This is a genomic window from Pseudoalteromonas sp. RWi3 (genome assembly GCF_054960735.1).
Genome location: NZ_JBHNYL010000010.1, coordinates 57,672 through 115,342 on the forward strand (window position 1 = coordinate 57,672; position 57,671 = coordinate 115,342).

The 57,671-nt window shown below is 41.6% G+C and carries 54 protein-coding genes (2 of these 54 cut by a window edge); 44 read left to right on the forward strand and 10 right to left on the reverse strand.

Annotated elements, in window-relative coordinates; translation table 11 throughout:
• The 3 genes from ACFI4Z_RS13385 to ACFI4Z_RS13395 all read left to right on the forward strand — a co-directional run.
• On the forward strand, positions 1-203 hold the 3' end of the coding sequence (locus ACFI4Z_RS13385; RefSeq protein ID WP_462671030.1) for a leucine-rich repeat domain-containing protein. The gene continues 5,491 nt to the left of window position 1, outside the view; only the last 203 of its 5,694 coding nucleotides appear in the window; the start codon falls outside the window, past its left edge; the stop codon is at positions 201-203.
• A 213-nt stretch (positions 204-416) separates the two neighbouring features.
• The gene (locus ACFI4Z_RS13390) at positions 417-1,049 is read left to right on the forward strand and encodes a 2OG-Fe dioxygenase family protein (protein ID WP_394192941.1); all 633 of its coding nucleotides are present in this window, start codon (positions 417-419) and stop codon (positions 1,047-1,049) included.
• 9 nt (positions 1,050-1,058) lie between these two features.
• Complete coding sequence (locus ACFI4Z_RS13395; protein ID WP_462671031.1) at positions 1,059-2,294, forward strand: cysteine desulfurase-like protein; 1,236 nt, start codon at positions 1,059-1,061, stop codon at positions 2,292-2,294.
• Between the two features lie 83 nt (positions 2,295-2,377).
• Here the strand turns inward: ACFI4Z_RS13395 and ACFI4Z_RS13400 are convergent, their stop codons facing one another.
• A complete protein-coding gene (locus ACFI4Z_RS13400; protein WP_394192939.1) occupies positions 2,378-3,082 on the reverse strand; it encodes a 2OG-Fe(II) oxygenase in 705 nt (234 codons plus the stop codon).
• Positions 3,083-3,105: 23 nt separating this feature from the next.
• On the opposite strand from ACFI4Z_RS13400, the gene ACFI4Z_RS13405 reads away from it, so the two are divergent.
• Positions 3,106-3,507, forward strand: a complete 402-nt coding sequence (locus ACFI4Z_RS13405; RefSeq protein ID WP_462671032.1) for an acyl-CoA thioesterase — start codon at positions 3,106-3,108, stop codon at positions 3,505-3,507.
• A gap of 84 nt (positions 3,508-3,591) precedes the next feature.
• Here the strand turns inward: ACFI4Z_RS13405 and ACFI4Z_RS13410 are convergent, their stop codons facing one another.
• Positions 3,592-3,840: a YdcH family protein gene (locus ACFI4Z_RS13410; protein ID WP_462671033.1), complete on the reverse strand. Its 249-nt coding sequence runs from the start codon at positions 3,838-3,840 to the stop codon at positions 3,592-3,594.
• A 349-nt stretch (positions 3,841-4,189) separates the two neighbouring features.
• On the opposite strand from ACFI4Z_RS13410, the gene ACFI4Z_RS13415 reads away from it, so the two are divergent.
• From ACFI4Z_RS13415 to speD, 8 genes are all read left to right on the forward strand, one after another.
• Entirely contained in the window at positions 4,190-4,771 is a 582-nt protein-coding gene (locus ACFI4Z_RS13415) for an anthranilate synthase component II (RefSeq protein ID WP_462671034.1), read from the forward strand.
• Positions 4,772-4,822: 51 nt separating this feature from the next.
• Positions 4,823-5,983: an HDOD domain-containing protein gene (locus ACFI4Z_RS13420; RefSeq protein WP_462671035.1), complete on the forward strand. Its 1,161-nt coding sequence runs from the start codon at positions 4,823-4,825 to the stop codon at positions 5,981-5,983.
• A gap of 513 nt (positions 5,984-6,496) precedes the next feature.
• On the forward strand, positions 6,497-7,702 hold the full coding sequence (locus ACFI4Z_RS13425; protein WP_462671036.1) for an aspartate aminotransferase family protein: 1,206 nt from the start codon (positions 6,497-6,499) through the stop codon (positions 7,700-7,702).
• An 86-nt stretch (positions 7,703-7,788) separates the two neighbouring features.
• Positions 7,789-8,805: an arginine N-succinyltransferase gene (gene astA / locus ACFI4Z_RS13430; protein ID WP_462671037.1), complete on the forward strand. Its 1,017-nt coding sequence runs from the start codon at positions 7,789-7,791 to the stop codon at positions 8,803-8,805.
• Between the two features lie 15 nt (positions 8,806-8,820).
• Positions 8,821-10,290, forward strand: coding sequence for a succinylglutamate-semialdehyde dehydrogenase (gene astD, locus ACFI4Z_RS13435; protein ID WP_462671038.1), 1,470 nt, complete (start codon positions 8,821-8,823; stop codon positions 10,288-10,290).
• 146 nt (positions 10,291-10,436) lie between these two features.
• On the forward strand, positions 10,437-10,784 hold the full coding sequence (locus tag ACFI4Z_RS13440) for a DUF3802 family protein (RefSeq protein WP_394192932.1): 348 nt from the start codon (positions 10,437-10,439) through the stop codon (positions 10,782-10,784).
• Between the two features lie 91 nt (positions 10,785-10,875).
• On the forward strand, positions 10,876-11,289 hold the full coding sequence (locus tag ACFI4Z_RS13445) for an OsmC family protein (protein WP_462671039.1): 414 nt from the start codon (positions 10,876-10,878) through the stop codon (positions 11,287-11,289).
• Positions 11,290-11,376: 87 nt separating this feature from the next.
• Positions 11,377-12,189, forward strand: coding sequence for an adenosylmethionine decarboxylase (gene speD / locus ACFI4Z_RS13450; RefSeq protein ID WP_058560823.1), 813 nt, complete (start codon positions 11,377-11,379; stop codon positions 12,187-12,189).
• A gap of 77 nt (positions 12,190-12,266) precedes the next feature.
• On the opposite strand, the gene ACFI4Z_RS13455 is transcribed toward speD, so the two are convergent.
• Together ACFI4Z_RS13455 and ACFI4Z_RS13460 are read right to left on the reverse strand one after the other, a co-directional pair.
• Complete coding sequence (locus ACFI4Z_RS13455) at positions 12,267-12,728, reverse strand: hypothetical protein (RefSeq protein ID WP_462671040.1); 462 nt, start codon at positions 12,726-12,728, stop codon at positions 12,267-12,269.
• The gene (locus tag ACFI4Z_RS13460; RefSeq protein WP_462671041.1) at positions 12,725-13,000 is read right to left on the reverse strand and encodes a hypothetical protein; all 276 of its coding nucleotides are present in this window, start codon (positions 12,998-13,000) and stop codon (positions 12,725-12,727) included. The genes ACFI4Z_RS13455 and ACFI4Z_RS13460 overlap by 4 nt, the downstream gene beginning before the upstream one ends.
• Before the next feature lie 135 nt (positions 13,001-13,135).
• Between ACFI4Z_RS13460 and ACFI4Z_RS13465 the strand changes: the two genes are divergently transcribed.
• On the forward strand, positions 13,136-14,623 hold the full coding sequence (locus tag ACFI4Z_RS13465) for an NAD(P)H-hydrate dehydratase (RefSeq protein ID WP_462671042.1): 1,488 nt from the start codon (positions 13,136-13,138) through the stop codon (positions 14,621-14,623).
• Positions 14,624-14,765: 142 nt separating this feature from the next.
• Here the strand turns inward: ACFI4Z_RS13465 and groL are convergent, their stop codons facing one another.
• The 3 genes from groL to ACFI4Z_RS13480 all read right to left on the reverse strand — a co-directional run bounded on the left by groL (position 14,766) and on the right by ACFI4Z_RS13480 (position 17,378).
• A complete protein-coding gene (groL, locus tag ACFI4Z_RS13470) occupies positions 14,766-16,415 on the reverse strand; it encodes a chaperonin GroEL (RefSeq protein ID WP_462671043.1) in 1,650 nt (549 codons plus the stop codon).
• Positions 16,416-16,462: 47 nt separating this feature from the next.
• Positions 16,463-16,750: a co-chaperone GroES gene (locus ACFI4Z_RS13475; protein WP_016709118.1), complete on the reverse strand. Its 288-nt coding sequence runs from the start codon at positions 16,748-16,750 to the stop codon at positions 16,463-16,465.
• 151 nt (positions 16,751-16,901) lie between these two features.
• On the reverse strand, positions 16,902-17,378 hold the full coding sequence (locus ACFI4Z_RS13480) for an FxsA family protein (protein ID WP_462671044.1): 477 nt from the start codon (positions 17,376-17,378) through the stop codon (positions 16,902-16,904).
• 164 nt (positions 17,379-17,542) lie between these two features.
• On the opposite strand from ACFI4Z_RS13480, the gene cutA reads away from it, so the two are divergent.
• From cutA to ACFI4Z_RS13595, 23 genes are all read left to right on the forward strand, one after another.
• Positions 17,543-17,863 (forward strand): divalent-cation tolerance protein CutA, encoded by a 321-nt coding sequence (gene cutA, locus ACFI4Z_RS13485; protein WP_099295432.1) that lies wholly within the window; start codon positions 17,543-17,545, stop codon positions 17,861-17,863.
• Positions 17,863-19,695, forward strand: a complete 1,833-nt coding sequence (locus ACFI4Z_RS13490; protein WP_462671045.1) for a protein-disulfide reductase DsbD — start codon at positions 17,863-17,865, stop codon at positions 19,693-19,695. Before cutA ends, ACFI4Z_RS13490 begins: the two co-directional genes overlap by 1 nt.
• Before the next feature lie 226 nt (positions 19,696-19,921).
• Entirely contained in the window at positions 19,922-20,374 is a 453-nt protein-coding gene (gene aroQ / locus ACFI4Z_RS13495) for a type II 3-dehydroquinate dehydratase (RefSeq protein WP_462671046.1), read from the forward strand.
• A 33-nt stretch (positions 20,375-20,407) separates the two neighbouring features.
• Positions 20,408-20,872 carry an acetyl-CoA carboxylase biotin carboxyl carrier protein gene (gene accB, locus ACFI4Z_RS13500; protein ID WP_099295429.1) on the forward strand — a complete coding sequence of 155 codons (465 nt, stop codon included), beginning with the start codon at positions 20,408-20,410 and terminating at the stop codon, positions 20,870-20,872.
• 26 nt (positions 20,873-20,898) lie between these two features.
• Positions 20,899-22,239 carry an acetyl-CoA carboxylase biotin carboxylase subunit gene (gene accC / locus ACFI4Z_RS13505; RefSeq protein ID WP_099295428.1) on the forward strand — a complete coding sequence of 447 codons (1,341 nt, stop codon included), beginning with the start codon at positions 20,899-20,901 and terminating at the stop codon, positions 22,237-22,239.
• Between the two features lie 144 nt (positions 22,240-22,383).
• Positions 22,384-22,851, forward strand: a complete 468-nt coding sequence (gene tsaE / locus ACFI4Z_RS13510; protein ID WP_099295427.1) for a tRNA (adenosine(37)-N6)-threonylcarbamoyltransferase complex ATPase subunit type 1 TsaE — start codon at positions 22,384-22,386, stop codon at positions 22,849-22,851.
• Positions 22,852-22,881: 30 nt separating this feature from the next.
• The gene (locus ACFI4Z_RS13515; protein WP_462671047.1) at positions 22,882-24,225 is read left to right on the forward strand and encodes an N-acetylmuramoyl-L-alanine amidase; all 1,344 of its coding nucleotides are present in this window, start codon (positions 22,882-22,884) and stop codon (positions 24,223-24,225) included.
• 16 nt (positions 24,226-24,241) lie between these two features.
• Positions 24,242-26,077, forward strand: coding sequence for a DNA mismatch repair endonuclease MutL (mutL, locus tag ACFI4Z_RS13520; protein ID WP_462671048.1), 1,836 nt, complete (start codon positions 24,242-24,244; stop codon positions 26,075-26,077).
• A 10-nt stretch (positions 26,078-26,087) separates the two neighbouring features.
• Entirely contained in the window at positions 26,088-27,005 is a 918-nt protein-coding gene (gene miaA, locus ACFI4Z_RS13525; RefSeq protein ID WP_462671049.1) for a tRNA (adenosine(37)-N6)-dimethylallyltransferase MiaA, read from the forward strand.
• An 80-nt stretch (positions 27,006-27,085) separates the two neighbouring features.
• Positions 27,086-27,352, forward strand: coding sequence for an RNA chaperone Hfq (hfq, locus tag ACFI4Z_RS13530; protein ID WP_058560837.1), 267 nt, complete (start codon positions 27,086-27,088; stop codon positions 27,350-27,352).
• A gap of 16 nt (positions 27,353-27,368) precedes the next feature.
• A complete protein-coding gene (hflX, locus tag ACFI4Z_RS13535) occupies positions 27,369-28,652 on the forward strand; it encodes a ribosome rescue GTPase HflX (RefSeq protein WP_058560838.1) in 1,284 nt (427 codons plus the stop codon).
• Between the two features lie 106 nt (positions 28,653-28,758).
• Positions 28,759-29,925: an FtsH protease activity modulator HflK gene (gene hflK, locus ACFI4Z_RS13540; RefSeq protein ID WP_462671050.1), complete on the forward strand. Its 1,167-nt coding sequence runs from the start codon at positions 28,759-28,761 to the stop codon at positions 29,923-29,925.
• A 5-nt stretch (positions 29,926-29,930) separates the two neighbouring features.
• A complete protein-coding gene (gene hflC, locus ACFI4Z_RS13545) occupies positions 29,931-30,809 on the forward strand; it encodes a protease modulator HflC (RefSeq protein WP_462671051.1) in 879 nt (292 codons plus the stop codon).
• A 218-nt stretch (positions 30,810-31,027) separates the two neighbouring features.
• Positions 31,028-32,341: an adenylosuccinate synthase gene (locus ACFI4Z_RS13550; protein WP_394192913.1), complete on the forward strand. Its 1,314-nt coding sequence runs from the start codon at positions 31,028-31,030 to the stop codon at positions 32,339-32,341.
• Positions 32,342-32,456: 115 nt separating this feature from the next.
• Positions 32,457-33,080: a tetratricopeptide repeat protein gene (locus ACFI4Z_RS13555; protein ID WP_462671052.1), complete on the forward strand. Its 624-nt coding sequence runs from the start codon at positions 32,457-32,459 to the stop codon at positions 33,078-33,080.
• A 255-nt stretch (positions 33,081-33,335) separates the two neighbouring features.
• On the forward strand, positions 33,336-34,937 hold the full coding sequence (locus ACFI4Z_RS13560) for an alkaline phosphatase (protein ID WP_462671053.1): 1,602 nt from the start codon (positions 33,336-33,338) through the stop codon (positions 34,935-34,937).
• 11 nt (positions 34,938-34,948) lie between these two features.
• The gene (locus ACFI4Z_RS13565) at positions 34,949-36,742 is read left to right on the forward strand and encodes an alkaline phosphatase (RefSeq protein ID WP_462671054.1); all 1,794 of its coding nucleotides are present in this window, start codon (positions 34,949-34,951) and stop codon (positions 36,740-36,742) included.
• A 111-nt stretch (positions 36,743-36,853) separates the two neighbouring features.
• Positions 36,854-37,567 carry a hypothetical protein gene (locus ACFI4Z_RS13570; RefSeq protein ID WP_462671055.1) on the forward strand — a complete coding sequence of 238 codons (714 nt, stop codon included), beginning with the start codon at positions 36,854-36,856 and terminating at the stop codon, positions 37,565-37,567.
• A gap of 102 nt (positions 37,568-37,669) precedes the next feature.
• Positions 37,670-38,476: a VOC family protein gene (locus ACFI4Z_RS13575; protein WP_462671056.1), complete on the forward strand. Its 807-nt coding sequence runs from the start codon at positions 37,670-37,672 to the stop codon at positions 38,474-38,476.
• A gap of 106 nt (positions 38,477-38,582) precedes the next feature.
• Positions 38,583-39,248: an SDR family oxidoreductase gene (locus ACFI4Z_RS13580; RefSeq protein WP_462671057.1), complete on the forward strand. Its 666-nt coding sequence runs from the start codon at positions 38,583-38,585 to the stop codon at positions 39,246-39,248.
• A 132-nt stretch (positions 39,249-39,380) separates the two neighbouring features.
• A complete protein-coding gene (locus ACFI4Z_RS13585; protein ID WP_462671058.1) occupies positions 39,381-39,764 on the forward strand; it encodes a hypothetical protein in 384 nt (127 codons plus the stop codon).
• A gap of 4 nt (positions 39,765-39,768) precedes the next feature.
• Positions 39,769-42,102, forward strand: coding sequence for a fatty acid cis/trans isomerase (locus ACFI4Z_RS13590; protein WP_462671059.1), 2,334 nt, complete (start codon positions 39,769-39,771; stop codon positions 42,100-42,102).
• A 356-nt stretch (positions 42,103-42,458) separates the two neighbouring features.
• Complete coding sequence (locus ACFI4Z_RS13595) at positions 42,459-44,237, forward strand: response regulator (RefSeq protein ID WP_462671060.1); 1,779 nt, start codon at positions 42,459-42,461, stop codon at positions 44,235-44,237.
• Positions 44,238-44,241: 4 nt separating this feature from the next.
• On the opposite strand, the gene ACFI4Z_RS13600 is transcribed toward ACFI4Z_RS13595, so the two are convergent.
• The gene (locus ACFI4Z_RS13600) at positions 44,242-44,859 is read right to left on the reverse strand and encodes a hypothetical protein (RefSeq protein WP_462671061.1); all 618 of its coding nucleotides are present in this window, start codon (positions 44,857-44,859) and stop codon (positions 44,242-44,244) included.
• A gap of 446 nt (positions 44,860-45,305) precedes the next feature.
• A complete protein-coding gene (locus ACFI4Z_RS13605; RefSeq protein ID WP_462671062.1) occupies positions 45,306-46,184 on the reverse strand; it encodes a TraB/GumN family protein in 879 nt (292 codons plus the stop codon).
• Positions 46,185-47,044: 860 nt separating this feature from the next.
• Here ACFI4Z_RS13605 and ilvG point away from each other — a divergent pair.
• The 7 genes from ilvG to can all read left to right on the forward strand — a co-directional run bounded on the left by ilvG (position 47,045) and on the right by can (position 55,475).
• Positions 47,045-48,694, forward strand: coding sequence for an acetolactate synthase 2 catalytic subunit (gene ilvG / locus ACFI4Z_RS13610; protein ID WP_462671063.1), 1,650 nt, complete (start codon positions 47,045-47,047; stop codon positions 48,692-48,694).
• Entirely contained in the window at positions 48,691-48,936 is a 246-nt protein-coding gene (gene ilvM, locus ACFI4Z_RS13615; protein ID WP_462671064.1) for an acetolactate synthase 2 small subunit, read from the forward strand. Before ilvG ends, ilvM begins: the two co-directional genes overlap by 4 nt.
• Before the next feature lie 96 nt (positions 48,937-49,032).
• A complete protein-coding gene (ilvD, locus tag ACFI4Z_RS13620) occupies positions 49,033-50,889 on the forward strand; it encodes a dihydroxy-acid dehydratase (RefSeq protein WP_462671065.1) in 1,857 nt (618 codons plus the stop codon).
• A 2-nt stretch (positions 50,890-50,891) separates the two neighbouring features.
• Positions 50,892-52,442 carry a threonine ammonia-lyase, biosynthetic gene (gene ilvA, locus ACFI4Z_RS13625; protein WP_462671066.1) on the forward strand — a complete coding sequence of 517 codons (1,551 nt, stop codon included), beginning with the start codon at positions 50,892-50,894 and terminating at the stop codon, positions 52,440-52,442.
• Positions 52,443-52,542: 100 nt separating this feature from the next.
• Positions 52,543-53,595: an ABC transporter substrate-binding protein gene (locus tag ACFI4Z_RS13630; protein ID WP_462671067.1), complete on the forward strand. Its 1,053-nt coding sequence runs from the start codon at positions 52,543-52,545 to the stop codon at positions 53,593-53,595.
• 31 nt (positions 53,596-53,626) lie between these two features.
• Positions 53,627-54,805, forward strand: a complete 1,179-nt coding sequence (locus tag ACFI4Z_RS13635) for a methyltransferase (RefSeq protein ID WP_462671068.1) — start codon at positions 53,627-53,629, stop codon at positions 54,803-54,805.
• A gap of 16 nt (positions 54,806-54,821) precedes the next feature.
• Complete coding sequence (gene can / locus ACFI4Z_RS13640) at positions 54,822-55,475, forward strand: carbonate dehydratase (protein ID WP_462671069.1); 654 nt, start codon at positions 54,822-54,824, stop codon at positions 55,473-55,475.
• A gap of 53 nt (positions 55,476-55,528) precedes the next feature.
• On the opposite strand, the gene ubiK is transcribed toward can, so the two are convergent.
• Positions 55,529-55,789 (reverse strand): ubiquinone biosynthesis accessory factor UbiK, encoded by a 261-nt coding sequence (ubiK, locus tag ACFI4Z_RS13645; protein WP_462671070.1) that lies wholly within the window; start codon positions 55,787-55,789, stop codon positions 55,529-55,531.
• A 123-nt stretch (positions 55,790-55,912) separates the two neighbouring features.
• Between ubiK and rep the strand changes: the two genes are divergently transcribed.
• Positions 55,913-57,671, forward strand: the 5' portion of a protein-coding gene (rep, locus tag ACFI4Z_RS13650; RefSeq protein ID WP_462671089.1) for a DNA helicase Rep. Its footprint extends 260 nt past the window's final position; 1,759 of the gene's 2,019 nt are visible here — the first part of the coding sequence; the start codon lies at positions 55,913-55,915; its stop codon lies off the right edge, out of view.

Consider the following 57,671-nt stretch of genomic DNA (forward strand, 5'->3'; position numbering starts at 1 on the left):
CTGGCAACGGTAGTGCTAGTGAATCTAGCTTTACTTTGTCAGATGGTGAAAACCGTGGAATATATTTATACCCTGATAGTGGTTATGAAGTAGGGAGTATTGAAGGTTGTAATGGAGAGTGGTCTTCAACTAATTACTACGAAGTAGGTCCAATCACAGAGTCGTGCGAAGTTAACGTTGAGTTTGTAGAGACAACACCATAAGTTTATTGAATACCTTTTGTAGTTGATAAAACGACCACGGCACGTGGTCGTTTTTATTTTTAAATTAAAAATTCAATAAATCCCACTTTTAGATCTTACTTTTATACTTTTAAACGCCTTTAATTAAATAAAGACGCAAAAAATCCTCTCCACTTGCATTAAAATCCCCTTCAATATTTATGAGTTAGTCTCTTATTTTTTAGGTGATATTTTATGACAGCATTAAACAACCAGAACCTATTACAACTTCGTTTTGTAAACCAAGCTCATATCGAGGCAGTAAAGCCATCATTTGCTAATCTTCCAGCTAATCCTTATGCCGATGGTGCGTTTCGAAAACGTCGTTATTCAGTGATTAAAGTGCAAGATGGTGAACTAAAATTACAAGCCACTAAAGCGTTTGTACAAGATGATTCAATCAATACCTTTCAGGGCAATGTTGAGCGCACTTACGAAAACTTAGAACCAAGTTTGCTACAAACAGACGGTATGAAAAGTATCGTTAATGAGTTTCGTGCGATTACAGGTATTAGTGATGAGCGTGATATTGAAATTCACCAATTTAGAATGCTTGCTATCGAAAGCGATACGCCTCCTGCGCCAGAAGGTATTCATCAAGATGGTTTTGATCACGTGTGCATTTGCGGCGTGTCACACGAAAATTTAGAAGGTGGTGAGCTTTTGGTTTATGAAAACAAACAAGCTGAGCCATGTTTTAAAATGGAAATTAAAGACGGCATGTTTGCACTGATCAATGACCGTGAAGTATGGCATAACGCCACACCAATGAATAAAATTGACGCCAGCAAAGACGGTTACCTAGACTGCTTCGTATTAACAGCTTAAGGAATGACAATGAATTTAACTAAACTTCGTCGTCAATTTCCGGCATTAATGCAACAAGTTGCGGGTAAATCGCCAATATTTTTAGATGGCCCGGGTGGCTCGCAAGTGCCGCAATCAGTGCTCAGTGCTATGTCGGCTTATTTAGGTTATTACAACTCTAACTTAGGTGGTGCGTTCTTCTCAAGTGATAAAACGGTTGAGCTAATGGCCAATGCACGCCAAGCTGCAGCTGATTTATTAAATGCCCCATCGCGCGATCAAATCGTATTTGGCGCGAATATGACCAGTTTAACATTTAGCTTTAGCCGCGCAATTTCACGTGAATGGCAAGCGGGTGATGAAATCGTCGTGACCAATGCTGACCACTTTTCAAATGTATCGTCGTGGCAACAAGCAGCACAAGATAAAGGCGTGAAAGTTAATGCTGCACGTATCAATGAAGCGGATTGTAGCTTAGATTTAGCCCACCTTGCCAGCTTACTTAATAGCAATACCAAGCTTGTTGCAGTTACATATGCATCAAACACCACTGGGTCTATTAACGATATTCAACGTATTGTTGCGATGGCTCATGAAGTGGGTGCATTGGTTTATGTTGACGCTGTGCATTATGCACCCCATGAGCTGGTGGATGTACAAGCGCTAGATTGTGATTTTTTAGCTTGTTCTGCGTATAAGTTTTTTGGCCCGCATTTGGGCGTGGTCTATGGTAAGCGTGAGCACCTTGAGGGGTTTACACCTTACAAGGTTGAACCTGCTAAGGATATTATTCCAGGGCGCTGGGAAACCGGCACGCAAAGCTTTGAAGCACTCGCAGGTTTAATTGCAGCGGTTGACTATATTGCTGACATTAGTGAGCTTGATGATAGTTATTCACGCCGCGAAAAATTAGCTTCGGCTTTTGTTAAGACTAAACAACATGAAATGGCACTAAGTGAGCACTTCCTAACACGTCTGGTCAATTATCCTAAAATCAAGCTGTTTGGTATTGATGATTTAGAACGTTTATCAGAGCGCACACCTACTTTCGCTCTGACATTTGAAGGGCTTGAACCGCGCCAAGTGTCTGAGTTTTTAGGTAAACAGCATATCTGTGTGTGGGATGGTAACTTTTACGCTCAGGGCTTGTGTGAGCAATTAGGTGTTTTAGACAAAGGCGGTGTAGTTCGCATCGGTTGTATGCATTACAACACTATTGAAGAGCTTGATCAGCTGTTTGATTTGTTTGATGAACTTTTAGGGTAAAGTTTCAAGCAACAAGGTTCAAGTTTTAGAAGCTTGAACCTTGCTCACATGTCTTTAATGTTTACAATGCGCTCACAGCTCGTTTAGCTCTGCGGCTGTCCGTATATTTGCTCTGCGCGGTTAAACATGACCCATGAAGTTAAAATATACTTATCGTTAGAGACGGGCTTATTGCCGCGATGAGTATGGGTAAAGTAGCCCGGAGCAATGACCATGGTCCCTTTTTTTGGTGAAATTTTACGTTGTTGATAGTAAAACTCAGTCTCGCCACCTTCTTCAACATCGTTCAGGTAAAACATAAAGAGTAACACTCGGTGCAGCGCTTCGTTATGCCCAGCCTGTGGGTAAACCTCACTATGCCAATAAGGGTAGCCGCCTTTGTTTGTCTCGTATTTTTGCGCTTGAATATTGCCCAGGCGAAAAATCTGCTGCACTAATAAAGGCAGTTGAGGTTTGCCAATTTCATCAAAGTTAGCTTGCGTTAAATCGGTCGGCACGCCTGTTTTTGGGTGATACACTTTTAGTCCAAATGCACCAATCATCATGAAAATATGTTCTTCAAGGTATTTAAATACATAGCCTGCAGTGGTCTGCTGAATGTGTTTTAGTTGTTCTGAATATTCAGGATAATTATATAAATGTAGATCTTGGCTATCTTTTTTAGCTAAATCGACACCGCCTGAGGTCATACCTTGTTTTAGATGCGGGCTTTGTTCAAAGAGCGTGATAAAGTTATCACAAAATTCATTGCTTAGGGCGTTATCGTAAACGCGAATAAAGTCCGTCATGAGCTGCCTTTATTGGAATTATTATGTTTGTAGAAAAAATTACACCGCGCTTTAGCGAAACCGATGTATTAGGACACATTAACAATACCGTACTCCCAGTATGGTTTGAAGCCGCCCGAGCGCCTATTTTTAGATTTTTTACCCCTGATTTAAATCCGCATGACTGGAAGTTGATTATCGCTAAGGTAGAAGTGAGTTTTGTTGGTGAGCTTTTTTATGGTCACGAAGTTGAAGTTAAATCTACAATTGAACATATTGGTTCAAGCTCTTTTGTTATTCGCCAAGAGGCATACCAGCAGGGAAAATGTTGTGCGGTAGGCAAAACCGTAATGGTGCGTTATGACTTTAAAGCGAAAGAAAAAAAGGCGTTATCTAGTGAGGAAAAGTTTGCTCTTAATGAGCACTTAATTGCAGCTCAAAAGTAGCGATTATTCGTTTTAATTTGCTACGTAATAGCAGAAGTAATTAAAGGTAGATGTTTAAAGCCCACATTAGTGGGCTATAGATGGCTAAGGTGCGTCAGCGCTCATTAACTCTTGGTGCAGCCAATCCTTTAATTCGGCGCGTTTAACTTTCATGTGTTGCATTGATTGGTCATCAATGGGCGCATCTTGCAGCTCTAATACCCGCACCTCCTTATCAATGGCATTATATTGCTTAGCCTTAGCTGAAAATTCAGTACTTTCACTGTTTAACGTGGCAATCGTGTTTAGATACTCAGGAAACTCTTTAGTTAATGAATGGTCTTCGCCTAACATATGTTGCTCCTTTAAAATGAATGCTGCTTTAGTGGGGTATTTACTTACCCACTAAATGGAGCTTGGGTTGTTTAATAATAAATCAACAGTGAATCGCTATTTTGTTTGAGTTAGTCTGGTTTAACAGCAGTTAAGTTGTTTTGACAAGAAACTGAAACTTCTGATTGAAAATAGACCCAGTCACCTTAATATGCAGAATTCAGCGTTTCACTGGGGCTCAATATCAAGACGTTACTTTGCAAGAATGACAATCCCTTTTAAGAAGTAACAACGACGCTCGCATCTTGAGGTAGTTTGGGTATAGAATGCCCCCCATTATTCTGATGATGCTTTTTGGGTTACTTAATTCATGCTGTTGATGATCGATAATTATGACTCGTTCACTTATAACTTGGTGCAATACTTTCAGCGTCTTGATCAAGAGGTGTTGGTAAAACGTAATGATGAGTTAAGCATTGCACAAATTAAGCAGCTAAATCCTCAGCATATAGTGATATCACCAGGGCCTTGTTCACCTACTGAGGCTGGGATTTCATTACAAGCTGTTGAACAACTAAAAGGGATTTATCCTATTTTGGGCATTTGCCTTGGCCATCAAACCATTGCCCAAGCATTAGGTGCAAATGTTGTGCGCGCAAAACAGGTTATGCATGGTAAAACATCACCGGTATATCATCGTGAGCAAGGTGTTTTTAAAGGATTGGCAAATCCGTTAACCGTATGTCGCTACCACTCATTGGTTGTTGAGCCGAAAGGGTTACCCGCTGAACTTGGTATAACTGCGTGGACACAAACCCCTAGCGGCGAATTTGAGTATATAATGGGGCTTGTACACAAAGAGCTTGCTCTCGAAGGTGTACAGTTTCATCCTGAGGCAATATTAACAGAACAAGGGCTTGAATTACTTGCCAACTTTTTAACTCGGTTCTAGGCTTAGGGTTAATTCACCGTTCTTCGCTTACTTTATAAAAGAAATTATTAAATGACAGACATCAAGCGCCAACAGATCACCGCCAATGTTTTAGAGCAGCGAGCACATGACTTATTGCTTGGTCATAACTTTGCGCAACGTCAAATTGGCTATATTCATACGCTTGAGATTAATTACGGTGAACCAATAAAGCAGCGTACATTACTTGAAGTAGAAATGGCGGCGCATACGAAACGTAAAGAGACGAGCACAGCACACCATAAGTACCGCGCTCAGGCTAGTCAGCAGCTTCATAATGCGATTGAAACTGCAATGAAAAAGCAGCTTGCTGATATAGACAGTGTATTACATGAAACAATTGGTATTGAAGATAATGTGCCTGCTATTTTAGATATATTGTCTGTAAAGTCTGCGTCGGTTGGTCGTTTAGAGCCACTTGTAAACGATCTAAGTTGGTTAGGACGCGAGCTTGTTACCTTTGTAAACTTACCCTACTATCGCAAACAGCGTAATAAGCATACCTCAGTTAAGGTCGACAGTCCCTCACTTGCATTACGATACATAGGCCTTGATAACTTAAAGTTTGTGGTGCCAACATTTGCTGTTCGCCATTGGATGCCGCATAGCACAGAGCCTTTTCCATTACTTAAACGCCGCCTACGTGATAATTCAATGGCATGTGCAATTGCCGCACAAGAAATTGCAAAACTAAATGGCGTCAATGAAATTCATGCTTTTACACTCGGGATGTTATTGGATGTTGGAAAAATAGCATTGGTTCGCTTGTATCTACGTACATTTGAATTAGTTTGGCGTCGTAAAGTCACTTTAGCCAGAGAAGAGCAACACAAAGACTTACATACTGCATTGTTAGAATTGAAGCCAGATCCTTTGTTTTTGAGTACGTTACTCAGCGAGCAATCATTAAAAATAACAGCCAAGGTAATTGAAAAAATGGCATTTCGTTATTTGCCTTTTAACTTTGTGATGGAGCAACTGACTACAGGGCTTGCAAAGGGTGATTCACTGTTGCCTTTAACAGCGGTAATGCAAAAAGCGCGCTGCTATTCGCAGTATGTTACGCTCACAGAGCACCAGTTGGTTGAAAGCGATGAAGCACAGCGGTGGTTTGAGTATATAGACTTTACTAAATCTGAGTTGCAGCATTTAGAGAAGGTTAATTTACAGAACTTCCATATTAAATTAGATTGATCACACCCTACGATTGACCCATTGAGACAAAGCCAGCCTGACTTTGGCTCTGCTATAGGTAATTGCGTTTATCTAATAGCAGCTGTTCTGAGAGTAATAATGTATTATTTTCACTTTTACAGGCTAAAACTCGACTAATTATAAAATAATTGTTAATTTTTTTGCGACTATTCATTCATCATTCAGTCCATTCTATCTCTACTATTTCAATGCGACAGACTCGTGCAGTGAGTCACAGAGCGGCTTGATACTCCAAAAGTGCAACAACATTTTGTAGCAAATAGTTATTCACTATCTATGAAATAATATCTCAATCCCTTTATTTACAAGGGTTTCATGATAGTTTTATAAGAGACAATAGCGTTAAACTCTGAAATAATGGCTACCTGAAAATTGAACCAGAGAGTCTTTTTTTAATTTAGGCTGTGCTGATTTGCATCATTAAACATGTGATGAAGTTTATAATCTAGCGGCTTTGCACTCTCTGCGATATCACAATTAAGAGGAATAAAAATGACAGTCAATCGCGAATTATTTGATCAAGTAATGGTACCTAACTACGCACCTTCAAGCGTAATTCCTGTTCGTGGCGAAGGTTCGCGCGTATGGGATCAGCAAGACCGTGAGTATATCGACTTTGCTGGTGGTATTGCCGTTAACTGTCTGGGTCACTGTCACCCTGCACTAGTAAATGCATTAAAAGAGCAAGGTGAAAAAATTTGGCATTTATCAAATGTTATGACCAATGAACCAGCACTTCGCTTAGCTAAAAAGCTAGTTGATGCAACATTCGCTGATAAAGTTTATTTTGCTAATTCAGGCGCAGAAGCAAATGAAGCGGCGCTTAAACTAGCGCGTCGTTTAGCACTTGAAGAATTCGGTGCTGAAAAATCACAAATCATTGCATTTAATAAAGGCTTCCACGGCCGCACATTCTTTACAGTTACTGTGGGTGGTCAAGCGGCTTACTCAGATGGTTTTGGTCCAAAGCCTGGTGATATTGTACATTGTGATTACAACGACTTAGCAGCATTTGAAAAGCTAATTTCAGATAAAACATGTGCCGTAATGATGGAACCTCTGCAAGGTGAAGGCGGTATCATCTCACCAACAGACGAATTCGCTAAAGGTGTTCGCGAACTATGCGACAAACACAATGCGCTACTTATTTTCGATGAAGTGCAAACAGGTGTTGGCCGTACGGGTGAGCTATATGCATATCAAGGTTTAGGCGTAACGCCAGATATCCTGACTTCTGCTAAAGCGTTAGGTGGTGGCTTCCCAATTGGTGCAATGCTGACGACGACTGAAATTGCTAAGCATCTTAAAATTGGTACGCATGGCTCTACATACGGTGGTAATCCACTAGCATGTGCTGTGGGTGAAGCGGCTTTTGATACAGTTAATACATCAGAGGTTCTTGCTGGCGTTAAAGAAAAAGAAGCGTTATTCCGTGAGTTATTAACCGCAATCAATGACAAGTACAACGTATTCTCTGAAGTACGTGGTCAAGGCTTATTAATTGGTGCTGTGGTTAACGAACAGTTTAAAGGCCGCGCGAAAGAGTTTTTAGTTGCCGGTATCAACGAAGGCGTTATGTCATTAGTTGCAGGTGCTGACGTTGTTCGTTTCACACCTTCACTTGTAATACCTGAAGCAGATATTCGCGAAGGTATGGCACGTTTTGAAAAAGCAGTTGCTAAAGTTGTGAACGGTTAATTATCCGTCCCATCTTATTTAGGGCAAGTAGAAAGCTTGCCCTGACATTCTAATTTACCGTTATATATAAGGGAGCAAGCGGACTCATGATGATCCTTCGCCCAATCCAGCAATGTGATTACCCAGCTTTATTGAAAATAGCCCACGAATCGGGCCATGGCTTTACCTCTTTGCCGAATAACGAAGCGTTATTACAAAAGAAAATAGACCATTCATTAAGCTCATTCGCAAAAAGTGCATCTCACCCGGGTGATGAAGGTTACTTGTTTGTTCTTGAAGATAGCGAAACAGGTGAAGTCGTCGGAACTTCGGCTATTGAAGCCGCTGTAGGTTTAGATGATGCATTTTACCATTATCATTTAAGTAAAGTGATTCACTCATCACGTACGCTTGATGTATACAAAGCGGTTGATATTTTAACGCTCTGTAACGATTACACCGGTGCTACTGAATTGTGTACGTTATTTCTAAAAGATGGTTACCGTAAAAATAATAACGGTAAATTGCTGTCAAAAGCACGCTTTATGTTTATAAAACAACATCAACAGCGTTTCGCTGAAACAGTTATTGCAGAAATGCGTGGTGTATCAAATGAAAATGGCGACAGCCCATTTTGGCAATGGCTCGAAGAGCACTTTTTCTCAATGGACTTTCCAACAGCCGATTACCTAACAGGAATTGGCCAAAAAGTGTTTATTGCCGAACTCATGCCTAAGTACCCAATTTACGTGAACCTGTTAAGTAAAGATGCGCAAGAAGTGATTGGCAAAGTCCATAACAACACACGCCCAGCAATTGAGTTATTAAAAAGTGAAGGTTTTACCTTTAATGGTTACGTTGATATTTTTGATGCGGGCCCAACTGTTGAAGCTAAAGTAGATAATATTGCGACTATTCGTAATGCCAATAACTTTACCGTGAAAATTGGTGAAAACAGCGGTGACACGCCAGTAATGCTGGCGAATGATAAATTAAATGACTTTAGAGCAACTGTCGCACAGTTAAACTTCGATGCGACAAGTGCAGAGCTTACATTGCCACAAGTAATGGCAGACGCACTTTATTTACAAGCGGGCGATACCGTTACCGCAACAAGCTTATAATTTAGGAGAAAGTATATGACTCATCCTGCACAATTTATTAATGGTCAATGGTCACAAGGCCAAGGCGATTCATTTAATTCAGTAAACCCTGCAAATAACGACGTTATTTGGCAGGCTAACTCGGCATCTGCTGAGCAAGTAAATAGCGCAGTAAGCTCTGCACGTGAAGCATTTTACACTTGGGCTGATAAATCTTTTGATGAACGTTTAGCGATTGTAAAAACGTTTGCAGAAACACTAAAAGAACATAGCGAAGAACTTGCTGTAGCGATAGCACAAGAGACAGGTAAGCCATTATGGGAAACGCGTACAGAAGCGGGTGCCATGGTAGGAAAAATCGCTATTTCTGAAAAGGCTTTTTTAGATCGCACCGGTGACGTTGAAAACCCAATGCCACAAGGTCGCGCTATGATCCGTCACAAGCCACACGGTGTTGTTGCTGTATTTGGCCCTTATAACTTCCCAGGCCATTTACCTAACGGTCATATTGTTCCTGCGCTTTTAGCCGGTAACACAGTGGTATTTAAACCATCAGAGTTAACGCCTATGGTGGCTGAGCTAACGCTTAAGCTATGGGAAAAAGCAGGTTTACCAGCTGGGGTTATTAACCTTGTGCAAGGTGAAGTTGAAACAGGTAAAGCACTTGCTGCACATAAAGAGATTGATGGCTTGTTTTTCACCGGTTCATCACGCACTGGCCATATTTTACATGAACAGTTTGCAGGCCAGCCAGGTAAAATTCTCGCATTAGAAATGGGTGGTAATAACCCACTTATCATTACTGATGTGGCAGACACTAAAGCGGCAATCCACGATATTCTGCAATCTGCGTTTATTTCAAGTGGTCAACGCTGTACGTGTGCTCGTAAATTATTTTTACCAGCAGGTGAGCAAGGTGACGCAATTCTAGCCGGATTAATTAGCGCGACTCAGGCAATTAAAGTAGGTAACTACGATGATGCTGAACAACCATTTATGGGGTCGATGATTTCATCAGCAGCCGCTGCAGGTATGGCTAAAGCACAACAGCAATTAATTGAACTAGGTGCAGAAGTTTTAGTTGAGCTTACACACACTGAAAATACAGGTTTTGTAACACCAGGTATTTTAGAGTGTAGCAATGTAACTGACTTCCCAGATGATGAGCACTTTGGTCCTTTATTAAAAGTATTCCGCTTTACAGACTTTGATAGCGCAATTGATAAAGCAAACGACACCAGCTTTGGTTTATCGGCAGGCTTGTTAAGTGATAACGCAGCTGATTATGACCACTTCTTGCGTCGCATTCGTGCAGGTATTGTAAACTGGAACCGTCCAATAACAGGTGCATCAAGCGCAGCCCCATTTGGTGGTATTGGAGCGTCAGGTAATCATAGAGCAAGTGCATATTATGCGGCAGATTACTGCGCATACCCTGTTGCTTCAGTTGAACTTGAAAAAGTCGCGATGCCAGCAACATTGAGCCCAGGTCTAAAAATTGACTAATATTGTACTCTAGTTTGGTACTAAATAACTAAAAAAGCAGCCTAGGCTGCTTTTTTTGTATTGGTTACTGAGCAAAGGTAGCAATTAAAAGCGCTTTCTGCTTAAATCATTAGAGTTCCAATAATTTTATTACAGGTGTTTTAATTATGGTTTTAGATAGGCAAGGGTATGATGATCTCATCATGTATCTTACTCAAAATTTAGCGTTATTTGAGAAGCCCGGCGAAATAAAACCTGGCGCTCCTACGATAATGGAGTTAATTGAAGACGATATAGCTGAAAATGTGATGCTGTTATGCGAGCAACATACAGAGCTTTCAACAGAGCAGCGTGGCATGATCGTGCGTGAGGTTGATGGCATTGTGTATGATTTACAAGAAGTGCTCAGCAGTGTTACCAGCAAACAGGTGACCATAGAGCAGCACGCATTTATTGATGAGTTTGCTGGACTAGTGAAAAATTTATTTGATAATGCTGTGGCTGAAGGGGCTTAAGTAAACGGATTATCGCTTTTTATTCTTCGACACTCGCATCTTGAGGTGGCTTGGGTATACAATCAAGAAAATAATTTTTTTGAGAAATAATATGCAAGCGAATGTAAAATGGGTTGAAGGCGATACGTTTATTGGTCTTTCTAATTCTGGCCACAATGTAGTTTTTGATGCTGGCAGCGACAGCGCAGCACCGAGCCCAATGGAAATGGTATTAATGTCAGCAGGGTGTTGTTCATCTGTTGATGTGGTAAGCATTCTAAAAAAAGCCAAACAAAACTTCTCAGATGTTCAAGTACAGATAAACGCAGAACGCGCTGAATCAGCTCCTCGCGTGTTCACTAAGATAAACCTACACTTTGTTGTTACCGGTGATAATGTCTCAGAGAAACACCTTGCACGTGCTGTACAGTTGTCTGCTGAAAAGTATTGCTCAGTCGCATTAATGCTTGATAAAACAGTAGAAATTACCCACAGCCATGAAGTTGTGCAACAACAGCTAAAATAACGCTTTTTCCCGTGGTGAAATTCGTATAAAATCCGCGAACTTTCATTCTGCAGTGGCAGATTTCACTAGTTTATAGGTTGGTTTATCATGAACAAACCCTTCGATAAAATTAAACTACATGGCTTTAATAACTTAACCAAAAGTTTAAGCTTTAGTATTTACGATATTTGCTACGCAAAGACCGAACAACAGCGTAAAGAATATATTGAATATATCGACGAACAGTACAATGCTGATCGACTAACCGATATTTTAGGTGAAGTGGTTGATATTATCGGCGCAAACATTCTTAATGTTTCTCGCCAAGATTATGATCCGCAAGGTGCCAGTGTCACAATATTGGTATCTGAGGAGCCAATCGAACAACAGCAAACCTATGATGTTGACGAAACGCCTGGGCCATTGCCTGACACTGTTGTTGCGCATTTAGATAAAAGTCATATCTGCGTTCACACGTATCCTGAAGCACATCCTGATGATGGTATTTGTACGTTCCGTGCTGATATCGAAGTGTCGACGTGTGGTATTATCTCGCCACTAAAAGCGCTGAACTTCTTAATTCATAGTTTGGATTCAGACGTGGTGACAATCGACTACCGTGTACGTGGTTTTACCCGCGACGTGGATGGTGTGAAGCACTATATCGATCATGCTATTAATTCGATTCAAAATTACATGACTGAAGATACCAAAGAAGCGTACCAAATGATGGACGTGAACGTGTATCAAGAAAACCTATTTCACACTAAGATGATGTTAAAAGAGACCGATTTAAATACTTATTTATTTGGTGTGTCTACAGATGACTTATCTGACGACGAAGAAGAAGAAATTCGTTCTAAGTTAACCCGTGAGATGCAAGAGATTTTCTACGGCCGTAATTTACCAGATACAGAATAAGCTAAGCTTGTTTAAAAACGGCGCATAACGAAAGTTATGCGCCGTTTTTTGTGTTAGATAGCGAGAGTGAAGTGCTCTCAGTGTCGGTGGTAAACTTGCCAGTAGGGTTTAGCGCCTAATAAAAAGCAAATACCAACGTATAGCCAAACCAAGCTGGCTACTAATTGCCAAATATCAAGCTCAGTTGAGCGAATGAGTAAGGGGATTGCAATTAAAGCACGGGCTATGCAAATCAATGCGATGGTTGATAAAGCCGCTGTGGTTAAAGGCATTTTTCGTATTATGCCCGCAGCACAAAGCGCATAGGCACTACAGGTAAACATAAGCCCTGCAACTAAAATGGTGGCAATAGGCGCAAGGAATGTGCCTTGCTGAGCAGACTCTATCAAGGCGTGTGGCGCTCTAGCAAAGGCATACCAGCTTGGCCCACCCCAAATACAGAGTAAATGCCAGATAGCCGCGGTAAATGCGATAACCCCCGCGCTAATTAACAGCTTCTCGGTGTTATTTTTTGTATTATCTAAATCTACTTTTATCATTCTATGGTTTCATCATCAGGTGGATCGCCCGAGTCTTCTTCACGCTTACGTTTTTCTTGCTTGGCTTTTTGAACATTCTCAAATTGCGGAGGAGGAACAGGAAATAACGAAATAAGCGGGAAGAAAGACAAAAATAAAAATGCACCCCGAGACATAGTTTTACCCGAAGCCAGAATTTTTCTCATGGCCCACACTATAATAAGTAACAGTAAGGTGACGACAAGCCAATGTAGTAATAATGTATCAAAGCCAACCCTATCTAATAAATCCATTTGTTTTCAATATGGTTACTAATATGAAGTTAATGAGGGTTAATTGAACAATATCAAGTCAGTGAAACTCACTTGTTATTTGACTGCTATTGTCACCGCTTATATGCTGATAAAAAGCCATGATTAAGGTTGAATATGTCAGCAAAATTACCCCAATGTGTATTTAGAGCCGAGCAAGTACGCAGATACGAGCCTAATGCAGCAGAGCAAAGCGCTGTGTCTATGTATACGCTGATGGAGCGTGCAGGGAAGGCTGTGTTTGAGCAGGTAATTAAACATTACCCACATGCGCAAAATTATGTCATTTTAGTTGGCGTTGGCAACAATGCTGGTGATGGCTATATTGTTGCAAGCTTAGCAAAACAAGCTGGTAAACAGGTTACGGTGATTGCTGCATTACCAGATAAGCCTTTAACAGGAGATGCGCTAACAGCGCAAAAAGCGTGGTTGGCTGTTGGCGGTGAAATATCAAATTATGACCCGAAAACGATAAAAACTACTGACATTATTATTGATGGTTTGCTGGGCACAGGTCTTAAAAGTGAGGTGCGAGAACCATTTACTAAATTAATAAAAACGGCCAACGATAGTCTCGCGCCAATTGTTGCGATTGACTTACCTTCGGGCATTGATGCTGACACCGGTGTTGTACAAGGTATTGCTATTCAAGCCGAGCTTAGTGTTACGTTTGTTGGCATAAAGCAAGGCTTAGTAACGGGCGAGGGCAGAGCATATGCGGGTAAATGTGAATTTGCAGACTTAGGCGTTGGCCAAGCGTTTATCCAATTGGCAACGCCAAGCGCAGCGCTTATTAATTATGACACTACACAAGGCTTAACTAAGCGACAAAACAACAGCCACAAAGCCAGTCATGGCAAGTTACTGTGTGTTGGTGGTAATGCGGGCACTGCTGGGGCTATACGCTTAACAGGTGAGGCCGCGCTGCGCAGTGGTGCAGGTATGGTAAAAGTATACACTCATCCAGAGTCAGTCCTTGCAGTGAGTATTGGTCGGCCTGAGCTGATGGTTACCGCGGCTGATTTAACTTCAGCACTCGAGTGGGCTACATGCATAGCCATTGGTCCAGGGCTTGGCCAAGACCCATGGGCTAAATCCACTTTTGATGCAGTTATTCAACACTGTGTTGCCCACAATAAAGCAATGGTTGTCGATGCCGATGCGTTAAATCTTATTGCTCAGCAATCATCGCCTATTGCACTGAAAAAAACGGTATTCACCCCGCATCCTGGCGAAGCCGCACGGCTACTTGATTGTACCATTAATGATATAGAGTCAGAGCGATATCAAAGTGCACGCAAATTGACAGAAACATATTCAACGACCTGTGTACTCAAAGGAGCGGGTAGTATCATCGCTAATGACACTAAAGCGTGGGTATGCACTGATGGCAACCCCGCACTAGCCGTAGGCGGCAGTGGTGATGTACTTACTGGCATTATTGCTGGCCTTATCGCACAAGGATTAACGACTGAGCAAGCTGCGTGTTTAGGTGTGACCTTACACGCAAAAGCCGGAGATATAGCCGCACAGCGCGATGGCGAACGAGGTATGCTACCGAGCGACCTATTTGCAATAGTCAGAGAGTTGGTAAACGAAAGCTAAGCTTTGAAACTTTCTCTTTGTTCCTTTTATCTTGAAATTATTCAATTCGCTAACTTTACTCTCAAGACTCACTAACTAAGCCCCAATACGCAAAAACCCAGCCGAAGCTGGGTTTTTATAAGCGAAGTGCTTAGGGGGATGATTACATCATGCCGCCCATGCCACCCATTCCGCCCATGCCACCCATATCAGGGGCACCAGCAGCGTCTTCTTTAGGGATTTCAGCAACCATGGCTTCAGTGGTGATCATAAGACCCGCAATCGAACCTGCAAATTGTAGTGCAGAGCGCGTTACTTTAGTTGGATCTAGGATACCCATTTCAATCATGTCGTTGTATTCGCCAGATGCTGCGTTGTAACCGTAGTTACCTTCGCCGCCTTTAACTGCGTTAATGACTACAGACGCTTCGTCACCTGCGTTAGTTACGATTTGACGAAGAGGTGCTTCCATAGCACGCAGTGCTACTTTGATACCGTGGCTTTGGTCTTCGTTGTCGCCTACTAGTGCAGCTAGTTTGCTAGCAGCACGAACTAGTGCAACACCACCACCAGGTACTACGCCTTCTTCAACCGCTGCGCGAGTTGCATGAAGTGCATCTTCAACGCGGTCTTTTTTCTCTTTCATTTCGATTTCAGTTGCTGCGCCAACTTTGATTACTGCAACACCGCCGGCAAGTTTTGCCATACGCTCTTGTAGTTTCTCTTTGTCGTAGTCAGATGTTGCTTCTTCGATTTGTGCTTTGATTTGTGAAACACGACCGTTGATGCCATCTTCTTCGCCAGCACCGTCGATGATCGTTGTATCATCTTTAGTGATTACTACGCGCTTAGCTGTACCTAAGTCTTCGATTGTTGCTTTTTCAAGCTCAAGACCGATTTCTTCAGAGATAACAGTACCGCCAGTTAATACTGCGATATCTTGTAGCATTGCTTTACGACGGTCGCCAAAACCAGGTGCTTTCACAGCTGATACTTTAACGATACCGCGCATGTTGTTTACTACAAGTGTTGCTAGTGCTTCACCTTCAAGGTCTTCAGCAATGATAAGTAGTGGCTTGCTTGCTTTAGCAACCGCTTCTAATGTAGGTAGTAACTCACGGATGTTAGATACTTTTTTGTCTACAAGTAGAATGAATGGGTTATCTAGTTCAACTGCGCCTTTTTCAGCGTTGTTGATGAAATACGGCGATAAGTAACCACGGTCAAACTGCATGCCTTCTACAACATCAAGTTCGTTCTCAAGTGATTGACCTTCTTCAACAGTGATAACACCTGTGTTGCGGCCTACTTTTTCCATCGCTTCTGCAATGATGTCGCCAATCTCTTTATCAGAGTTAGCTGAAATAGTACCTACTTGAGCAATTGCTTTAGTATCAGCACATGGTACTGAAAGTTCTTTAAGCTCTGCAACAGCAGCGATGATTGCTTTATCAATACCGCGCTTAAGGTCCATTGGGTTCATGCCCGCTGCAACTGCTTTTAAGCCTTCATTTACAATAGATTGTGCTAAAACTGTAGCGGTAGTTGTACCGTCACCGGCTGCATCATTTGCTTTAGATGCAACTTCTTTCACCATTTGAGCGCCCATGTTTTCAAACTTGTCTTCAAGTTCGATCTCTTTTGCCACTGATACACCATCTTTAGTGATCACTGGTGAGCCAAATGATTTGTCTAGGATTACGTTACGGCCTTTAGGGCCTAAAGTTACACGAACTGCGTTTGCTAAGATGTTTACGCCAGCTAACATTTTACCGCGTGCGTCACCTGCAAAAAGTACTTCTTTTGCTGCCATGATTTTTTCCTCTAAATTCTTAAATGTTTGTTAAACGAAAAGTAGGTTTAGCCTACAATGCCTAAAATGTTGTCTTCACGCATGATCAGGTACTCTTGACCTTCGATCTTTTCAGCTTTTTCAACATATGAGCCGAATAACACAGTGTCACCGACTTTAACTTCTAATGCTCTCACATCACCGTTATCTAGAGTACGGCCATTACCAACAGCGACAACTTCTCCGCGGGTTGATTTCTCAGCAGCAGAGCCAGTTAATACAATACCGCCAGCAGACTTGGTTTCTTCTTCTAGACGCTTAACGATCACGCGATCATGTAAAGGACGAATGTTCATTTGTTTAGTTCTCCTAACAGTTTCTGAACAGGACAGAAAAAAGTTTTGTGTGTACTCGTGCAGCTAAGTCAGTTGTATTTAACTGCATCGATTTAGTTGTACTCAGTAATGGGGGTAATGCGTAAAAATCCAAGAGAAAAAAATAAAAATTTTAATCTTTTCTCTCGTATTCACCATCAATCGTGGTTGGCTCACTCATTTTACGTGGTTCATGCTCTTGTTGAGTCTGCTGGGTAAATGGCGAAGGGCCTTGCTGCATACCTGCACTCATACGTACAGTTGCTTGGCTGGCAAGTCCTGCGGCAAGTTTGTTGCGAATCGCTGGAATGAGTAGTAAAAAGCCAAATACATCGGTCATAATGCCTGGGGTTAGTAATAAAACACCGGCGATAATTACACATAATCCGGTAAATAATTCTTTGGCGGGCATTTGACCTTGGGCCATTTGTGTTTGCACATTTTGCAGTGCGCCCATGCCTTGCTGCCTAACTAATTTTGCACCGCAAATAGCAGTTAAAATCACTAGTGCAATAGTGGCAAAGCCACCAATTACATCGGCTACTTGAATGAGTAACGCGATCTCAATAATTGGTACGAGAATAAATAACAAAAATAAAAATCTAAACATAAAGCTCTCTAAAGTGTGCTCACGTAACATCGTGATGAAATATAAATATGGGCTAACAGGTCTTTTTTCAATAGTAAACGTATAGCGTTAGTACATCGCTACACTTTGCTCTAGCTATCAGCTACTATGAGTTGGGCAGAATTAACAACTAAAGGTTCAATATGATGACAACTCATTTTCGACTAGTTTTTACCACATGTGAAAACGCTACTGAGGCGCGTGCTATGGCAGAGCAGTTGGTAAGCCTAAAATTAGCCGCGTGCGTTAGCATTTTACCCAATGTTGAGTCAGTTTATATGTGGGAAGGTGAAGTAACGCAGGCTACAGAATGCAAGCTGCTTATTAAAACTAAGTCTGAAAAAATGAATCAAGTTATCCAAACTATAAAGCAGTTACATAGTTATGAGATTCCTGAAATTCAGGTGGTTGATGTATCAACGGGCAATTTAGCCTATTTTAATTGGATGGATGAGGTACTTAATTAATGCGGTTTTTTGTTTTCTTGCTTTGTACGCTGTGGTTACTACCTGCACAAGCAACTAATAATGTGCTGAGTGATTTATTAAAGCCGGCTGATCAAACTTTTCTACCTGTAGATCAGGCTTTCACATTTGATTTTGATCAGCAAGGCAGCACTTTATTTATAGGCTGGGATATCGCCCCAGGTTATTACCTTTATAAAAAGAAGCTTGAGATCATTGCTAAAGACGCTGAAATCACTGTGCCTTCACTTGGTGAAGGAGTGATCATAGAAGATGAATTCTTTGGTAAAACAGAGGTCTTCTTTGACTCTTTAAGTGTTATTAGTAAATTATCGAATGTGGCAAAAGAGGGGGTTGTTAAAGTTCGCTATCAAGGCTGCGCCGAAGCAGGACTTTGCTACCCTCCTGAAATTATTTCTATTCCACTGAGCGTTATTACAGGTGAAAACCCGCCATCAAATAATAGCGCAACAGACACATCAAGCGCATTAGCTGCTCTTAATAGTGACCCATCAGCTGTAAATGAAACTACTACTGTACAACAAGATGACGTTGAAAAAGAACAAAACTTTACCGAAAAACTGGCATCACAAGGCTTGCTAACTAATTTAGCTATTTTCTTTTTAGTAGGCATTGGCTTAGCATTTACTCCTTGTGTATTTCCAATGTTTCCTATCTTGTCGAGCTTGATTGCTGGGCAACAAAACCTCTCTACAAAAAAAGCATTTGCACTATCGTTTGTGTACATTCAAGGCATGGCGGTCACTTATGCAGCGCTGGGTCTTGTGGTTGCTGCGTTAGGTGGCCAAGTGCAAGGTTATTTACAGCACCCCTATGTGTTAATTAGCTTTAGCTTATTATTTGTATTACTTGCTATGTCGATGTTTGGTTGGTACGAAATAAAATTACCAAGCTCCATGATGAATAAGCTAACGCAGGTGAGTAATAATCAAAAAGGTGGCAATTATATTGGTGTATTTTTGATGGGGGTTTTATCTGGCCTGATAGCATCACCTTGCACGACAGCACCATTATCAGCAGCGTTATTATTTGTTGCGCAAAGCGGTGACTACTTAGTCGGCGGTTTAACGCTTTATGTTTTGAGCCTTGGTATGGGCATACCATTATTGCTGTTAGGTACCTCAGGCGGTAAGTTACTGCCTAAAGCGGGTGGTTGGATGGAACAAGTTAAAACCTTATTTGGTTTTATCATGCTAGTTGTTCCGCTGATACTGCTCGAACGTATTGTTGATTTTGACATCATACTATTAATGGCTGGCTTACTCGCATTAGCAACAGCGCTTTATTTACATCATTGGCAAAGTGGCCAAAGCCAAGGCAAGCTCAAAACTGCACTGTGGTTTGCTGCAACGATATTGGTTATTACCGGTGTAAGTTTAACTAAAAACTATATTTGGCCAGCACCAACTATTAGCGCCTCTACTGAGCAAAAATCACAAAAGCATGAATTTAAATTGGTTGCTGATTTAGCTGAACTCAAGCAAGCAATTAGTGATGCCAATAATGAAGGTCGTTTAGTGATGGTGGACCTTTATGCTGAGTGGTGTGTTGCTTGTAAAGAGTTTGAAAAATACACCTTCCCTGAACAAAATGTGCAAGCCGAGTTTGCTCATTTTGAGTTATTAAAGATTGATCTTACTGAGAGCGATGAAACTACCATTGAAGTGATGGAAGAATATACGGTATTTGGATTACCTAGTATCTTGTTCTTTGATACGCAAGGTGAAGAGCTTGCAGCGCAACGTGTGACAGGCTTTTTAGACGCAGAGGATTTTACTAAAAAGCTAATAAAGGTGCGTGAACACGCTGAATAATTACTTTTTGTACAATTTAAAACAACGCCACTCACTGTAGTGGCGTTTTTTGTTTCTCGGGTATACCTAGTCATTAGACCAGTATTTTGCTGCTATTTACATCGAACTGGCTATAATAGGTGGTTAACGTGAGAAATACTTGTTATTTTATGTTTAACCCCAAGCTAATTAGTGGGTTTTATAGTAAAAATGGCTTAACTCATTATTTATAGGATTATCGCGTATTATGGCTGCAAAATTTAAGATTTTTGTTCTAAATGGCCCTAACTTAAATATGCTTGGTAAGCGTGAACCTGAGAAATATGGTTCACAAACGCTGGGCGAAATTATGAGCGAACTAACAACCGTCGCCCATGGTTTAGATGTTGAGTTAACGCATTTTCAAAGTAATAGTGAGCAAGCTTTAATTGAGCATATACATAGTGCTTGGCAAGTTATTGATTGCATTATTATCAATCCAGCAGCATTTACGCATACAAGCGTAGCTTTACGTGATGCTTTGCTGAGTGTTGATATCCCGTTTTATGAAGTGCACTTAACAAATGTGCATGCGCGGGAAGCGTTTCGTCATCATTCGTATTTTTCGGATGTAGCACAAGGCGTGGTATGTGGATTAGGTGCAATGGGTTATCGCGCAGCATTAGAAGCTGCTGTTAGTCGGTTGCAAAACGCAAATTAATTTTAAACACACAAACTAGAAGGCGGGTCGTTCATGGATATTCGCAAGATCAAAAAACTAATTGAACTAGTAGAAGAATCAGGTATTGCTGAATTAGAAATCACCGAAGGTGAAGAGTCAGTACGTATTAACCGTAATAATATGAGTGCAGGTCCTGCTTACGCTCCACAATATGCTCCTCAGTACGCACCAGCTCCAGCAGCGGCACCAGCACCTGCGGCTCCAGCAGCATCAACTGAAGCAGCAGCGCCAGCAGCACCAACCGGTCATCAAGTATTATCACCAATGGTTGGTTCTTTTTATGCAGCAGCATCACCAGAAGCACCTGCCTATGTTGAAGTGGGTTCTAAAGTTAATGTGGGTGACACACTTTGTATCATCGAAGCAATGAAAATGATGAACCAAATTGAGTCAGACAAAGCCGGTACAGTAAAAGCTATTTTAGTTGAAAATGGTGAGCCAGTAGAATTTGATCAACCTTTATTCATCATTGAATAATAGTGCAACCTTAGAGGCCAACTCTCATGTTAGATAAAGTAGTCATTGCAAATCGAGGTGAAATAGCACTTCGTATATTGCGCGCCTGCAAAGAGCTTGGGATCAAAACGGTTGCTGTGCATTCAACGGCGGATCGCGATCTTAAGCACGTATTGTTAGCAGATGAAACAATCTGTATCGGTAGACCTTCAGCAACTGAAAGTTACTTAGACATTCCGCGTATTATTGCTGCGGCAGAAGTAACCGATGCGGTTGCGATTCACCCTGGTTATGGTTTCCTTGCTGAAAACGCTGATTTTGCAGACCAAGTTGAGCAAAGCGGTTTTGTATTTATTGGTCCTAAGGGCGATACCATTCGCCTAATGGGCGATAAAGTATCGGCAATCAATGCTATGCGTAAAGCGGGTGTGCCGTGTGTTCCAGGTTCTGACGGTCCAGTATCAGATGACAAAGAGCGCAACATGCAAATTGCTAAGCGTATCGGTTACCCGGTAATCATCAAAGCAGCTGGTGGTGGCGGTGGTCGTGGTATGCGTGTTGTACGTAACGAATCAGAGCTTATAGATTCAATCGCACTGACTCAGCAAGAAGCAAAACAGTTCTTCGGTAATAGTATGGTTTACATGGAGAAATTCCTTGAAAACCCACGCCATATCGAAATTCAAGTACTTGCTGATGGTCAAGGTAACGCGGTTCACTTAGGTGAGCGTGACTGTTCAATGCAGCGTCGTCATCAAAAAGTAGTTGAAGAAGCGCCAGCGCCGGGTATCACTGCTGAAGTACGTAAATTCATTGGTGAACGCTGTACACGTGCGTGTATCGAGATTGGTTATCGCGGTGCAGGTACGTTTGAGTTCTTATATGAAAACGGCGAGTTCTATTTCATCGAAATGAATACCCGTATTCAGGTTGAGCACCCTGTAACTGAAATGGTTAGTGGCGTTGACTTAATTAAAGAGCAGTTAAAAATTGCTGCTGGTCAGCCATTGTCATTCACACAAGATGATGTGGTTATTCGTGGCCATGCTATTGAATGTCGTATCAATGCAGAAGACCCTGAAACGTTTATTCCTTCGCCGGGCAAAATTACCCGTTTCCATCCTGCGGGTGGCCTAGGTATTCGTTGGGATAGCCATATTTATGCAGACTATAAAGTACCACCACACTATGACTCAATGATTGGTAAGCTCATTACTTACGGTGAAAACCGTGATGTAGCTATTGCCCGTGCACGCAATGCATTAAATGAGTTAGTGATTGACGGTATTAAAACCAATACGCCACTGCATAAGAAAATCTTAGCAGATGAAAACTTCCAAAATGGTGGAACCAATATCCACTATCTTGAGAAGAAATTAGGTTTATAAGCATTTATAAAACTAATAATTTAAAAAACCGGCAACTTTGCCGGTTTTTTTAGCTCTAACGAACAGTGGCACTGTATTCGCGATACAAAAATAATCTGGTATGATTAATACAGTAATAACTTATTTGTTTTTCATGAGGTAATAATGACCCTGAGTGTTGGTTTTCAACTTGCTGATGAAGCAGCAACGGTCGCAATGGGTAATAAGCTTGCAAGTTTAACTGAGCAAGGCGTGGTTATTTATTTACATGGTGATTTAGGCGCCGGAAAAACCACATTAACACGGGGTATAGTGCAAGGGTTCGGCCATCAAGGTAAGGTTAAGAGTCCAACCTATACATTAGTCGAGCCTTATGAATTAGCAAAAGCCAATGTGTACCACTTTGATTTATACCGCTTGGGTGACCCTGAAGAGCTAGAATATATGGGTATTCGTGATTATTTTTCAAATGATGCAATTTGTGTTGTTGAATGGCCTGAGAAAGGCGGGGAGTGTATACCTGTTCCTGACTTAGATATTACAATGCGCTATGTTGGTGAGGCCCGTGAAATTGAAGTTTGTAGCGTGAGCCAGCGCGGCAAAGCAGTAGTAGAGCAATTAACTCGAGATTAAAAAATAATAATTAAAGGTGTAGTGGATCAGATGGGTCGAGTAGTCATTAAATGGGTGTGTGCTTGTTTGTTATTTGCAATAAGCCAAGGGGTTTTTGCACAGAACACTATTAACAGTGTGCGTGTGTGGCCGTCTCCTGATAGCACTCGTGTTGTTTTTGATTTAACTGACAAACCAGACTTTAGCTACTTTATGCTGAAGAATCCGTTACGCCTCGTGGTTGACTTAGAACATACTAATAAAATTAAAAACCTGCCTAGCATTCCTAAAAAACATCAAATTGTTAGTAAACTGCGTTATTCCAAAGCTAAAAATAGTAAAGGTGTACGTTTTGTTTTTGAGCTAACCGGTTCAGTTAAACCGGTATTATTTGCTTTGGCTCCAACTGGGCCATATAAAAATCGTTTAGTGGTAGACCTTTACGATAAAGAACAAGCAAAACCAGTCGCGCAAAGTAGTAATACCGCAGTGAAAAAACGTGAGTTAAGTAAACAACGCGACATTGTGATTGCTATTGATGCAGGCCATGGTGGCGAAGATCCTGGCTCTATAGGGCCATCAGGCACCTATGAGAAAACGATTACATTGCAAATAGCAAAACGTTTAGAGCGAATGATTGATGCCGAAAAAGGCATGATTTCAAGAATGGTTCGCCGAGGTGATTACTTTGTTAATTTAAACACCCGAACTAGCCGTGCGCGAGAGAAAAAAGCAGACTTTTTTGTATCAATTCATGCTGATGCATTTACTAGTCCTCAGCCCAGTGGTGCGTCTGTGTGGGTTTTATCATTGCGCCGTGCCAACTCTGAAATAGGTAAATGGCTTGAGGATAAAGAAAAACATTCGGAACTTCTTGGCGGTGCAGCAGGTGTAATAAAAAATACCGCCAGCGAGAAATACTTAGCACAAGCGTTGCTTGATATGTCGATGGATCATTCCATGAAAACGGGCTTTAGCGTTGCCGAAGAAGTGATGGATGAACTAAAAAAAGTAGCCAAAATGCACAAAAAGCGTCCGCAAGCGGCAAGCTTTGGGGTATTAAAGTCTCCAGATATCCCGTCAATACTGGTTGAAACTGGGTTTATTTCCAACCCACGTGAAGAGCGCTTGTTGAAAACAGCGGACTATCAAGAGCGGCTGGCGAGAGCAATCTTTACTTCATTGAAAAATTATTACCTTAAAAACCCACCCGATGATTCGTTGTTTGCATCATTAAAATCGCAACACCCGACCACACATAAAGTTCGTCCAGGAGAGTCATTAAGCTTACTTGCGAATCGCTATGGGGTGAGTGTGAATAAATTGAAACGCGCCAATAAACTCAAATCAAACACTTTATTTATCGGCCAAGAGCTCGATATCCCACAAAGCTAAAATCGTTAGGATGAGTATGAGTATTGAAATATTACCAGCGCGATTGGCTAACCAAATTGCAGCAGGTGAAGTGGTTGAAAGGCCAGCGTCAGTTGTTAAAGAGTTGGTTGAAAATAGCTTAGACGCAGGTGCAACGCGTATTCAAATTGATATTGAGCGTGGCGGCCACAAACTTATTCGAATTAGAGATAATGGTTCAGGCATTAATAAAGATGAGCTTACATTGGCGCTGTCTCGTCATGCTACGAGTAAACTAAAATCCCTGGATGATTTAGAAAACATTTGTTCATTAGGCTTTCGTGGTGAAGCCTTAGCATCAATTAGCTCGGTGTCTCGGTTGACGCTTAGCTCTAAAACAAAAGCGCAAGAGGCTGCTTGGCAAGCTTGTGCTGAAGGCCGCGACATGGCAGTGCAAGTCAAACCTACAGCTCACCCTGATGGCACCACGATTGAAGTAAAAGACTTATTCTTTAATACGCCAGCGCGGCGTAAGTTTTTACGTACTGAAAAGACCGAGTTTAACCACATTGATGAACTCATTAAGCGGATTGCTCTGAGCCGCTTTGATGTATCGATTACCTTAACGCATAACGCTAAAGTTGTGCGCCAATATCGCGCTAAAACTGATCCCAACCAAGCAATTACCCGAGTCGCGCAAGTTGCAGGCAAAGCCTTTGCTGAGCAAGGTTTGCATATTGAATCCGGTGATGCAGGTTTGCAGTTACACGGTTGGGTATTACCTGTGGGTTCTAGTAATACCACACAATATACCTATGTAAATAATAGGATGATGCGGGATAAACTTATTCTGCATGCTATTCGCCAAGCATTTGAAGAAGTGGCTGGGCAAGAAGAGTTACCCGGCTTTGTGATATATATCGATATTGACCCGCGTCAAGTAGATGTAAACGTGCACCCGGCAAAGCATGAAGTACGCTTTCATCAAGGTCGTTTGGTGCATGACTTTATACTGCAAGCTGTAAAACAAGTCGTTGTGCCTTTGCAGGATGATTTTGTCGCGCCACAAATACCACAGCAGGCTCAGCCAACTGAGCGCTTTGCAAGTGCGGCGTCTGTTGAGCAAGCTGATGTGTTCGATTACCCAAAAACGCCTTTGCAACCGAGTCAGCCTGTTAGCTATTCGGGTGGAATATCGCGAGCAAGTGGCTCTGCTGCGAGTGGGTTTTCTGGGCAAAGAGAAAGTAAAGCGTCGCTTCATGATGTTAACGCATTTTACCAAGGGGTAAGTGAACAACATGCCGTACACTTTGACAGTGTAGCGACCTCAACAACACAACAAACCCCAGCCCTAGCGCCTGCACAGAGTATTAGTACAACCTCATTAATAGTTCAACAAGACGGCAGCTGTGTTTTTACACAGCAGCAGCAACTGTATTGCTCTCATTTTAAATATGTTTTAGCCGATTACTGGCAACAGCAAATGACAGAACAAGCAAGCCTTGAGGGTAAAGCATTACTGCTCCCCGTGCGCGTAAACATTAGTGCGGACGATCAAAAAATATTAACCGAGCAGCAGTCATGGTTTAATTTACTAGGTTTTGAGCTCAATATTGAAAAGCAATTTGTCATGGTGAAAAAGTTGCCTCATAGCTTGTATTTATTAGATGTAAGCCAAGCCATTGAAGCTTTGCTGCAGGTAAGTAAACAACAACTCGACAACCTAACAGATTGGCTTAAATGGCAGCAGAGCAACGTGCCTGAGCGTTATTTTGCAAGCCAAGCATTTGCAGGCGAGTTACAACAAATGAAAAATAATCCGCAAACAATTCAACGTTTGCGCGAAAAAGCAGTTAAAATAGACTTACATCACTATTTAACACAGCTAGATTAGGGTTAACGCGTTGAGTAATTTACCGGTCATATTTTTAATGGGTCCAACAGCCGCAGGCAAAACAGCACTGGCTATTGAACTTTGTCAGCATTTAAAAACCGAAATAATCAGCGTTGATTCAGCCTTAGTGTATAAAGATATGGATATCGGTACTGCTAAGCCAAATGCGCAAGAGTTAGCGCTAGCACCACATCATCTAATTGATATGATAGACCCTGCTCAGAGTTATTCTGTGGCAGATTTTCGTCGTGATGCGATTGAAAAAATTGATCAATTTCATAAACAAGGTAAAGTGCCGGTGCTAGTAGGCGGTACTATGATGTATTTTAAAGCACTTATTGATGGTTTATCGCCACTGCCAGAGGCTTGCCCTGTTATTAGAGCTGAGCTTGAAGCACAAGCGCAACAATACGGATGGCCTGCGCTTTATAAGGAGCTGGCTGCGGTGGACCCACTCGCTGCAGAAAAAATGAGTGAAAACGATTCTCAGCGTATTAACCGTGCGTTAGAGGTTTATCGTTTAACAGGTAAAACAATGACTGAGCTGCAAAAACAAAAGCAGCCTAAATTACCTTATACGTTTTATCAATTTGCTATTGCGCCTGATGATCGGGCTGATTTACATGAGCGTATAGAACAAAGGTTTAAAATAATGCTTGATGAGGGGTTTGAAAAAGAAGTTTCGTCCCTATATCAACGTAATGATTTGCACCCAAACTTACCCTCGATTCGTTGTGTAGGGTATAGACAAATGTGGGATTACATTGCTGGCGAGACAGACTATGATGACATGGTGTTTCGCGGTATTGCAGCCACTCGACAACTTGCTAAACGTCAGTTGACCTGGTTGAGAAGCTGGCCAGAGGTAACTTGGTTAACGACCGGTGATGAAGAAAACTTGCAACGTGTTGTAAGTTCGCTAAGCTAGTAGTAGTTGAATATTTTTTAGCTTTGTTAAATGAGTTCAGCCACTTAATTATAATAACACCTAGAACGAAGGATAATAACATGGCAAAAGGCCAATCGTTACAAGACCCATTTTTGAATGCGTTACGTCGTGAGCGTATTCCAGTATCAATCTTTTTGGTTAATGGCATCAAACTACAAGGTAAGATTCAGTCGTTTGACCAATTTGTAATTTTACTTGAAAACACAGTAAACCAAATGGTGTATAAGCACGCCATTTCAACAGTAGTCCCTGCTCGCGCAGTAAACTTCCAAGGTGTTCAAGGAAGTGAAGAGGGTGATGAGCAGCCAGAACCTGGAAATTTTTAAATTAGGAGCGTAATGCTTGTTTGACCGTTATAAAGCCGGCGAACAGGCAGTCTTAGTTCATATTGACTTTCCTCAAGAAGGAGATCGTGAAGATCTTCATGAACTGGAAATGTTAGTATCTTCTGCTGGTGTTAGCAGTTTGGCGGTTGTGCAAGGCAGCCGTCAATCACCACATCCGAAACTATTCGTCGGTAGCGGTAAAGCAGAAGAGATTGCTGAGATTGTCAAAATCCACAATGCAGATGTCGTCATATTCAACCATCAACTCAGACCCTCTCAAGAGCGTAATTTAGAGCTTGTTTGTCAATGTCGAGTGCTTGATAGAACGACCCTGATACTTGATATTTTTGCTCAGCGAGCGCGTACCCATGAAGGTAAGCTGCAAGTTGAGTTAGCACAACTGCGTCATATGTCGACTCGTTTAATACGAGGGTGGACTCACCTTGAGCGCCAAAAAGGCGGTATTGGTCTACGTGGACCCGGTGAGACACAGCTAGAAACCGATAGACGTTTATTACGCGCTCGGATTCAAAGTATCCGTGCACGCTTAGATAAAGTAGCTGTGCAACGTGAGCAAGGGCGCAGAGCCCGAAACCGTAATGAAATTCCAACAGTCTCTTTGGTTGGTTATACTAATGCGGGTAAATCTACTTTATTCAATCGCATCACTAACTCAGACGTATATGCAGCGGATCAGCTGTTTGCAACCCTAGACCCAACATTGCGTAAGCTTGAAATAGGCGATGTAGGTTCAGTCATTCTTGCCGATACGGTTGGTTTTATTCGTCATTTACCGCATGATTTAGTCGCTGCGTTTAAAGCGACCCTGACGGAAACCCGTGAAGCTGATTTACAACTACATGTTGTTGATGTGGCTGATGCACGTCGCAAAGAAAATATAGAACAGGTACAATCGGTTTTAAAAGAAATTGAGGCTGACGAAGTGCCGCAATTACTCGTTTATAATAAAATTGATGCACTGGAAGATGTTGCTCCGAGAATTGATCGTGATGACGAGGGCATGCCTATAAGAGTATGGTTGTCTGCACAAAGTGGCTTAGGTTGTGAGCTGCTTTCAGAGGCGATAAGCGAGCTGCTTGCGAAGAAAATGTTCGCACATACACTTAAACTTGCGCCGCAATATGGGCGCTTGCGTGCATCATTGTTTAGTTTAAACGCTGTGCACGAAGAAGATTTTGATGAACACGGGCAGTGGTTGTTGACCACACGTATGCCAATGGTTGAATGGAACAAATTAAAGAAAGAGTTTGGCCCAGAAATCGATTCATTTATTTTATAGAAGTAAAAATTTACTGCTTGCTGTCGTTTTTAGTATGAGAACGGCAGTATATTTGGTAGATTTAACACAATTACCTAAATTATTTAGATAACAATGGAGTATAGCTATGGCCTGGAATGAACCGGGTAATAATGGCAATGATAAAGATCCGTGGAACAAAAAAGGCGGACGTGATCAAGGCCCACCTGATTTAGACGAGGTGTTCCGTAAGTTCAGCAATAAGTTTGGTGGCATTTTTGGCGGTAATAAATCCGGTAAAGATGGCGGTGGGCTTGGTGGAGCGGGTTTATCATTCGTGCTCATTATTGCTGTAATTGTATGGGCATTGAGTGGTATTTACACTGTTAAAGAAGCTGAGCGTGGTATCGTTTTACAATTTGGTCAATACGACCGAATTGCGCAACCTGGTCTTCGTTGGAAAATGACGTTTGTTGAAACGGTTATTCCAGTGGATATTGAGGCTGTTCGCTCACTGTCAACGTCAGGCTTTATGCTTACTGAAGATGAAAACGTAGTAAGCGTTGAGTTTCAAGTTCAGTATCGTGTTATAGACCCTTATCTGTATAAGTTTAGCGTGACAAATGCTGACTCGAGCTTAGAAGAAGCACTTGAAAGTGCCCTACGTTATGTTGTGGGTCACTCGAAAATGGACCAAGTATTAACAAATGGCCGTGAAGAAGTACGTCAACGTACGTGGGACGAGTTGAACAAGATTGTTGAACCATACAATCTTGGTTTAATTGTCACAGACGTTAACTTTAAAGACTCTCGTCCTCCAGCAGAAGTAAAAGATGCGTTTGATGACGCTATTGCTGCACAAGAAGATGAACAACGTTTTATCCGTGAAGCTGAGGCGTATGCCCGTGAAATTGAACCGCGTGCACGTGGTCAAGTTACACGTATGACACAAGAAGCAGAAGGTTATGGCGAACGTATCATTTTAGAAGCGCAAGGTGAGGTGGCTCGTTTTGAGAAACTATTACCAGAGTACCAAGCAGCTAAAAGAGTAACACGTGAACGTTTATACATTGATACTATGCAAGAAGTGCTAGGCAATAGCTCTAAGGTGCTAGTGGATGTGAAAGGCGGTAATAACATGATGTATTTACCACTTGATAAAATCATGGAAAAACAAGGCACTGCTACTCGCGTAGCGTTACCAAGTTCTAGTGATATAAACGACTTACGTAATAAAATAAATACATCACGCAATAGCACCGTGAACTCAAGTTCAGACCGCTTTAGCGCAGATCGCTTTAACGACGGGAGATAAGCGTAATGAAAAACTTTAGTTTAGTTCTATTATTAGCTGCCGTTGTATTGTCTTTTTCATCGGTATTTGTAGTACCTGAAGGGCAAAAAGCAATTGTGATGCTATTTAGTAAGGTACAAAAAGACAGTGACGATAAAGCTATTGTCTACAGCCCTGGCTTACAGTTCAAGGTACCTTTTTTCAGCCAAGTACGTCGTATTGATGCACGTATTCAGACGCTAGATGGTGCACCTGACCGTTTTGTAACTAGCGAGAAAAAAGACTTAATCGTTGATTCGTTTGTTAAATGGCGTGTAGATGACTTTAGTGCATTTTATCTACGTGCACGTGGTGACAAGCAATATGCTGAAACACTACTAAAGCAAAAAGTGAATAACGGCCTACGTACAAACTTTGGTTCACGTACTATTCGTGAAATTGTATCTGGTGAGCGTAGCGAGTTGATGGCAGAAGCATTAGTACAAGCTTCTGAAAGTGCCAAAGAGCTAGGTATTGAAGTGCTTGATGTACGTGTTAAGCAAATCAACTTACCACAAGAAGTAAGTAGCTCGATTTTCCAACGTATGCGTGCTGAACGTACTGCGGTGGCAAAAGAGCACCGCTCTGAAGGTCAAGAAAAAGCAGAAACAATTCGTGCAGAAGTTGATCGCCGCGTAACAGTAATGCTTGCTGATGCAGAGCGAAATGCTCGTTCAGTTCGTGGTGCTGGTGATGCGCAAGCGGCAGCTATTTACGCAAATGCTTATAATAAAGATGCTGAGTTCTTTAGCTTCGTTCGTTCATTAGAAGCCTATAAGCAAACGTTTAAAGATAAGCAAGATGTGATGGTATTATCACCTGATAGCGACTTCTTTAAATATATGAAGGGCGCCACAGCGCAGTAATCTTTTCCTTCATAATTAGACCAAATCCAAACCCTGTGTATACAGGGTTTTTCTTTTAGTAAAACGAATTTTCATGAATAACTTAATGTTATTCAACCAGTTAATTTTTATTGTAGGTATTGCTTTTGCCTCTCGCAGAAAAAATAACCTAAACGGGGTGATCTTTGCCCTCATTTTCTGGTAAAATCTCGTCCTAATTTTTTCTAAGTGAATTTACAATGGGCAAAAACGTTGTTGTATTAGGCACCCAATGGGGTGACGAAGGTAAGGGTAAGGTAGTTGACCTCCTTACAGACAAAGCATCTTTAGTAGTTCGTTACCAAGGTGGCCACAATGCAGGGCATACTTTAGTAATCGGCGGTGAAAAGACAGTTTTACACCTTATTCCATCGGGTGTATTACGTGACAATGTTAAGTGTGTGATTGGTAATGGTGTTGTAGTTTCACCAGAAGCGCTAATGAAAGAGATTGGCATGCTTGAAGAACGTGGCGTACCAGTACGCGATCGTTTATTGATCAGTGAAGCATGTCCGCTAATTTTGCCTTTCCACATCGCATTAGATGTAGCCCGTGAAAAAGCACGTGGTAATAAAGCTATCGGTACTACAGGTCGTGGTATTGGTCCAGCTTACGAAGATAAAGTAGCCCGTCGTGGTTTACGCATCGGTGATTTATTCAATCCTGAATTGTTCGCAGCAAAACTTAAGGAAGTATTGGAATACCATAACTTCACATTAGTGAACTACTACAAAGTAGAAGCTGTTGACTTTCAAAAGACATTTGACGATGCAATGGCTGTTGCTGACATTCTTAAAGCAATGGTTGTTGATGTTACTGAATTACTTGATCAAACTCGTCTTGCTGGCGAAAATATCTTGTTTGAAGGTGCTCAAGGCACATTACTTGATATCGATCATGGTACTTACCCATATGTAACATCGTCTAATACGACTGCTGGTGGCGTTGCAACGGGTGCTGGTTTTGGTCCATTAAACCTTGATTACGTGTTAGGTATTATCAAAGCATACACAACGCGTGTAGGTTCTGGTCCATTCCCTACAGAACTTTACGATGGTGTTGATAAACAAGACGAAATCGGTAAGCACCTAGGTACAGTTGGCCATGAATTTGGTGCAACGACTGGTCGCCTTCGCCGTACAGGTTGGTTAGATGCAGTGGCAATGCGCCGTGCAGTACAAATTAACTCAATCTCAGGTTTCTGCTTAACTAAACTAGACGTACTTGATGGTTTAGAAACGCTAAAAATCTGTACTGGTTATAAGCTTGAAGATGGCACAATTACTAACGTAACACCACTTGCTGCTGAAGGTTACGAGAAAGTAACACCAGTATACGAAGAAATGCCAGGTTGGTCTGAAAACACAGTCGGCGCGACGTCTGTTGATCAGTTACCTCAAGCAGCGCTTGATTACATCAAACGTATCGAAGAAATCACAGGTGTACCTGTTGATATTATTTCTACCGGCCCAGATCGTGTAGAAACAATGGTATTACGCAGCCCGTTTGCATAAATACTGTTAGTACTAAAAAAGCTGCCTAGTGCAGCTTTTTTTGTGTCTTTATTTCAATATGGAACGATCTTTGTATAAACTTTATTAAGATGGTTTTAAATTTAAAGTGGCCTAAATGCGTTTGTTATCTTGTTTATCATTAGTAGTGTTATCAATGCTGCCTGTAAGTTACTCCAAAGCAGATGAGCCTTTAACAGCTGTGCCTTTGTATACAGAAACAGAACTGTTAGCGCTGATCAATAAAAATACTCATTTAGCTCGCGTAAAGGCAGATGATTGCCAGTTAGTGCAAGATATTGAAGCGAGAGCCAATAAAATGGCACTGCCGTCTTATCAGTTTTTATATGGCGATATGCTGGCATATGCTGTGTGTGTTGATCGCAATGTTGAGCTAGGTGTTTATTATATGCGCCAAGCTGCAAATCAAGGTTTGGCAGCGGCATTAGAGCAACTTGGCCGCTACTATGATGTTGGCCAATTGGTGCAAAAAGATAAAGCAATGGCAGTCACCTACTTACGTGAAGCCTCAGCACAAGGTAATCTAAAAGCCCAATTAAGGTTAGTGAAGCTATTTAACGATGGCTTCGGTAGCCCCCGAGATTATGAAGACGCTTATAGATGGCTATTTCATGCTATGGTTGCTGACAAGGCAACGCATAAAAAAATAGAACGTGCACTGAGCCTGCTAGCGCAAAAAATGCCTGATAGTGTTATCGCACGCGCTCGCTTACCGATGTAGCTAGTCTGAGTATATCGCCTTACAATTAACAGGGCTTTATCGGTACTCGTTGACAAAATTATCACACCCTTGTATTGTGATGGTATATCATATCTAAAGCATTGATTTTCATAAATATTACTTTTTTTCTTAACCTCATTGTCATTGATAATCACCGTTAGTTTCATAAATCTTCACTAATATTCTCCCCGAACTTTAACTCATCCCCCTTGGGGCTAACGATTCTATATCAAAAACATAGAGACGGGATTTAGAATGAAAATCAATAAAATTGCGACCGCAATTGGGTTTACATTGGCGCTGTCTACAGCAATAAGTGCAACAGCCAATGCAGGTGTTTTACCGCAAAGCCAAACACAAAGCCAGTGGTACGAAAGTGCTCAAACAACACTTGCGACAAAGCAAAGCCAAGCTCAGGAAGAACAACAAACTAAAGCTAAAAATGTGATCTTGTTTGTGGGTGATGGTATGGGTGTATCAACGTTAACTGCTGCACGTATTTTAGCGGGCCAACGTGAAGGTCAACTGGGTGAAGAAGGGCTGCTCAGCTTTGAAGCATTTCCTTATTCAGCTCAAGTAAAAACATACAATGTGGATGCGCAAACACCTGATTCTGCAGGCACAATGACGGCGATGGCGTCAGGTGTGAAAACTGATGTGGGTGTTATTGGTGTGAATGAAAATATTCAACGCGGTGATTGCTCTACTGTATTAGGTAATGAACTGATCACCACAACAGAGTTGGCTGAAATTAAAGGTTTGGCAACGGGTGTGGTATCTACAGCACGCATTACTCATGCGACACCAGCTGCAACTTATGCCAAATCAGCAGATCGTAACTGGGAAGATGTATCGGATATGCCTGAAGATGCAGTGACCGCTGGTTGTGAAGATATTGCATCGCAGCTAGTGAATTTTGAAAAAAACTTAGAAGCAAGATTCCTAGGCACGGATGTTGATGGCATTGATGTTGTAATGGGTGGCGGGCGTCGTCACTTTTTACCAAAAGATGCTGCTTTTAACTCAGAAGATGCAATGAGTGAAGTGGAAGGCGATAGAACAGATGAACGCGACTTAACGGCTGAATGGCAAGCAAATTATCCTGATGGTCAATATGTAATGGATAGAGCGGGTTTTGAAGCTTTATCAGCGGATACAAAACAAGTACTGGCGTTATTTAATGAATCACATATGCAGTATGAGGCAGACCGTGAGAACGATATCGCAGGTGAACCTTCGTTATCTGAAATGACAGAGAAAGCTATCAGTATCCTCGGTAACAATGAAAAGGGCTTCTTTTTAACCGTCGAGTCAGGTCGTATAGATCACGCTCATCATGCCGGTAATGCGTATAACGCGTTAAACGATACCATCGAATTTGCTAAAGCAGTGCAAGCAGCGGTTGATAATACCAACCCTGAAGAAACGCTCATTTTAGTAACTGCCGATCACAGCCATGTATTTACGATTGCAGGTTACCCAAAGCGTGGTAACCCAATTTTAGGTAAAGTTGTTGCTGTAGGTAAAGAAGACCCATCACTTGCTGCCGATGGTATGCCTTATACAACGGTAGGTTATGCAAATGGCCTAGGTTTTAGAGATTTAGGTGATGAAACAAACGCAGATGCTGCTTACCTTGAAGGCCCAAATGTTGGTCGTCATGATTTAACCACTATTGATACAACAAGTGCTGGCTTTCACCAAGAGGCAACGGTACCACTTGGCTCTGAAACGCATGCAGGTGAAGATATTACACTTCATGCAAAAGGACCTGGAGCACAACTTGCGCAAGGTGTAGTAGAGCAAAATGTAGTGTTCCACTTAGTTAATCAAGCACTCGAATTAATTAAACAATAATGGCGGCTAACATGAAAAAATTAAACCTATTATCTTTAGCAGTGGTTGTCGCATTAACTGGCTGCTCAGACGACGATAAAGATTATAAAACTCTCGTTGTAAATAACACTTTGCCAGTAGGCTCTGAGCAGTGCGTCAATGGTGGTACAGAAAAGCTTGAAGGTGAAGATACTAATCGTAACGGTGAGCTAGATGCCGATGAAGTATTAACGACTACAGTTACATGTAATGATCCAGCAAGCTCTTTAACACCTCAGCAGTTAGTAAATTTATCGACTAACCAATGGTTTAAAGATGCAAAAGTGAAGATGGCAACAAGCCAAAACAATATTGAAAAAATAGTTAAAGAATCAGGCAAAGCAAAAAATATTATTTTGTTTGTGGGCGATGGCATGGGCGTATCAACCGTGACAGCTGCACGTATTCTTGCAGGTCAGCTTGAAGGCAAAATGGGTGAAGAACACCTACTAAGCTTTGACACTATGCCGTTCTCTGGTTTTTCTAAAACGTATAATGTAGATGCACAAACTCCTGATTCGGCAGGCACCATGACAGCAATGGCGTCAGGTGTTAAAACCGACGTAGGCGTAATTGGTGTTGATGAAGACATCGTGCGTGGCGACTGTTCAACGGTTAATGGCAACGAGCTGGTTACTGCGACTGAACTTGCTGAAATTAATGGTTTAGCCACAGGTATTGTATCGACAGCGCGTATTACCCATGCAACACCTGCAGCGACGTATGCAAAGTCTGCAGACCGTAACTGGGAAGATGTTTCAGATATGCCTGAAGATGCCGTAACAGGTGGCTGTGAAGATATTGCCTCTCAGCTTGTTAATTTTGAAGCCAACTTAGAGTCACGCTTTGCAGGTGTTGATGTAGATGGTCTTGAAGTAGTTATGGGTGGTGGTCGTCGTCACTTTTTACCAAAAGATGCAGCATTTAACTCTGCTGATGCGATGAGTGCCGTTGAAGGTGACCGCACGGATGAGCGCGATTTAACCGCTGAGTGGAAAGCAAAATACCCAACAGGACAATATGTGATGGACCAAGCTGGGTTTGATAATCTTGATACAGAAAGTGTTTCACAAGTATTTGGCTTATTCAATGAATCGCATATGCAATACGAAGCAGACCGTGCGAATGATATCGCCGGTGAACCTTCATTATCACAAATGACCGCCAAAGCGATTGATGTACTTGATAATAACGATAAAGGCTTTTTCCTTACAGTTGAATCAGGGCGAATTGACCATGCTCATCACGCAGGCAATGCTTACAATGCGTTAAATGACACTATTGAGTTATCAAAAGCTGTTCAAGTGGCTATGGATAAAACCAGTATCGAAGATACTTTGATCATTGTAACCGCCGATCACAGCCATGTATTTACTATTGCAGGCTATCCAAAGCGTGGTAACCCAATTTTAGGAAAAGTGGTTGCGGTGGGTAAGACTGAGCCAAGCATGGCAGCAGACGGTATGCCATATACTACGGTTGGTTATACCAATGGCTTAGGTTACAGAGATTTAGGTGACGAAACGAATGCAGATGCGTCATACCTTGAAGGACCTGCTGTGGGTCGCTTTGACTTAACGTCAGTTGATACAACGAGCCCTGGCTTTCACCAAGAAGCAACTGTGCCGCTAGGTTCAGAAACGCATGCAGGTGAAGATGTAGGTGTTTATGCAATAGGCCCAGGTGCACACCTTGTAACAGGCACAAATGAACAAAGCTTCCTGTTCCATGTAATGGATTATGCCGGTGATCTGGTTAAAAACGCAGATGCAAAGTTAACTAAGTAATCATTTGTAAATACACAATTAAAGAGCAACTCACCTGAGTTGCTCTTGTCATAAATATGCCAAATCAACGCGATACAGTTATACCTAATTTAATCAAAGAAAGTAAACTCTATGAAATCAATTATTTTATCTATGGTGATGTTAAGCCCATTCGCTAGTGCCGTTGAGTGCAAAGCTGATAACCAATACCTGCAAGCTAGTTATAAAGTGAGTGAGCAAACTAGCCAAAAATTGCCTAAAAATGAGCAGTCATTCACATTGTGGCGTACACCACGCCAAGTTGCACAGCAAAGTGAACAGCTTGTTGAGCTATGGCAGCAATTAAGTAATCAGCAAATTCGCCCTATTCGCTACTTTACACAGGCAAAGCGGGGTATTGAATATCAACCTTCTGAAGTAAAGGGTCAGTCAGATTTTAGCAGTAAATATCAATTAATTAGTGATCAGCTTTTAGCAAAAATGCAATTGCAAAGTGAGCAAGGGGAAGGGTGTGATAAAAAGCAACACTATTATCTAAAGCAAGCTGATACAGTCATTGAGGTTGTTTGGTTGAGTAATCAGCAATTAGTTGAATCAATGCAGGTTAATAAGGCTAATTACAGTCGCATAATCTCATTACAATCAGTGAGTTTTAACAAGCAAAACGTGCTTGAGCAGTTTGCTAGCTGGGATAAATATCAAACAACCGACTATGCGGATATCGGTGATAATGAAAACGACCCGTTTTTAGTCAAAATGATTAACCTCGGTTTTGTTGAGCATGGCGCAACAGGGTTTTATGATGCAAATGGTAAAACATTAAAAGGCAGTCATCACCATCACTAGTTTTTTAATCAGTAGGTAAGGTAATTAGTTTATGTTTAAAACTGGCAAAATAAAGTTTCCTCATTTAACTTTAGTGTATCAACAGTAAATTATGAGAAAACCATGAGCAAAGATAAAGTTAATCATCCTCAGGGGGTATTTTGTTGGTCAGAGTTATGCACGCACAACTGGGCCTCGGGTAAAGCGTTTTACACTGAATTGTTTGAGTGGGGCAGTGATGACCAACCAATAGGGGAAGATTTATTTTACACCATGTTGCAAAAGCAAGGTGACGATATTGCTGCTATGTATCAGATGCCAGCAGAGCAAAAAGCGGCTGATGTACCAAGTCATTGGCTCACGTATATTGCCGTCGACGATGTTGATGCCCTAGCGACAAAAGCCAAACAATTGGGCGCTGAGATAGTGGCAGGTCCTCATGATGTTATGGATGCGGGCCGTATGGTGCTTATACACGAACCTGGCGGCGCTATTTTTGCTTTATGGCAAGGTAACCAGCATGTTGGATGCAAGCGCTTGGGTGAGTTAAACACACCGTACTGGCACGAGCTGGCCAGCAGAGATAGCGGAAAAAGCCGTGAATTTTATTGCCAACTTTTAGGATGGGAAAGTGAAATAAAGCCCATGGAAAGCATGAACTACACTTTGTTTAACGTAGCAGGTAAGCCTGTGGCAGGCATGATTGAAATGACCGAAGAGTGGCCAGCTGACATTCCTGCCCATTGGATGATTTATTTTGCGGTCAGTAATTGTGATGAGGCAGCAACAAAAGCACAGCAGTTAGGTGGTGAAGTGTGCGTACCACCTACAGATATACCAGAAGTAGGGCGCTTTAGTGTGATCACAGACCCGCAAGGGGCTGTATTTTCAATTATGACATCAGCAATGGATGATGTTAAATGCGGCTAGTTTGAGCATAGCATTTTATAAATTTACCAAAATAAGCGCTGAAGCGCTTTTTTTATTTTTGTTTGCCCCAATTCCATTATTATTATTTTTTTATCGGAGCTAATTTATGACTAAGCACGTGGTTATTACAGGCGCAAACAGAGGGATTGGTTTAAATTTATGCCAGCAATACTTAGCAAAAGGCTATCAGGTTACAGCAATCGTTCGCCAGCCAAGTGATGAGTTAAAAGCGCTCGATGTCACTATTATTAGTAATATTGACGTTGCAAATGAGGGCGATATTGTAACGCTGCAAAACCAGTTGCATGGGCATAAAATTGATCTATTAATAAATAATGCGGGTGTATTTTCAAATGAAAGCATGGCAGATATGGACTTTGCTGCTATTAATCAACAACTAGCAATTAATGCAGTTGCGCCAATTAGGGTTACTCATGCACTACTTCATAGCTTAGGTGTTGATGCGAAAGTCGCGATGATAACCAGTCGTATGGGGTCAATAGCAGATAACGGCTCAGGTGGTTACATTGGTTATCGCATGTCAAAAGCGGCTCTTAATGCAGCGTCTGTAAGTTTAGCTCACGAGCTAAAAGGTAAAAATATAGCGGTAGGGCTTTTTCACCCCGGCTTTGTTCAGACTCAGATGGTTAATTTTGCAGGTGACATTTCACCAGAGCAAGCTGCAGAGCGCTTAACTAAACGTATTGATGAACTCAACCTAGAAAATACCGGCGGGTTTTGGCATTCAAACGGTGAAACTTTGCCTTGGTAATAGTTGTGTGAAATTTTCAATAGTGGCGAATTTAAAGCGCGCCGCTATTAAAATCTTTCGCTAATTTTGATCCTATTTTTTGCTATAATCGTTGCTATGTAAGCCCAAATCGCACCTTTTAGAGAGCCGCACATGGAATTAGAGCAAAATAGCAATGAATTAGCGCAAAATAGTAACCTAACCCTTCCGTTATTTCTTTTTGATGAAACGTTAAATCAACGTGATTTAGAGCAGCCTGATTTATTATTAACAATCGTATTAGACGATGAACTATTAACACAGATTTGCCAAAACCCAAGTGTTGACAGCAGTATCGGGATCACTATCAACGAATACCAATTAGACGCACAGAATGAAGCCTTTGCTGCACTGACTAAACAGGCTCACCAAGCACAATTAACACTTACACACGGGCCATTACTCAGTGCAATGTTAGATGCTGACAATGATATGACCTTCGTATCACCGCAAATGGACATGATGCCAACATTTGACTTAGGTGATGAGGACGAGTAAACGCATGAAAAAATCCTTATTGCTAAGCGTTGCGATTATTATATTAACTGGTTGTGCATACCTTGGGGCTGCTCATTATGATGAGCTCTTTGGGCCCGAAAATGTTCAGCAGAGAATTGTAGAGCATGACTCAGGCGCTGGACGCGAGTTTTTACAGCATGTACAACCTGTATTAGATAACCGATGTGTTGTTTGCCATGGTTGTTATGATGCTCCTTGCCAATTAAAATTATCTTCACCGGAAGGTATTGACCGTGGTTTGAGTAAAGAATTAGTCTATGACGGCACGCGTTTACTTGCCTCAAAGCCTAGCCGCTTACTTTATGATGCAACTGATACCACTGGGTGGCGCGAGAAAAACTTTTCACCGGTACTCAATGAGCGTGGTCAAACAGAGCAAGGTAATTTAGCAGGAAGCGTTTTATATAACAGTTTAGTGTTAAAAATGAGCTCTCCTTTGCCAGACGAAGAAGTTTTGGGTGACGAATTTGATTTTGCATTAGATCGCACCCAGTCATGCACGGGCATAGAAGAATTTGACCGCTTAGCAAAAAGCCAACCACATGCAGGCATGCCTTATGGTTTACCAGGTATTACCCGGAGCGAATTTAAACACTTAGAGAAGTGGCTGAAAAGCGGTGGTAAAATGGCTCATATTGAGCCACCCAGTAAAGAGGCAACTGCGCAAGCTCAGCGTTGGGAAAGTTTTTTAAATCAAGATAGCTTAAAGTATCAACTTACCGCACGATATATATACGAACATTGGTATTTAGCGCATATATACTTTGAGCAAAAAGGCGAACAAAGCTTTTTCAAACTAGTACGCTCAAGTACGCCACCTGGGCAAGCAATTAAACTTATTAACACGCGCCGTCCGTATGACGATCCAAAAGCTGATCGTGTTTATTACCGCTTGATGCATGAACGTTCTACTATTCTAGCTAAAACGCATCTTCCTCTAGCTCTAAACGATACCAAGCTAGCGCGCATTTACAGCCAGTTTATCGAACCTGATTACACGGTCGAAAAAATGCCTAGCTATAAGCCTGAAGTTGCATCTAACCCATTTAAGGCTTTCGCTGTTATACCGGTAAAATCTAAGTATCAGTTTATGCTGGATGAAGCAGAACTAATTATAATGGGCTTTATTAAAGGGCCTGTGTGTCGTGGGCAAATTGCATTAAATGTAATTAATGACCATTTTTGGGTCGCGTTTGCTGATCCAGATAAAGCGGCAACCCCCCAAGTTGGCCAAATGCTGCTGCAACACGAAGATGCACTGGCATTACCAGCGGCAGAAGAAAGTAACGCCTTACCTATTTCTAGTTGGGTTAAATACGCTAACCGCCAAAGCAATTACATTGAAGCTAAAGTAGAGCTTGCCAATGAAATGTTTAAAAATGGCGAGCATTTAACCACGGAGCTTTTATGGCGTGGTGAAGGCGTGAACGACAATGCCGCACTGACTATTTTCCGCCACTTTGATAGTGCAACCGTTGTTAAAGGGCTTATAGGACAAGAGCCAAAAACTATGTGGGTACTTGATTACGCGCTATTCGAACGTATTCACTATTTACTAGTGGCAGGCTTTGATGTGTATGGCAATATTGGACATCAACTGATCACCCGTTTATACATGGACTTTTTAAGGCTCGAAGGTGAACAAAACTTTTTAGCGTTGCTACCAAAACAACAGCGAAAAGAGTTGAATGCCAATTGGTACCGTAAATCACCTACCAGTCTGACTAACTTTTTTAAATATGGTGAGCAATTTAGTCAAACAACGGGGATTGAATACAGAACCAACAACCACCAACAAGAGCTTTATGGCTTAATTAAACAGGTGTTAAAACCAGTATTAAGCCCACGTTACGATTTTACGAAAGTACCTCAGCCGTTGCAAAAATTAAATAATATGCCTGCAAAAGCAGTTAACCTATTACCGCAAATTTCTTACGTGTTGGTTAAAGAAGGTGATACTGGGCATCAGGCGTATACCTTAATCCACCACAACGCACATTATAACATCTCTAGCTTACTAAATGAGGAAGGTCAGCGAGCATATGCTGAGGATACAGTGACAATTGTGCCTGGCTTTATTGGTGATTACCCAGAAGCAATCTGGTATTTAAATAACCAACAGCAAGTGGATAGCTTTGCGCAGCAATTGCCTCAAATAAAAGATGAAGCGGATTACAGAGCGTTAAAGAGCCAATTTGCGATTCGTAGAACACATCCTCAGTTTTGGCAATATAGTGATATTTTGCATGATGTGGCTAAAGAATATCGGCAAATTGAATATGGTTTATTTGATTATAACCGTTTAGAGAATCGTTAATTTATCTATAATCTTAAATACCAGAAAAAAACCTCGTTTTATACGAGGTTTTTTCTTTTATACAAAGTGTTACTTTTACAATGCTAGTCTACAATTATACCCAAGCCACCTCAAGATGCAGAATTCAGCGTTTCACAGGGGCTTAATATCAAGGCGTTACTTTGCAAGAATGCCATCCTTTTTAAGAAGGAACAACACTGAGAGTAAGTTCCTGTGAAACGCCCTGCGGGTTGGTTTAAAAGCGATTTATACTGCGTTATTGATTTTAGCAAGGGAACAACCATTATTTGCAATCAATGCCTTGCCTAAATCGCTTTTAATTCCAACTAAAACTCGCATCTTGTGATGGCTTGGGTATGAATAAAATTTCAAGTAACGGGGGGGCTATGACAGAGATAATTGCAAATATTCGATCACGCTATCGTCTTGCTTTGTTGGCGATTGCGATTTTAAGTACCGCCGCGGCTTTAATTCTTCAATCTTTTTTGTCAATCCAAAAGGCCGATGCTCAAATAATTAACATTGCTGGTAAACAACGGATGTTGTCACAAAAAATAGCCTGGCATGCCAATGTACTCCTCAAAAAAGATGACGCTCAACATCGTCATTCTCTAGAGCAAGCAGTTACAACTTTTCAAAAAGGACATAACTTTTTATTGCAAACCAATACAGCTGGTGAGTACGTTCTTCTAAATGATGCGCTCAAAGAACATTATTTTTTAGCACCGAATAATTTGGCGAAACAGAGTGAGCAGTTTATCGCAGCTGCCACTGCATTTGTGCAATCTGACTTCGAGAATAACAACAATATACCAGACATTTTAAGTATTAAAGCAGTCGAACTTTTTTTAAAAAAGTTAGACCACGCTGTCAGTTTATTTGAGCAACAATCCAATAGCAAAGTTACTATGGTGTCTAACATTGAGTTAGGTGTTTGGTTATTCACTTTATTATTATTGCTTGTGGAATTGAAATTTATTTTTAAACCAATGGAAAAACATATAAAAACCACACTCGATAAATATCAAAAGCAAAAACAACATGCCGAATCACTTAGTCAAAATAAACAGCGCTTCATTGCCCGAGCTGGCCACGAACTAAGAACACCACTGCAAGGCTTGCTCAATGCGGTGGATCAATTAGAGACTTCGAACGCGCAAAATACATTAAAGCAGCAAGCGCATTATTGCTCGCATCGCTTGCTTAATATTTTGGATGAATTAAATGAAGTCCAACAAATGAGTTTGGGGCAGTGGACGTTAGTACCGAGTAAATCAAATTTATTGGAGTCAATTGATGCAGTTATTCAATCTTATCAATTTGCCTGTCAGGAAAAAGGAATAATACTAGAAAAAAACTTAGCAGACTCGTTAGATTGTATGGTTGAGCTGGATCATCGCCGTTTTCAACAGGTGGTGAGTGAACTGTTATCCAATGCATTAAAATTTACCGAGGCAGGTAAAATTAACATTGAGGCGTCTATTACAAATAATCAGCAACTCAAATTAATTGTTGTTGACACTGGTATAGGTTTTAAAAACTATTACCCTTACTTATCAACCAATGAACACACTCAGCAAGACAACCACTTCCAAGGAATGCAAGTGGGATTAGCGCGTGTTCAACATATTTTAAAGATACAACAAGGCCGTATTGAGTTTTTAGAAAACGAGCCTCATGGCGCATGCGTTAGCATTTTGCTTCCCGTAGAAATACAGCAACCTCAAACACAGCAACCTTTACCCGCTAACTTGCATTGCTTAATAGTTGAAGACAACCCATTAAATGCAATGATACTTAAAGGGATTCTAAAGGAGCTGGATTACACCAATGAATTAGCTGAAAATGGCTTGATAGCGACCGCCAAAGTGGAAGAAAATAGTTATGACCTCGTGTTTATGGATTTAAACATGCCAGTTATGGATGGGTTTAAAGCGATTGAAATTATTCGCCAAGAATTGAACTTAACCATGCCTATTATTGTTGTCACTGCGAATATGTCACAAACGGATATTGATCGTACGCTACAGCTAGGAGCAAATGCGCATGTCTTTAAACCAATTAATTTAGAGACAGTCAAAAAAGCCCTTACCGACACAGTCAATAAGGGCGAAATAAGCCAAGGAATAAGTTAAAAGTTTAATGTTTTACTTTTATATCGCCTACACCCACTTCAACCTTTACTTTATAGGTGCCGTTACCTGAGTATTCACTTTCAGAGCTGACCATTTTACGCGTTGTTTTTGCATCATTTACAAACCCAGAGATTCGTGTGTCACCCACGCCGCTATCCAGCGAAATCGACTTATAATCATCACTTTGGCTATCAATGCGAACAGCACCAACACCGACTTCGATATCAGCACTATTTGCAAAATCATTGATTTCAATATCACCCACGCCCAAGTCTAAATTGACGGCTAGGCTGCGCGGCACGGTAACAGTCCATGTTTGTTGAACATCGTCGTTATCCAAGCTCAGGGCCAGCTCACTCCCCGTTTGCTGAGTATCAATGGTTAGGCTTTCAAGGTCATCATTGTTATTAAACCAGCCATTATTTTTTGCTTCTAATTCAACCGTGACTTGTACTTCATTGCCATTGTACGTATTGATTTCAAGGCTACCTACAGGAAAGCTAATATCTAATGTAGTTTGTGTATCAACCGCAAAAGAGTGATTTATTTGATGTTCTGATTTTGCTAATGCCTGTGTACTTAAAAACGCCGTCAATGCAGTTAATAATAATAATTTCTTCATAACGTTACCTGTTGTGTGAATGTATTTAATTAATTAGTCGCAAAGTAATTATAAAAGGTTTAAAGCACAACAAATTATTTTATCGACAGTAAAACTAGGAATTTATCGGGTGTTATTGAATTGCAAAAAATTGCAGGGGCTAGGCCCTAGCAAAAGCCAGATTAGTATGATGTTAAATTTACCGCCGTAGATTGGGTTCAGAGCAACGAAACCCAGCGGTGAATGTTTAAGATTAAGGCTTTATTACTGCCCCATCAATCTACATAGTGAGTGGGAATAAGATGCGTATAATAAACTATGGAAGGTCCAAGATAAACGCTCGAACTGAGTTGCCCAAGCGTTTAAATCGTTGAGTAGTGTTGGCACATGCAGGTGGTGCTTTAGCGTGTCAATCTCAAAAGGCGCAGGTTGTCGCCATAGATGACAACCTACATTCGTGCATTTAGTTACAAGCGAGTGACGGTTATCCCTTGGTCTTTCAACTGCTTTAATAAACCGTGTTGTTCGGGTAAGTGTAGTGCGCCTACGGCAATAAATAATTGCTCTTTAGCTAGGCGTGGGGTGAGCTCTTTTACCCAGTTGTTATTGCGTTCAATCAGCATAACTTGTTCGCTGATTTCGCCATAGTTACTGTCGTCAAAGCTTTCGTTGTAATAATTAGTGAGTGTGGCCATATCGCCATTTTTCCACGCATCTACAAGTGCAATGAAGTAGGTTTCAACATCAGCGAGTTGCTCAAACGTTTCTTCAATCATTTCGTTACTGAGCAGTGACATATGGTTAAACATTTCCATTTGGTACTCTAACGTTTCGAGTTCGCCCACGGATTTGTTTTTGCTTTTTGCATAAGCAAGTACTTGCTTATCGATGCCGTTTTGATCTGAAAATCCGGCATTTTGAAATTCAATTTGCATCATTGTCACCATAACAGCCCATGGTGCAATGCCGTCAAACATGGCAATATCGATTGATTTTTTGCTGAAGTATTCTTTTAATTTTTCGTAGTTTTTCTCAGACAATTCACTTTGTAGGGTTTTACCGTTTTTAAGCATCATAAACGGCATAGAGCGGCGCTGCATTTCCATTGGGCCAATTGCACTGATGTCGACCTCTACAATTACTTTATCAGTTGAATCAATGGCTTTAGTGATTTTGCTTGGTAAGCCTTTCATGCTGGTATCACCCACATGAACAGTGCCAAACAAATACGATTTAACACCGTTTTTTTCAAGTTGCCAAAGGCCGGGCTCTGCATTACTTGAAAAGCTGAGTGCGAATAAAATAGCTAAAATAAAATAGCTACTAATACGTTGCGTCAATGTCATCATTATCCTTATTGTTCAGTGGCAGCCATAATTCATATACCCAAATCACCTCAAGATACTAGTTTCAGTTGGAATTAAAAGCGATCTAGGCAAGGCATTGATTGCAAATAATAGTGGTTCTATTGTTAAAATCAATAACGCAGTATAAATCGCTTTTAAACCAACTCTTAGGGCGCTTCACAAGAACTTATTCTCATCGTTGTTCCTTCTTAAAAGGGATGGCCATTGTTGCAAAGTAACGCCTTGATATTAAGCCCCTGTGAAACGCTGAATTCTGCACCTTGAGGTGGCTTGGGTATATATCTAATGAGTATTAATAGGCGAGTAGTAACTTTTTTAGATGCACGAAAGGCGTTTAGCGATGATTAATTAGCTTTGTACACTATGCTGATAAAAAACTTAAAATATTTGACTAACGAGTCAAAAACTAATCAAGCTATAAAAAGGTTATAACAAGGTTTGAATTAGCAGTAAAAACATATATCTGGAAGTATAATTCACTTTTAAGGTTTTATTAGATTTTTAAACCTCCATAGCAAGTTGTTTACTCTTTTTTTAGATTGATTTTAGGGTTGACTTACCCCCTCTCATCGCGGTACTAATAGAAAAAGACAAGCGGGACTAAAACTATCCCGTGTATTCGAAACAAATTTTGGTATTTATTACATGCTTACAAACACACTAAACCTAGTCCTAATTAACGTCGTGGTGATTATTATTACCGCGGGGGCTACTTAGTGCTTTAAATTTGTAAAGCATTGAAAAGCCCCCCGCACTTAACAAGTCGGGGGGCTTTTTAGTTTCAGGGTTAAGATTTAGTAATTGAGCTTAAAATGTCACTGAGGAATGGGGATTTATTAATGACAGGCGCAGAGTTAACAATCGATTTATTAGCCAAACATGGCGTAAAGGATGTATTTGGTTACCCAGGTGGTGCCATCATGCCAATTTACGACGCCTTGTATGGCGCGCCAGTAAAGCATTATTTGACTCGTCATGAGCAAGGTGCAGGCTTTGCAGCCGTAGGTTTTGCTCGCAGCACGGGTAAATTAGGTGTTTGCTTTGCAACATCGGGCCCTGGGGCAACAAATTTAATTACGGCTCTTGCTGATGCCATGATGGACTCAGTGCCACTTTTAGCGATAACAGGGCAAGTGCCTACTGCGGCTATCGGGTCTGATGCATTCCAAGAAATCGATGTTTTAGGTATGTCCTTATCGTGTACAAAACACAGCTATATGGTTGAGCGTGCTGAGGATTTGGCTGAAATATTACAAGAAGCAATTCATTTAGCGCAAAGCGGCCGACCAGGCCCTGTTTTAGTCGATATCCCGAAAGACATTCAAATGGCTCAAGTGCCTTTTCAGCCTTGGCTTGCTGCAGATGATTACTTACCTCAGCTTGATTTAAACCAAGTTGCCATTGCGAATGAGCTACTTAGCGAAGCGCAGCGCCCTGTTGCCTACGTAGGTGGTGGTGTGCAGGCTGCGGGTGCGCAGAATGAACTGATGCAATTTTTAGAAAAAACCCAAATGCCAGCAGTTTCAACATTAAAAGCACTTGGCAGTGTATTACCCGATTACGAGTATGATTTAGGTATGTTGGGTATGCATGGTGGTCAAGCTGCTAATTTAGCTGTGCAAGAGTGTGATGTACTGGTGTGTATAGGTGCGCGTTTTGACGACCGCGTAACCGGTAACTTAGGAAAGTTTGCAGCAAAAGCAAAAGTAATCCACTTAGATATAGATGCGGCAGAGGTGGGTAAACGAAAACCAGCAAAAGCGTCGTTAATCGCAGATTTAAAAACGTCACTGCCTCAGCTTGAATGCTTTGTAACACCAGATGCTTGGCGTGAGCACAGCAAAGAAATGATGGTAAAACATGCATGGCGTTATGACTACCCGGGTGAAAAAGTATTTGCCCCGTATTTACTAAATCAGCTTAGTCAGCGCATGCCAAGTACTGGCGTAGTGTGTTGTGATGTAGGTCAGCACCAAATGTGGGTTGCACAGCACATGAAATTTATTCACCCAAGTAATCATTTAAGTAGTGGCGGTGCAGGTACTATGGGGTTTGGCTTACCCGCAGCTATAGGTGCTCAAGTTGCACGTCCAAATGATTTTGTGATGACGGTATCCGGTGATGGCTCAATCATGATGAATATTCAAGAGTTGGCTACTATTCGCCGTAACAATTTACCGGTAAAAATACTGATCCTTGATAACCAGCGTTTAGGTATGGTGCGTCAATGGCAAGAGCTGTTTTTTGAAGGTCGTTATAGTGAAACAAACCTATCGGATAATCCTGACTTTGTGCAGCTAGCTGCGGTATTTGGTATTCCTGGGCAAACAATTACGCATGCTAACCAAGTGGATGATGCAATCTCTGCCTTGGTCAATAGCGAAGGTCCTTACATAGTGCATGCCTGTATTGATGATAAAGAAAATGTGTGGCCGCTAGTCCCACCTGGTGCGGCAAATGATCAAATGATGACGGAGAGTGCAAAATGAAACACAGTTTAACTATTGCTTTAAAAAATCAGAGTGTTGCTGTTGAGCGCTTTTTACGAGTTGTCCGTCATCGAGGTTTTGACTTAACGCACTTTCAGCTCAATGTAGACGATGGTCAATACAATGTGGCGATGACGGTTGATAGTGATAAACCTATCTATTTATTGATGACTCAGCTAACTAAGTTAGTTGATGTAAAGCAGGTCACATTACAAAGTGTGCATCAGCAGCAAGCGGTGTAGCGCGTAAGCTAAATCAACAGAGCTGGTGGGCTAAGCCTACCAGCAATAAAATTTTAAGAATGAGGAACAGCCTCGCGGCTGAAAATTGAGGTAACTATGGCTAAATTAAGAAGTGCAACAACTACAGAAGGTCGTAAACGCGCAGGAGCACGCGCATTGTGGCGTGCAACAGGGATGACAGACACTGACTTTGGTAAACCGATCATTGCTGTTGTGAATTCGTTTACGCAATTTGTACCCGGTCACGTTCACCTCAATCAGCTTAGCGAACTAATGGCTGAAACCATCACCCAAGCGGGCGGTGTACCAAAAGAATTTAACACCATCGCGATTGATGACGGTATAGCTATGGGCCACGGTGGCATGCTGTATTCATTACCTTCACGAGACTTAATCGCCGACTCGGTTGAATATATGGTTAATGGTCATTGTGCTGATGCCATGATCTGTATTTCAAACTGTGACAAAATCACTCCAGGTATGATGCTGGCGGCACTGCGTTTAAATATCCCCGTAATTTTTGTATCTGGCGGCCCTATGGAAGCGGGTAAAACCAAGCTAGCTAATATTGATATTAAACTCGATTTAGTCGATGCCATGGTTAAAGGCGCTGATGAATCTGTGAGTGATGCTGATTCAGAACAAGTAGAGCGTTCAGCGTGTCCTACCTGTGGTTCTTGCTCAGGTATGTTTACAGCAAACTCAATGAATTGCTTATTAGAAGCCATTGGCCTTGCACTTCCGGGTAATGGTACAACGCTTGCGACCCATAAAGACCGCAAACAACTGTATGTTGAAGCGGGAGCACGTATTGTCGATTTATGCCGTGAGTACTACCAAAAAGATAACCAAGATGTACTGCCACGTGCCATTGCTAATAAAACGGCCTTTATGAATTCTATGGTAGTTGATATTGCTATGGGTGGCTCGTCAAATACAGTATTGCATTTACTCGCTGCGGCTCAAGAAGCTGGTGTCGATTTTGATATGTCGCATATAGATGAGTTATCTCGTAAGACACCGTTTTTATGTAAAGTGGCGCCAGCTACTGCGCAATATCATATTGAAGATGTACACCGCGCAGGTGGCATGATGGCGATTGTGCGAGAGCTTGGTAAGGCCGGTTTAGTGGATTTATCAGTAAACCATGTTGCTGGCATGACGATGGGTGAGCTCGTTAAGAAATGGGATGCCACAGATCCTGATAATAAAGCGGCGCAAAAGTTTTATCGCGCAGGTCCTGCTGGTATCAGAACAACAAAGGCAATGAGCCAAGAATGTCGTTGGGATGAAGGCGATAATGACCGTGAAAATGGCTGTATTCGAAGCGTTGAACATGCATTTCGTCAAGATGGTGGCTTAGCGGTACTTGCGGGTAATTTGGCAGTTGATGGCTGTATTGTTAAAAGTGCAGGCGTGGTTGATGAAATGCTGCACTTTGAAGGCACAGCCGTGGTGTATGAATCACAAGATGATTCAGTTGAAGGCATATTAAATGACGAAGTAAAAGCCGGCGATGTGGTGGTTATTCGTTATGAAGGCCCCAAAGGTGGCCCTGGCATGCAAGAAATGCTTTATCCAACTAGCTATTTAAAATCAAAAGGCCTTGCTGAAAAGTGCGCACTTATTACAGATGGTCGCTTTTCTGGTGGTACTTCGGGTTTATCAATTGGTCACGTATCGCCAGAGGCAGCAAGTGGCGGCGCAATTGCTTATGTAGAAAACGGCGATAAAATCATTATTGATATTGCGACCCGTGAAATCACTTTGGCACTAAGTGAGGACGAGCTTGAAGCACGTAAACAAAAACAATTGGCGCGTGGTAAGCAGGCATACAAGCCACTTGATCGTGAACGTTATGTATCATCTGCATTAAAAGCGTATGCGTTATTAGCAACCAGTGCCGACAAAGGTGCTGTGCGTGACTTGGCTAAACTGGAGGAGCTTAGTTAATTATGGTTTCTCAAGAGCTCGATTATTTTCGCGCTATTATTCAGGCCAATATGGAGCCGCTGGCAAAAGTCACGGAGGTAAGCGAAATGCCTACCTTGAGTGAACGCCTCGGGAACCATGTTTGGTTAAAGCGCGAAGATCAGCAGCCTGTTTATTCGTTTAAACTGCGTGGCGCATATAATAAATTAGTAAAATTACCCAAAGGCTCAGTGGTGATCACCGCTTCTGCGGGTAATCATGCACAAGGCGTAGCGCTTAGTGCGTCGCATTTAGGTCATCAGGCAACCATTGTTATGCCTGTCACAACACCTGAAATAAAAGTTAATGCAGTACGCGCCCTTGGCGGTGAAGTGGTGTTGCATGGTCATCATTTTGATGCAGCAAAAGCCCATGCGCTTGAGCTTACTGAAAAGCGCAATGGGGTGTTTGTTCCGCCGTTTGACGATCCAGATGTTATTGTTGGCCAAGGCACCGTGGCACGCGAGTTAATGCAGCAACTTAACCAGCTTGATGCGGTGTTTATTCCTGTGGGGGGCGGTGGCTTACTTGCTGGTATGGCGGTGTATATCAAATCATTACGCCCAGATATTAAAGTAATTGGTGTTGAAGCTGATGAAAGCGCTTGTTTAAAAGCGGCGCTTGAGGCGGGCGAACCTGTTGAACTTGAGCGTGTTGGTAGTTTTGCCGATGGTGTAGCCGTTAAAATTATCGGCCGTGAGACCTTTCGTTTAGCAGAAAAATTTTGTGATGAAGTGGTTACTGTATCGGGTGATGAAATATGTGCAGCGATGCAGGATATTTTTGTTTCAACTCGTGCTATTGCTGAGCCATCTGGTGCACTTGCCACCGCAGGACTTAAAAAGTGGAGTCAACAAAGCGGACTGAAAGGTTTGCATTTAGCGGCTATCTTGTCTGGTGCTAATTTAAACTTTGATCGCCTGCGCTATGTTGCAGAGCGCACAGCACTAGGTGAGAAAAACGAAGCCTTGCTTGCGGTTACTATTAACGAAGAAAAAGGCAGTTTTAAACAGTTTTGTGCATCTCTTGGTGGCAGAGCGATTACAGAGTTTAACTATCGTTATGCAGGACCTGGTGAGGCGCAAATATTTGTCGGTGTGGCGTTGCGCCAAGGTCAACATGAACTGGACGAGCTTAAAAGTGACTTAACCGCTAATGGGTATGCATTTTGTGATTTATCAGATAACGAATTGGCTAAATTGCACGTGCGTTATATGGTTGGAGGTAAAGCACCCCAGCAAATGCAAGAACGCTTACTGCGCTTTGAATTTCCAGAGTACCCAGGTGCCTTGGCTCGATTTTTAGATACGCTAGGGTGTAATTGGAATATCACTTTATTTCATTATCGCAACCACGGTGGGTCTATGGGTAATGTGTTGGCTGGGTTTGCCATTGAACCAAACCAGTTTGAAGTGTTTAATGAGCACTTAAACCGCTTAGGTTACAGTGTACAGGACGAAACACATAACCCGTGTTTTACTCAGTTTTTAACAACTCAGCCTCCCACAACAACAGCTTATGCTGCCAACAATTAATTGCCAGTTTATGGTCCAGGTTAATACTGGGCCATAAACGTTGCCTTATTGATATCATTACCTATAGTTATATCTAAACGGTTCAGTGCAGGAAAAAACATTGCTATTAAAAGGAATTATTGCAACGGTCAGTGTCGTTTTGGGATTATGTTGCTTTCACACAGTAGCTGAAACAAAAAACGTAACCTTGTTGCTCAAGTGGACTCATCAGTTTCAGTTTGCGGGCTACTACATCGCACAGGAAAAAGGCTTCTACGAAGAAGCCGGGCTTAGTGTGAACATTGTGCCAGCAATAAAAAGTGACCCAGATACCTTTAATAAAGTTCTCGGGGGGCAGGCCCATTTTGGGGTTGGTCACTCTGGTATTCTCCAGCAACGTATTGACGGTAAACCTTTAGTCGCCATGGCGTCAATATTGCAATTTTCGCCTTATTGTTGGATGGTTAAACAAAGTTCAGATATCTTCCATCCTCATGATTTTAAAAATAAGCGTGTTAGCAATATCAGTAGGAAAGAAAGTGCCGAATTACTAGTAATGTTAGAGCAAAGTGGGATTAATACGGAGCAATTACCTGTTTATCACGGTCTGGACGCCGAACAGGAGTGGCTTGACGGTGAATTAGACGCGATGCAAGTTTACGTGACCAATGAGCCGTTTCAAATGTTGCAAAAAGGCATTGAACATCGACTTATTTGCCCGCAAAAATACGGTATTAATGTCTACAGCGATATTCTTTATACAACGCAAAGCGTACTTGCTGAAAACCCAAAAATGGTCGAAAAATTTTACAAAGCAAGTTTAAAAGGTTGGCGCTATGCGATGATGCATTTAGAAGAGTCGATAGCGATTACCGCAGAAAAATATGCTACCCATAAAAGCCTTAATGAATTAACCAATGAAGCAGAAGTACTTAGTGATTACATTTTACCACCTGACACCAAACTTGGTGCGATGTCGATGCCTAAATGGCGGTTAATAGCCGATTTATATAACCTTGAGGCGGGTAGCTTTGATAAGGTTAAGGCTGGTTTTATCTATCATTATGATGTACACGAAGAGATGGAACTGTCGTGGATGCTCATTGCTGCTATTGCTCTGAGTATTTTATTCCTCCCGCTTTATTTACGACTGATGTTTAAAAAAAGCGTATAATGATGAAAACAATTTCTTATCGTTAAATTTTATGACCCTTGCTGAGCAGTTTACAGCCTTAGATAGCCTCCTTTACGCAACACGGCAATATTGGCAATGTACTGCGTTTGATTATGATGAACTTCCATGGTCATCGTTGTCAGCCCCACTCGCGCAGTTATCAGATAGCGACGTTGCAAAGCTAGATAGTGATCAAGATGCGCTCTATAGATTTTTTAGCCCGTTAATTGCAGGTGTTGAACAGCTGCCTAAATTAACTACATTATCGGCAGCGCAGGCTGAGCGCACTGATTACCCCTTTTGGATAAGTAACGGTATAAAAGGGCGTAAATTCGAGCAGTTACAGGATTTTGTGGCCGCACTAGGTGAGCAAACTTATCCTGTGCTTGAATGGTGCGCAGGCAAAGGGCACTTGGGACGCATGTTGGCATTTAATAAAGCGCCGAATGTACACAGTATTGAGCTACAACAGCATTTATGCGACCAAGGTCAACGTAGTGCACAGCAACAGGGGCTGGCGATGCACTTTACTCAGGCTGACGTTTTAAAAGATGGCGTATCAGCTCACTTTATCCAGCAGCAACATGCCGTTGCTCTGCATGCATGTGGTGCTTTGCATCAGAGCTTTATGCAGCAAGCCTGTAGTGCTAAAACACAACAAATAAGTTTATCTCCTTGTTGCTACCACCTTTTTACTGACGATGCTTATAAAGCAATGAGTGAGCGTGCTAAGCAAAGTGAGCTAATGCTGCGTCATCGAGATCTCAAACTTGCTTTACAGGAAACTGTTACCGCCCCTTCACGGGTTGCTAAGGTACGTAAAACGGAAGTTGAATGGCGGTTAGGCTTTGACGCCATAAGAAAAGACATCACCGGTTCTACTACTTACGTGAGTGTGCCCTCTGTTAATAAGGCTGTGTTCTCAGATTCATTTAAATCATTTTGTGCATGGGCTGCTGACAAAAAGGCGATAGAACTACCACAAGATATTGATTACGATTACTTTTTATTAAAAGGTCAGGTGCGAAAAAAGGTCACAGAGCGCGTAGAACTGGTTCGACATGTGTTCCGTAGAGCAATTGAAGTTTGGCTTGTGCTTGATCGTGCTTTATATTTGCAACAACAAGGTTATCAAGTCACCGTGAACACATTTTGTGAAAAGCAATTAACACCTCGCAATATCTTGATCAAAGCACGCTTACCGAATTAAATAGATAAGAGAACTAATGAGAAAGTTAAAAAACTTATTTGAGAATAATAAACGCTGGGCAGAGCGCACCTGTAAAGATGACCCTGACTTTTTTAAAATTTTATCTATGCAGCAAAATCCTGAGTACTTATGGATTGGGTGTTCCGATTCGCGAGTACCAGCTAATGAGATTGTAGATTTAATGCCGGGTGAGCTTTTTGTGCATCGCAATGTGGCGAATGTGGTCGTTCACACTGATCACAATTGTTTGTCTGTTATGCAATACGCTGTTGAAGTGCTAAAAGTAAAACACATTATGGTGGTAGGTCATTACGGGTGTGGTGGTGTACAAGCGGTACTCAATGATGCCAAGTTTGGCCTTATCGATAATTGGTTGCGCCATGTGGGTGATGTCAAAGAAAAGTACATTAGCAAAATCGATAATATGGCAGAGCAAGCGCGATTAGATTGTTTAATTGAACTAAATGTGATTGAGCAAGTGCGCAATGTATGCCGTACTAATATTGTACAAGAAGCATGGCAACGCGGACAAGATTTAACAATTCATGGCTGGGTATATGGCTTAGCTAATGGCCATTTGAATGATTTAGAGTCGGTTGTTACCTGCGCTGATGAAGTGATAGATACCTACAAGATAGCAGCTGAAAAAGTATTTACACGCCGAACATAATCAGGCATTAAAAAGGCAGCGTCAGCTGCCTTAATCACTCTATAACGTATTATTTAAACGTCATCTTTATTTGCTAATTGTTGCTCTAATAATGCAACTTTCTCTTCAAGTTCAGTTAGCTTTTCACGCGTACGAATGAGTACCTTGCTCTGAATATCAAATTCTTCACGACTAACAAAGTCCATTTCAGATAGCTTACTTTGAATAGCTTGCTTGGTTTTAGCTTCAAATGTATCCGCGAGGTTTTTAACACCCTGTGGCATGTTGTTAGAGATTTGCTTGGCGATTTCTTCAATTTTTGCTGGGTTGATCATATCTATCCCTCGGTGTCGCGTAAAATGATAATAGCTATAATGCTTAATATTACCTTATTGGCTAGGCGTATTGTAGTGATTACGTTAAAATTGCCCGTCTTTAATGCAATCTCTTTGGTCGTTATGAAACTCAATCCTAAACAAGATGAAGCGGTAAAATATATTAGTGGCCCGTGTTTGGTGCTCGCAGGCGCTGGTTCTGGTAAAACACGAGTTATTACTAATAAAATCGCTTACTTAGTGCAAAAATGTGAGTATCAAGCGCGCAATATTGCCGCGGTTACTTTTACCAATAAAGCAGCCAAAGAGATGCGTGAACGGGTAATGCAAACGCTCGGTAAGCAAGAGTCAAAAGGACTGTGGGTATCTACGTTTCATACATTAGGCCTTGAGATCATTAAAAAAGAGTTAAAAACATTAGGTTTTAAACCGGGTTTTTCACTGTTTGACGATCAAGATACCAATCAGCTATTAGGTGATTTAACAGAAGATGAGCTGAAAAAAGACAAAGACTTACTTAACTTATTGAAGATGCAAATTGGCAGCTGGAAGAATGAACTCACTCTACCTGAGCAAGCTATTCGTGAGGCCAAAGAACCACAGAAAGCCTTATTCGCCCAATTATATGCTCGCTACCAAACACAGTTACGTGCTTATAATGCATTGGATTTCGATGATCTGATCATGATCCCAACCTTGTTATTAAGCACAAATACCACGTCTCGTGAACGGTGGCAGCAACGTTTTCGTTATTTGCTGGTGGATGAGTATCAAGATACCAACACCAGCCAATACCAGTTAGTAAAGTTATTAGTGGGTGAACGTGCCCGCTTTACAGTGGTGGGGGATGACGACCAATCTATCTATTCATGGCGTGGTGCTCGTCCACAAAACCTTGTTCTACTGAGTAAAGACTTTCCGGGTCTTAGGCTTATTAAGCTTGAGCAAAATTACCGCAGTGCGGGGCGAATTCTCAAAGCTGCCAATATTTTGATTGCTAATAACCCGCATGAGTTCGATAAAAAACTATTCAGTGAACTGGGCTATGGTGAGCCAATAAAAGTGATTGGCTGTCGCGATGAAGAGCATGAATCTGAGCGTGTTGTGGCGGAAATTATCTCCCATAAGTTTATGAAGCGCACAAGTTATAAAGATTATGCGATTTTGTATCGTGGTAATCATCAGGCCCGTGGCTTTGAAAAGTCATTAATGAGTAACCGTATTCCATATAAAATTAGCGGTGGAATGTCGTTTTTCTCACGCTCTGAAATTAAAGACATCATGGCGTACCTAAGGTTATTAGTGAATCAAGATGACGATAATGCATTTTTACGCATTGTTAATACACCGCGCCGAGAAATAGGCACCGTTACCCTTGAAAAGCTTGGTACATTAGCGAATGAAAAACATGCGAGTTTATTTGCTACCTGTTTTGATAACGATCTTAGTTATCGGTTAAAAGGGCGTGGTTTAAATTCGTTAGCTGGGTTTGCTCGTTGGGTGGTTGAGCTGTCTGATAATGCAGTGCGAGGTGATACACTCGAAGCGGTAAAAGATTTGATCAGACAAATTAATTACGAAGCGTATTTATATGAGTCTTCACCAAGCGCTAAAGCGGCAGAAATGCGGATGAAAAATGTCTCTGAGTTATACCGCTGGATCACTGACATGTTGACAGGTGATGCTGATAATCCGCCTATGACGCTCGCTGAGGTTGTCAGTAAATTAACACTTCGCGACATGCTTGAGCGCAACGAAGAGGAAGATGAAAGTGATGCAGTACAATTGCTAACGCTTCACGCGTCAAAAGGTCTAGAGTATCCTTATGTATTTATGGTGGGCATGGAAGAAGGTTTGCTACCGCATCAGGTGAGTATTGATG

What these genes read in the sequence shown, in the direction of transcription:
- ilvA (WP_462671066.1), top strand. Translation starts at nt 50,892, where the DNA reads ATGGTTTCTCAAGAGCTCGATTATTTTCGCGCTATTATTCAGGCCAAT.
- ACFI4Z_RS13515 (WP_462671047.1), top strand. Translation starts at nt 22,882, where the DNA reads ATGGGTCGAGTAGTCATTAAATGGGTGTGTGCTTGTTTGTTATTTGCA.
- ACFI4Z_RS13570 (WP_462671055.1), top strand. Translation starts at nt 36,854, where the DNA reads ATGAAATCAATTATTTTATCTATGGTGATGTTAAGCCCATTCGCTAGT.
- ACFI4Z_RS13560 (WP_462671053.1), top strand. Translation starts at nt 33,336, where the DNA reads ATGAAAATCAATAAAATTGCGACCGCAATTGGGTTTACATTGGCGCTG.
- ACFI4Z_RS13415 (WP_462671034.1), top strand. Translation starts at nt 4,190, where the DNA reads ATGCTGTTGATGATCGATAATTATGACTCGTTCACTTATAACTTGGTG.
- ilvM (WP_462671064.1), top strand. Translation starts at nt 48,691, where the DNA reads ATGAAACACAGTTTAACTATTGCTTTAAAAAATCAGAGTGTTGCTGTT.
- hflK (WP_462671050.1), top strand. Translation starts at nt 28,759, where the DNA reads ATGGCCTGGAATGAACCGGGTAATAATGGCAATGATAAAGATCCGTGG.
- can (WP_462671069.1), top strand. Translation starts at nt 54,822, where the DNA reads ATGAGAAAGTTAAAAAACTTATTTGAGAATAATAAACGCTGGGCAGAG.
- speD (WP_058560823.1), top strand. Translation starts at nt 11,377, where the DNA reads ATGAACAAACCCTTCGATAAAATTAAACTACATGGCTTTAATAACTTA.
- ACFI4Z_RS13635 (WP_462671068.1), top strand. Translation starts at nt 53,627, where the DNA reads ATGACCCTTGCTGAGCAGTTTACAGCCTTAGATAGCCTCCTTTACGCA.
- ACFI4Z_RS13480 (WP_462671044.1), bottom strand. Translation starts at nt 17,378, where the DNA reads ATGTTTAGATTTTTATTTTTGTTATTTATTCTCGTACCAATTATTGAG.
- ACFI4Z_RS13565 (WP_462671054.1), top strand. Translation starts at nt 34,949, where the DNA reads ATGAAAAAATTAAACCTATTATCTTTAGCAGTGGTTGTCGCATTAACT.
- ACFI4Z_RS13465 (WP_462671042.1), top strand. Translation starts at nt 13,136, where the DNA reads ATGTCAGCAAAATTACCCCAATGTGTATTTAGAGCCGAGCAAGTACGC.
- ACFI4Z_RS13425 (WP_462671036.1), top strand. Translation starts at nt 6,497, where the DNA reads ATGACAGTCAATCGCGAATTATTTGATCAAGTAATGGTACCTAACTAC.
- ACFI4Z_RS13390 (WP_394192941.1), top strand. Translation starts at nt 417, where the DNA reads ATGACAGCATTAAACAACCAGAACCTATTACAACTTCGTTTTGTAAAC.
- mutL (WP_462671048.1), top strand. Translation starts at nt 24,242, where the DNA reads ATGAGTATTGAAATATTACCAGCGCGATTGGCTAACCAAATTGCAGCA.
- hfq (WP_058560837.1), top strand. Translation starts at nt 27,086, where the DNA reads ATGGCAAAAGGCCAATCGTTACAAGACCCATTTTTGAATGCGTTACGT.
- ACFI4Z_RS13605 (WP_462671062.1), bottom strand. Translation starts at nt 46,184, where the DNA reads ATGACATTGACGCAACGTATTAGTAGCTATTTTATTTTAGCTATTTTA.
- astA (WP_462671037.1), top strand. Translation starts at nt 7,789, where the DNA reads ATGATGATCCTTCGCCCAATCCAGCAATGTGATTACCCAGCTTTATTG.
- ACFI4Z_RS13410 (WP_462671033.1), bottom strand. Translation starts at nt 3,840, where the DNA reads ATGTTAGGCGAAGACCATTCATTAACTAAAGAGTTTCCTGAGTATCTA.
- ilvG (WP_462671063.1), top strand. Translation starts at nt 47,045, where the DNA reads ATGACAGGCGCAGAGTTAACAATCGATTTATTAGCCAAACATGGCGTA.
- hflC (WP_462671051.1), top strand. Translation starts at nt 29,931, where the DNA reads ATGAAAAACTTTAGTTTAGTTCTATTATTAGCTGCCGTTGTATTGTCT.
- ACFI4Z_RS13395 (WP_462671031.1), top strand. Translation starts at nt 1,059, where the DNA reads ATGAATTTAACTAAACTTCGTCGTCAATTTCCGGCATTAATGCAACAA.
- accC (WP_099295428.1), top strand. Translation starts at nt 20,899, where the DNA reads ATGTTAGATAAAGTAGTCATTGCAAATCGAGGTGAAATAGCACTTCGT.
- ubiK (WP_462671070.1), bottom strand. Translation starts at nt 55,789, where the DNA reads ATGATCAACCCAGCAAAAATTGAAGAAATCGCCAAGCAAATCTCTAAC.
- tsaE (WP_099295427.1), top strand. Translation starts at nt 22,384, where the DNA reads ATGACCCTGAGTGTTGGTTTTCAACTTGCTGATGAAGCAGCAACGGTC.
- ACFI4Z_RS13445 (WP_462671039.1), top strand. Translation starts at nt 10,876, where the DNA reads ATGCAAGCGAATGTAAAATGGGTTGAAGGCGATACGTTTATTGGTCTT.
- ACFI4Z_RS13440 (WP_394192932.1), top strand. Translation starts at nt 10,437, where the DNA reads ATGGTTTTAGATAGGCAAGGGTATGATGATCTCATCATGTATCTTACT.
- ACFI4Z_RS13400 (WP_394192939.1), bottom strand. Translation starts at nt 3,082, where the DNA reads ATGACGGACTTTATTCGCGTTTACGATAACGCCCTAAGCAATGAATTT.
- groL (WP_462671043.1), bottom strand. Translation starts at nt 16,415, where the DNA reads ATGGCAGCAAAAGAAGTACTTTTTGCAGGTGACGCACGCGGTAAAATG.
- ACFI4Z_RS13490 (WP_462671045.1), top strand. Translation starts at nt 17,863, where the DNA reads ATGCGGTTTTTTGTTTTCTTGCTTTGTACGCTGTGGTTACTACCTGCA.
- ACFI4Z_RS13455 (WP_462671040.1), bottom strand. Translation starts at nt 12,728, where the DNA reads ATGATAAAAGTAGATTTAGATAATACAAAAAATAACACCGAGAAGCTG.
- aroQ (WP_462671046.1), top strand. Translation starts at nt 19,922, where the DNA reads ATGGCTGCAAAATTTAAGATTTTTGTTCTAAATGGCCCTAACTTAAAT.
- ACFI4Z_RS13550 (WP_394192913.1), top strand. Translation starts at nt 31,028, where the DNA reads ATGGGCAAAAACGTTGTTGTATTAGGCACCCAATGGGGTGACGAAGGT.
- ACFI4Z_RS13580 (WP_462671057.1), top strand. Translation starts at nt 38,583, where the DNA reads ATGACTAAGCACGTGGTTATTACAGGCGCAAACAGAGGGATTGGTTTA.
- ACFI4Z_RS13555 (WP_462671052.1), top strand. Translation starts at nt 32,457, where the DNA reads ATGCGTTTGTTATCTTGTTTATCATTAGTAGTGTTATCAATGCTGCCT.
- accB (WP_099295429.1), top strand. Translation starts at nt 20,408, where the DNA reads ATGGATATTCGCAAGATCAAAAAACTAATTGAACTAGTAGAAGAATCA.
- astD (WP_462671038.1), top strand. Translation starts at nt 8,821, where the DNA reads ATGACTCATCCTGCACAATTTATTAATGGTCAATGGTCACAAGGCCAA.
- ACFI4Z_RS13600 (WP_462671061.1), bottom strand. Translation starts at nt 44,859, where the DNA reads ATGAAGAAATTATTATTATTAACTGCATTGACGGCGTTTTTAAGTACA.
- ACFI4Z_RS13420 (WP_462671035.1), top strand. Translation starts at nt 4,823, where the DNA reads ATGACAGACATCAAGCGCCAACAGATCACCGCCAATGTTTTAGAGCAG.
- ilvD (WP_462671065.1), top strand. Translation starts at nt 49,033, where the DNA reads ATGGCTAAATTAAGAAGTGCAACAACTACAGAAGGTCGTAAACGCGCA.
- ACFI4Z_RS13590 (WP_462671059.1), top strand. Translation starts at nt 39,769, where the DNA reads ATGAAAAAATCCTTATTGCTAAGCGTTGCGATTATTATATTAACTGGT.
- cutA (WP_099295432.1), top strand. Translation starts at nt 17,543, where the DNA reads ATGACAACTCATTTTCGACTAGTTTTTACCACATGTGAAAACGCTACT.
- ACFI4Z_RS13575 (WP_462671056.1), top strand. Translation starts at nt 37,670, where the DNA reads ATGAGCAAAGATAAAGTTAATCATCCTCAGGGGGTATTTTGTTGGTCA.
- ACFI4Z_RS13475 (WP_016709118.1), bottom strand. Translation starts at nt 16,750, where the DNA reads ATGAACATTCGTCCTTTACATGATCGCGTGATCGTTAAGCGTCTAGAA.
- ACFI4Z_RS13585 (WP_462671058.1), top strand. Translation starts at nt 39,381, where the DNA reads ATGGAATTAGAGCAAAATAGCAATGAATTAGCGCAAAATAGTAACCTA.
- ACFI4Z_RS13405 (WP_462671032.1), top strand. Translation starts at nt 3,106, where the DNA reads ATGTTTGTAGAAAAAATTACACCGCGCTTTAGCGAAACCGATGTATTA.
- ACFI4Z_RS13460 (WP_462671041.1), bottom strand. Translation starts at nt 13,000, where the DNA reads ATGGATTTATTAGATAGGGTTGGCTTTGATACATTATTACTACATTGG.
- ACFI4Z_RS13595 (WP_462671060.1), top strand. Translation starts at nt 42,459, where the DNA reads ATGAATAAAATTTCAAGTAACGGGGGGGCTATGACAGAGATAATTGCA.